General features: G+C 64.9%; 56 protein-coding genes (1 of these 56 running past the window's edge). 29 read left to right on the plus strand and 27 right to left on the minus strand.

The annotated features are described in order from the left end of the window. The 3 genes from DFR67_RS28275 to DFR67_RS28285 all read left to right on the plus strand — a co-directional run. A partial coding sequence (locus tag DFR67_RS28275; protein ID WP_146240564.1) for an HNH endonuclease signature motif containing protein occupies positions 1–366 on the plus strand: 366 nt, incomplete at its 5' end. 188 nt (positions 367–554) lie between these two features. Further along, positions 555–1,508 carry an aldo/keto reductase gene (locus tag DFR67_RS28280; RefSeq protein ID WP_110472841.1) on the plus strand — a complete coding sequence of 318 codons (954 nt, stop codon included), beginning with the start codon at positions 555–557 and terminating at the stop codon, positions 1,506–1,508. Further along, positions 1,508–1,927 (plus strand): cupin domain-containing protein, encoded by a 420-nt coding sequence (locus tag DFR67_RS28285; protein ID WP_110472795.1) that lies wholly within the window; start codon positions 1,508–1,510, stop codon positions 1,925–1,927. The genes DFR67_RS28280 and DFR67_RS28285 overlap by 1 nt, the downstream gene beginning before the upstream one ends. Positions 1,928–1,934: 7 nt before the next feature. On the opposite strand, the gene DFR67_RS28290 is transcribed toward DFR67_RS28285, so the two are convergent. Beyond that, positions 1,935–2,738 carry a FadR/GntR family transcriptional regulator gene (locus DFR67_RS28290; RefSeq protein WP_110472796.1) on the minus strand — a complete coding sequence of 268 codons (804 nt, stop codon included), beginning with the start codon at positions 2,736–2,738 and terminating at the stop codon, positions 1,935–1,937. A 101-nt stretch (positions 2,739–2,839) separates the two neighbouring features. On the opposite strand from DFR67_RS28290, the gene DFR67_RS28295 reads away from it, so the two are divergent. The 5 genes from DFR67_RS28295 to DFR67_RS28315 are packed head-to-tail and all read left to right on the plus strand — an operon-like array spanning position 2,840 to position 7,974. Then, entirely contained in the window at positions 2,840–3,991 is a 1,152-nt protein-coding gene (locus DFR67_RS28295) for an acyl-CoA dehydrogenase family protein (RefSeq protein ID WP_110472797.1), read from the plus strand. Next, positions 3,988–4,935, plus strand: coding sequence for an acyl-CoA dehydrogenase family protein (locus tag DFR67_RS28300; RefSeq protein ID WP_110472798.1), 948 nt, complete (start codon positions 3,988–3,990; stop codon positions 4,933–4,935). Before DFR67_RS28295 ends, DFR67_RS28300 begins: the two co-directional genes overlap by 4 nt. Then, positions 4,932–5,714, plus strand: a complete 783-nt coding sequence (locus DFR67_RS28305; protein WP_110472799.1) for an enoyl-CoA hydratase/isomerase family protein — start codon at positions 4,932–4,934, stop codon at positions 5,712–5,714. Before DFR67_RS28300 ends, DFR67_RS28305 begins: the two co-directional genes overlap by 4 nt. Continuing rightward, positions 5,711–6,901, plus strand: coding sequence for an acyl-CoA dehydrogenase family protein (locus DFR67_RS28310; protein WP_110472800.1), 1,191 nt, complete (start codon positions 5,711–5,713; stop codon positions 6,899–6,901). The genes DFR67_RS28305 and DFR67_RS28310 overlap by 4 nt, the downstream gene beginning before the upstream one ends. After that, positions 6,898–7,974 carry an acyl-CoA dehydrogenase family protein gene (locus DFR67_RS28315; protein WP_110472801.1) on the plus strand — a complete coding sequence of 359 codons (1,077 nt, stop codon included), beginning with the start codon at positions 6,898–6,900 and terminating at the stop codon, positions 7,972–7,974. The genes DFR67_RS28310 and DFR67_RS28315 overlap by 4 nt, the downstream gene beginning before the upstream one ends. A 7-nt stretch (positions 7,975–7,981) precedes the next feature. Here the strand turns inward: DFR67_RS28315 and DFR67_RS28320 are convergent, their stop codons facing one another. The 5 genes from DFR67_RS28320 to DFR67_RS28340 form a co-directional block, all read right to left on the minus strand. After that, the gene (locus tag DFR67_RS28320) at positions 7,982–9,688 is read right to left on the minus strand and encodes a class I adenylate-forming enzyme family protein (RefSeq protein WP_211325188.1); all 1,707 of its coding nucleotides are present in this window, start codon (positions 9,686–9,688) and stop codon (positions 7,982–7,984) included. A 37-nt stretch (positions 9,689–9,725) separates the two neighbouring features. Then, positions 9,726–10,922, minus strand: a complete 1,197-nt coding sequence (locus DFR67_RS28325) for an FAS1-like dehydratase domain-containing protein (protein ID WP_110472802.1) — start codon at positions 10,920–10,922, stop codon at positions 9,726–9,728. Between the two features lie 12 nt (positions 10,923–10,934). Then, positions 10,935–11,918, minus strand: coding sequence for an acrylyl-CoA reductase (NADPH) (gene acuI / locus DFR67_RS28330; RefSeq protein ID WP_110472803.1), 984 nt, complete (start codon positions 11,916–11,918; stop codon positions 10,935–10,937). Between the two features lie 85 nt (positions 11,919–12,003). Further along, positions 12,004–12,762, minus strand: a complete 759-nt coding sequence (locus DFR67_RS28335; protein WP_110472804.1) for an SDR family NAD(P)-dependent oxidoreductase — start codon at positions 12,760–12,762, stop codon at positions 12,004–12,006. Further along, complete coding sequence (locus DFR67_RS28340; RefSeq protein WP_110472805.1) at positions 12,759–14,261, minus strand: class I adenylate-forming enzyme family protein; 1,503 nt, start codon at positions 14,259–14,261, stop codon at positions 12,759–12,761. The genes DFR67_RS28335 and DFR67_RS28340 overlap by 4 nt, the downstream gene beginning before the upstream one ends. A gap of 52 nt (positions 14,262–14,313) precedes the next feature. On the opposite strand from DFR67_RS28340, the gene DFR67_RS28345 reads away from it, so the two are divergent. From DFR67_RS28345 to DFR67_RS28355, 3 genes are read left to right on the plus strand one after another with little or no spacing between them, the layout of a single operon-like run. Then, positions 14,314–15,468 carry a CaiB/BaiF CoA transferase family protein gene (locus DFR67_RS28345; protein ID WP_110472806.1) on the plus strand — a complete coding sequence of 385 codons (1,155 nt, stop codon included), beginning with the start codon at positions 14,314–14,316 and terminating at the stop codon, positions 15,466–15,468. Further along, the gene (locus DFR67_RS28350; protein ID WP_170135295.1) at positions 15,465–16,745 is read left to right on the plus strand and encodes an acetyl-CoA hydrolase/transferase family protein; all 1,281 of its coding nucleotides are present in this window, start codon (positions 15,465–15,467) and stop codon (positions 16,743–16,745) included. Before DFR67_RS28345 ends, DFR67_RS28350 begins: the two co-directional genes overlap by 4 nt. Beyond that, positions 16,746–17,510 (plus strand): enoyl-CoA hydratase/isomerase family protein, encoded by a 765-nt coding sequence (locus DFR67_RS28355; RefSeq protein WP_110472808.1) that lies wholly within the window; start codon positions 16,746–16,748, stop codon positions 17,508–17,510. Positions 17,511–17,531: 21 nt separating this feature from the next. Here DFR67_RS28355 and DFR67_RS28360 read toward each other — a convergent pair whose 3' ends face one another. From DFR67_RS28360 to DFR67_RS28410, 11 genes are all read right to left on the minus strand, one after another. Beyond that, positions 17,532–18,122 (minus strand): carboxymuconolactone decarboxylase family protein, encoded by a 591-nt coding sequence (locus DFR67_RS28360; protein WP_245938220.1) that lies wholly within the window; start codon positions 18,120–18,122, stop codon positions 17,532–17,534. Continuing rightward, entirely contained in the window at positions 18,119–18,862 is a 744-nt protein-coding gene (locus tag DFR67_RS28365; protein ID WP_110472809.1) for an SDR family NAD(P)-dependent oxidoreductase, read from the minus strand. Before DFR67_RS28365 ends, DFR67_RS28360 begins: the two co-directional genes overlap by 4 nt. Further along, positions 18,859–19,692 (minus strand): TauD/TfdA dioxygenase family protein, encoded by an 834-nt coding sequence (locus DFR67_RS28370; protein ID WP_110472810.1) that lies wholly within the window; start codon positions 19,690–19,692, stop codon positions 18,859–18,861. The genes DFR67_RS28365 and DFR67_RS28370 overlap by 4 nt, the downstream gene beginning before the upstream one ends. Positions 19,693–19,706: 14 nt before the next feature. Then, positions 19,707–21,137, minus strand: coding sequence for an aldehyde dehydrogenase family protein (locus tag DFR67_RS28375; RefSeq protein WP_110472811.1), 1,431 nt, complete (start codon positions 21,135–21,137; stop codon positions 19,707–19,709). 39 nt (positions 21,138–21,176) lie between these two features. Beyond that, positions 21,177–22,883, minus strand: coding sequence for a thiamine pyrophosphate-binding protein (locus tag DFR67_RS28380; protein WP_110472812.1), 1,707 nt, complete (start codon positions 22,881–22,883; stop codon positions 21,177–21,179). Continuing rightward, the gene (locus DFR67_RS28385) at positions 22,873–23,814 is read right to left on the minus strand and encodes an SDR family NAD(P)-dependent oxidoreductase (RefSeq protein WP_110472813.1); all 942 of its coding nucleotides are present in this window, start codon (positions 23,812–23,814) and stop codon (positions 22,873–22,875) included. The genes DFR67_RS28380 and DFR67_RS28385 overlap by 11 nt, the downstream gene beginning before the upstream one ends. After that, entirely contained in the window at positions 23,811–25,646 is a 1,836-nt protein-coding gene (locus tag DFR67_RS28390) for a flavin-containing monooxygenase (protein ID WP_110472814.1), read from the minus strand. Before DFR67_RS28390 ends, DFR67_RS28385 begins: the two co-directional genes overlap by 4 nt. Before the next feature lie 76 nt (positions 25,647–25,722). Next, positions 25,723–27,162, minus strand: a complete 1,440-nt coding sequence (locus DFR67_RS28395) for an aromatic ring-hydroxylating oxygenase subunit alpha (RefSeq protein ID WP_110472815.1) — start codon at positions 27,160–27,162, stop codon at positions 25,723–25,725. Positions 27,163–27,188: 26 nt separating this feature from the next. Then, the gene (locus DFR67_RS28400; RefSeq protein ID WP_110472816.1) at positions 27,189–28,037 is read right to left on the minus strand and encodes an SDR family NAD(P)-dependent oxidoreductase; all 849 of its coding nucleotides are present in this window, start codon (positions 28,035–28,037) and stop codon (positions 27,189–27,191) included. Beyond that, positions 28,034–29,632: an SMP-30/gluconolactonase/LRE family protein gene (locus DFR67_RS28405; RefSeq protein ID WP_110472817.1), complete on the minus strand. Its 1,599-nt coding sequence runs from the start codon at positions 29,630–29,632 to the stop codon at positions 28,034–28,036. The genes DFR67_RS28400 and DFR67_RS28405 overlap by 4 nt, the downstream gene beginning before the upstream one ends. Positions 29,633–29,862: 230 nt before the next feature. Next, a complete protein-coding gene (locus DFR67_RS28410; RefSeq protein WP_110472818.1) occupies positions 29,863–30,990 on the minus strand; it encodes an NDMA-dependent alcohol dehydrogenase in 1,128 nt (375 codons plus the stop codon). Positions 30,991–31,301: 311 nt separating this feature from the next. Between DFR67_RS28410 and DFR67_RS28415 the strand changes: the two genes are divergently transcribed. The 6 genes from DFR67_RS28415 to DFR67_RS28440 all read left to right on the plus strand — a co-directional run bounded on the left by DFR67_RS28415 (position 31,302) and on the right by DFR67_RS28440 (position 38,786). Then, positions 31,302–32,201, plus strand: coding sequence for a carbon-nitrogen hydrolase family protein (locus DFR67_RS28415; RefSeq protein ID WP_110472819.1), 900 nt, complete (start codon positions 31,302–31,304; stop codon positions 32,199–32,201). After that, complete coding sequence (locus tag DFR67_RS28420) at positions 32,194–33,495, plus strand: MSMEG_0569 family flavin-dependent oxidoreductase (protein ID WP_110472820.1); 1,302 nt, start codon at positions 32,194–32,196, stop codon at positions 33,493–33,495. Before DFR67_RS28415 ends, DFR67_RS28420 begins: the two co-directional genes overlap by 8 nt. 50 nt (positions 33,496–33,545) lie before the next feature. Beyond that, entirely contained in the window at positions 33,546–34,478 is a 933-nt protein-coding gene (locus DFR67_RS28425) for a TIGR03854 family LLM class F420-dependent oxidoreductase (protein ID WP_425451357.1), read from the plus strand. Between the two features lie 64 nt (positions 34,479–34,542). After that, positions 34,543–35,541 (plus strand): hypothetical protein, encoded by a 999-nt coding sequence (locus DFR67_RS28430; RefSeq protein ID WP_211325189.1) that lies wholly within the window; start codon positions 34,543–34,545, stop codon positions 35,539–35,541. Between the two features lie 100 nt (positions 35,542–35,641). Further along, positions 35,642–38,074, plus strand: coding sequence for a penicillin-binding protein (locus tag DFR67_RS28435; RefSeq protein ID WP_110472821.1), 2,433 nt, complete (start codon positions 35,642–35,644; stop codon positions 38,072–38,074). A 64-nt stretch (positions 38,075–38,138) separates the two neighbouring features. Further along, the gene (locus DFR67_RS28440; RefSeq protein ID WP_245938221.1) at positions 38,139–38,786 is read left to right on the plus strand and encodes a TetR/AcrR family transcriptional regulator; all 648 of its coding nucleotides are present in this window, start codon (positions 38,139–38,141) and stop codon (positions 38,784–38,786) included. Positions 38,787–38,842: 56 nt separating this feature from the next. Here the strand turns inward: DFR67_RS28440 and DFR67_RS28445 are convergent, their stop codons facing one another. After that, positions 38,843–39,418 (minus strand): TetR/AcrR family transcriptional regulator, encoded by a 576-nt coding sequence (locus tag DFR67_RS28445; protein WP_110472822.1) that lies wholly within the window; start codon positions 39,416–39,418, stop codon positions 38,843–38,845. A 142-nt stretch (positions 39,419–39,560) separates the two neighbouring features. Here DFR67_RS28445 and DFR67_RS28450 point away from each other — a divergent pair, with 142 nt between their 5' ends. The 5 genes from DFR67_RS28450 (at position 39,561) to DFR67_RS28470 (ending at position 45,472) form a co-directional block, all read left to right on the plus strand. Further along, the gene (locus DFR67_RS28450) at positions 39,561–40,580 is read left to right on the plus strand and encodes an aldo/keto reductase (RefSeq protein ID WP_110472823.1); all 1,020 of its coding nucleotides are present in this window, start codon (positions 39,561–39,563) and stop codon (positions 40,578–40,580) included. A gap of 28 nt (positions 40,581–40,608) precedes the next feature. After that, positions 40,609–41,526, plus strand: coding sequence for an LLM class flavin-dependent oxidoreductase (locus tag DFR67_RS28455; RefSeq protein WP_211325190.1), 918 nt, complete (start codon positions 40,609–40,611; stop codon positions 41,524–41,526). Positions 41,527–41,536: 10 nt separating this feature from the next. Continuing rightward, positions 41,537–42,652, plus strand: coding sequence for an alpha/beta hydrolase (locus tag DFR67_RS28460; protein ID WP_110472848.1), 1,116 nt, complete (start codon positions 41,537–41,539; stop codon positions 42,650–42,652). Between the two features lie 128 nt (positions 42,653–42,780). Further along, a complete protein-coding gene (locus DFR67_RS28465) occupies positions 42,781–44,178 on the plus strand; it encodes a carotenoid oxygenase family protein (RefSeq protein ID WP_110472824.1) in 1,398 nt (465 codons plus the stop codon). 22 nt (positions 44,179–44,200) lie between these two features. After that, positions 44,201–45,472 carry a competence/damage-inducible protein A gene (locus DFR67_RS28470; protein ID WP_110472825.1) on the plus strand — a complete coding sequence of 424 codons (1,272 nt, stop codon included), beginning with the start codon at positions 44,201–44,203 and terminating at the stop codon, positions 45,470–45,472. Here DFR67_RS28470 and DFR67_RS28475 read toward each other — a convergent pair. Next, positions 45,464–46,372 (minus strand): alpha/beta hydrolase, encoded by a 909-nt coding sequence (locus DFR67_RS28475; RefSeq protein ID WP_110472826.1) that lies wholly within the window; start codon positions 46,370–46,372, stop codon positions 45,464–45,466. The genes DFR67_RS28470 and DFR67_RS28475 overlap by 9 nt on opposite strands. Positions 46,373–46,565: 193 nt before the next feature. Here DFR67_RS28475 and DFR67_RS28480 point away from each other — a divergent pair, with 193 nt between their 5' ends. Then, entirely contained in the window at positions 46,566–47,132 is a 567-nt protein-coding gene (locus tag DFR67_RS28480) for a TIGR03086 family metal-binding protein (RefSeq protein WP_110472849.1), read from the plus strand. Here DFR67_RS28480 and DFR67_RS28485 read toward each other — a convergent pair whose 3' ends face one another. After that, positions 47,133–47,600 carry a hypothetical protein gene (locus DFR67_RS28485; RefSeq protein WP_146240565.1) on the minus strand — a complete coding sequence of 156 codons (468 nt, stop codon included), beginning with the start codon at positions 47,598–47,600 and terminating at the stop codon, positions 47,133–47,135. A 279-nt stretch (positions 47,601–47,879) separates the two neighbouring features. On the opposite strand from DFR67_RS28485, the gene DFR67_RS28490 reads away from it, so the two are divergent. Beyond that, on the plus strand, positions 47,880–48,077 hold the full coding sequence (locus DFR67_RS28490; RefSeq protein WP_084834410.1) for a CsbD family protein: 198 nt from the start codon (positions 47,880–47,882) through the stop codon (positions 48,075–48,077). 86 nt (positions 48,078–48,163) lie between these two features. After that, positions 48,164–48,415, plus strand: a complete 252-nt coding sequence (locus DFR67_RS28495; RefSeq protein WP_110472828.1) for a hypothetical protein — start codon at positions 48,164–48,166, stop codon at positions 48,413–48,415. 12 nt (positions 48,416–48,427) lie between these two features. Here the strand turns inward: DFR67_RS28495 and DFR67_RS28500 are convergent, their stop codons facing one another. Further along, entirely contained in the window at positions 48,428–49,087 is a 660-nt protein-coding gene (locus DFR67_RS28500) for an alpha/beta hydrolase family protein (RefSeq protein WP_110472829.1), read from the minus strand. A gap of 510 nt (positions 49,088–49,597) precedes the next feature. Here DFR67_RS28500 and DFR67_RS28510 point away from each other — a divergent pair. Next, a complete protein-coding gene (locus tag DFR67_RS28510) occupies positions 49,598–50,518 on the plus strand; it encodes a DAPG hydrolase family protein (RefSeq protein WP_146240566.1) in 921 nt (306 codons plus the stop codon). A 1-nt stretch (position 50,519) separates the two neighbouring features. On the opposite strand, the gene DFR67_RS28515 is transcribed toward DFR67_RS28510, so the two are convergent. After that, positions 50,520–50,972, minus strand: a complete 453-nt coding sequence (locus DFR67_RS28515) for a MarR family winged helix-turn-helix transcriptional regulator (protein WP_110472832.1) — start codon at positions 50,970–50,972, stop codon at positions 50,520–50,522. A gap of 78 nt (positions 50,973–51,050) precedes the next feature. Here DFR67_RS28515 and DFR67_RS28520 point away from each other — a divergent pair, with 78 nt between their 5' ends. Continuing rightward, positions 51,051–51,446, plus strand: coding sequence for a VOC family protein (locus DFR67_RS28520; protein WP_211325191.1), 396 nt, complete (start codon positions 51,051–51,053; stop codon positions 51,444–51,446). A 27-nt stretch (positions 51,447–51,473) separates the two neighbouring features. On the opposite strand, the gene DFR67_RS28525 is transcribed toward DFR67_RS28520, so the two are convergent. Together DFR67_RS28525 and DFR67_RS28530 are read right to left on the minus strand one after the other, a co-directional pair. Then, positions 51,474–51,872, minus strand: coding sequence for a YchJ family protein (locus tag DFR67_RS28525; RefSeq protein ID WP_245938222.1), 399 nt, complete (start codon positions 51,870–51,872; stop codon positions 51,474–51,476). Positions 51,873–51,895: 23 nt separating this feature from the next. After that, positions 51,896–52,831: an AraC family transcriptional regulator gene (locus DFR67_RS28530; RefSeq protein ID WP_110472834.1), complete on the minus strand. Its 936-nt coding sequence runs from the start codon at positions 52,829–52,831 to the stop codon at positions 51,896–51,898. A gap of 82 nt (positions 52,832–52,913) precedes the next feature. Here DFR67_RS28530 and DFR67_RS28535 point away from each other — a divergent pair, with 82 nt between their 5' ends. Both DFR67_RS28535 and DFR67_RS28540 read left to right on the plus strand, forming a co-directional pair. Next, positions 52,914–53,747: an NmrA family NAD(P)-binding protein gene (locus tag DFR67_RS28535; RefSeq protein ID WP_110472835.1), complete on the plus strand. Its 834-nt coding sequence runs from the start codon at positions 52,914–52,916 to the stop codon at positions 53,745–53,747. Then, the gene (locus DFR67_RS28540) at positions 53,744–54,577 is read left to right on the plus strand and encodes an NmrA family NAD(P)-binding protein (protein WP_146240567.1); all 834 of its coding nucleotides are present in this window, start codon (positions 53,744–53,746) and stop codon (positions 54,575–54,577) included. Before DFR67_RS28535 ends, DFR67_RS28540 begins: the two co-directional genes overlap by 4 nt. 24 nt (positions 54,578–54,601) lie before the next feature. Here DFR67_RS28540 and DFR67_RS28545 read toward each other — a convergent pair whose 3' ends face one another. The 3 genes from DFR67_RS28545 to DFR67_RS28555 all read right to left on the minus strand — a co-directional run. After that, positions 54,602–55,171, minus strand: a complete 570-nt coding sequence (locus DFR67_RS28545; RefSeq protein ID WP_110472837.1) for an ATPase — start codon at positions 55,169–55,171, stop codon at positions 54,602–54,604. Further along, a complete protein-coding gene (locus DFR67_RS28550) occupies positions 55,168–55,554 on the minus strand; it encodes a TA system antitoxin ParD family protein (RefSeq protein WP_110472838.1) in 387 nt (128 codons plus the stop codon). The genes DFR67_RS28545 and DFR67_RS28550 overlap by 4 nt, the downstream gene beginning before the upstream one ends. An 81-nt stretch (positions 55,555–55,635) precedes the next feature. Continuing rightward, positions 55,636–56,231: the 3' portion of an LLM class F420-dependent oxidoreductase gene (locus DFR67_RS28555; protein ID WP_110472839.1), read on the minus strand. It continues 235 nt past the right edge of the window; the window shows 596 of its 831 coding nt (coding positions 236–831); its start codon lies beyond the right edge, outside the window — the gene reads right to left on this strand; its stop codon occupies positions 55,636–55,638.

Here is a 56,231-nt window from a genome sequence, read left to right on the forward strand (position 1 = left end):
GTGATCACCAAAATCCTGCTCGACAACCACGCTGTGCCCCTGCAGGTGGGGCGTGAGTTCCGGACGGTCACACCCGCCATCCGCAAAGCACTGATCGCGCGGGACAAAGGCTGTGCGTTCCCCGGCTGCGGGTGCCCCGCCGGATGGACCGACGCCCATCACATCACGTTCTGGAGTCACGGCGGTGAGACCAGTCTGGCCAACACCGTCCTGTTGTGCAGGCGGCATCACAACTACATTCACCACAAAGGCTGGACCGTGTTCCTCGGACACGACGGACATCCCTGGTTCATCGCGCCCGGGAAGACCGAACCAATGCGCTCCCATGCCAGACGCACCCTGACCAACGAACCACTCGCCGCCTAAGTCCCGCCGATCGATCGAGGCCGCCACAAGTTTACGAGAAGCTCCACACGACGACGCAGTCCGAAGTTACTACCGCAGCACCGGATGACACCGGCGCGGCTCGAACATTGACAACTCCATAGTGTGAGCCCCCTTGATGCCGTCAGTGTGGCGATGTTTCGATCAGGTCGATGACTAGGGTGGAGGACATGACTCGAATCGGTGATTCAACCCTTGACGTCTATCCACTCAACCTCGGCGGCAATACGTTCGGCTGGACCAGCGACGCCGAAACGTCGTTCACGGTCCTCGACGACTTCGTCTCGGCAGGAGGCAACTTCGTCGATACGTCCGACAGTTACATGGCGTCGATTCCGGGCAACACGGGCGGTGAGTCCGAAACCATCCTCGGGCAGTGGTTCAGTAAATCCGGGCGGCGGGATGACGTCGTGCTCGCCACGAAGGTCAGCAGACACCCCGAGTTCCTCGGCCTGGCACCCGACAACATCGCCCGCGCTGCCGAGGCCTCGCTGCGACGGCTGCAGACCGACCGAATCGACCTGTACTACGCGCACTACGACGATCCGGACGTTCCGCTCGTCGAGACGCTCGGTGCATTCGACGCGCTGGTGAAGGCCGGAAAAGTGCGGTACCTCGGTATTTCGAACTACTCGCCGGAACGGATCGCGGAGTGGATCGCGACCGCCGAGGCCAACGGCTTCGCGAAGCCCGTTGCCCTGCAGCCTCACTACAGCTTGGTGGCGCGTGAACCCTTCGAGGCGCAGCTGCGGCCGCTCGCCGAGGAACACAGTCTCGGTGTGATGCCGTATTGGGCTTTGGCCAGTGGTTTCCTGACCGGTAAGTACCGCACCCAGGAAGACGTGGACGCTGCTGCCCGAAGCAAGATCGTCGATCGCTACTTCAGCACCGAAGGACTCGCGGTCGTGGACGTACTCGCCGACATCGCCGAGGCACACGAGGTTGCCATCGCCACCGTCGCGATCGCCTGGACCCGACAGCAACCGACGATCGTGGCCCCGATCGTGAGCGCGCGTGTCCCGGATCAGCTCGGCGCGCTGCTGGCGTCGGTGGACGTGAGGCTTTCGGCTGAAGAACTGGAACGGCTGGATGTCGTCTCCGCCGACGTCGCGGCCGCCGGCTGATGAAGCACGTGGTCACCGGGATTGCCGAGGACGGCAGTTCTTTCCTCGAGTCGGTCACGGTCTACGACGGGCCGGTCACCGAGTCGGCGTCGACGGGGGTCTACGAGCACTCGTCCGCACCGGACATCACCCGTCCCGCGACCGGCATCCATCTCGACCTCGCACCTGATCCGGGGTCGGTCTCGTGGCGTCTCGTCGAGTTCTGGCCGGGTAGAGACATTCCTTTCCACCACACCGACAGTGTCGACGTCACGGTGGTGGCGCACGGAACGGTAGATTTTGCCGTCGACTCGGAGACCATCGGCCTCGACGTGGGTGACGTCGTCGTGGTCAACGGCGCCGGCCACAGCTGGAAGACGGAGTCGGGTTGCCGGTTGCTCGTAGGAATGGTGGGCGGTAGGGCAGAGCCGCCCGAGTAGTCGCGGCTCAGATTCGCGAACGCCGGATCGACTGAATGGCCTGCCGCGACATGGCCGCAGATGCATTCACGACCCGGTCGCCGTAGCGATCAAGGACCAGTGCCTGGGTCGCAGCGAGGTGCGCGCGGGCCAAGCGTTCGGCCTCGTCGGCGCGGCCCGCCGCGATCTCCTCGACCAGTCGGCGATGAGCCCGAACCGCTTCTTCGGCCTCGATTTCGGACGGGTACTCGCCGTGACGGGTCCGGGCTTCGGCCCAGGCCTCTTCCTGCGCCGACCACAACGCGACATAGCTCCCGACCGCGTACCGGATGGTCACGTTCGGGGTGAAAGAGACGACCAGATCATGGAAGTCGCGGGCGCTGTGGGTGAACTCGACGCCGTTGCCGACGAAGCCGACGGAGGCATCGATGGCGGCGGTCAGGGCGGGTACGACCACCTCGGCACGGTCGTCGCGGCGGGCGCACTCGGCGGCGCACGTTGGCTCCAGCATCTGAAGGCCCGCGGCGAGATCCCGGAGTGTCACGCGGGCGGCTTGCAGGGAAAGTCCGAGATGGTAGGCCGCTGACGTCTCGTCGGGGCGGTGCACGTCCGCGCCGCCGATGTTCCCTCGACGGACCGTGACCAGCCCCTCGGTCTCCAGGATCCGCAGAGCTTCACGGATAGAGGGATAGCTGACGCCGAAGTCTTTGACCAGCTGTTCCTGGGTGGGCAACCGGTAATCTTCGACGTCGAGGATTGCGTCGCGGATCTCTGCGGCGACTGTCTCGGCAATGCGGCGTTGCGGAACCCGCCCATTTCTGACCGTCGTCACTCAGACCGCATTTCACTCATGACGGGGAGTTTAAACTACTCGGCCTCGCGCGACCATACAAGTGTTTCTATCCTATCAATGATTGAAGTAATGTGATCCCCATGGACTTCACGATGGGTGAGGCGGCAACCCGACTGCGCGGACAGCTGCGCGAATTACTGCGGGCGCGAATCCCTGCGGATTTCCGGGGCGCGTTCACCGACGACCCGGTCGACCTCGACATTGCGCAGCGATTCTGCCGGTACCTGGCCGCCCAGGGATTGCTGTGTTTGGCCTGGCCCGAGGAGTTCGGTGGACGTGATGCCTCCGTATGGGAGCAGACGGTGGTCCGCGAGGAGATGTGGGCTCACCACGAACCACGCGGCGCCCAGTACATGGGGGTGAACTGGGTGGGACCGACGATCATGCGGCACGGCACCTCGGAGCAGCAACGGGACCACCTGCCGCCCATATCCCGGGGCGAAGTGATTTGGTGCCAGGGCTTTTCCGAACCGGGATCGGGCTCCGACCTGGCCTCCCTTCGCACCGCAGCTCGGCGCAGTGGCGATGGTTGGCGCATCTCGGGACAGAAGATCTGGACCTCCTACGCCACGATGGCGCAATGGTGCTTCTTGCTCGCCCGGACGTCGACGGGCGACCGTAAGCAGCAGGGGCTCACCGTGTTCCTGGTGCCGATGTCGGATCCGGCAATCGAGGTGCGTCCCATTCGCGCGATGTTGGGCCCTCATCACCTCAACGAAGTGTTCTTCAACGATCTCGAGGTCACGCAAGCGCATGTCCTCGGCACAGTCGGGGAGGGCTGGAAGGTGGTCCAAGAGGTGCTCGCCTTCGAGCGTGTGGGCATCGCCCGGTACGCCCGGTGTGAACGTCTGCTGCAGACAGCCCCGGGCGTGCTCGGTGACGACTGGGACGACCTTCCCGCCGAGTTGCGCGGCCGCTGGACCCGGATGCTGGTGCATTGCCGGCGTGCACGACTGCTGGCCTACCGGGTCGTGGCGATGCAGAGCGAAGGGCGGGTACAGCCTTCCGACGCCGCGCTGTACCGGATAGCCGTGACCACACTCGATCAGCACAGCGCCGAGGTCCTCACCGAGATCGCCTCGTACGCAACCTCATCAAACGAAGACGCCGAACGTTTCCGGCTGGACGTCCGAGATCACTGGAATTACTCTCAGGCCGCCACCGTCGCGTCGGGCAGCATCGAGATGCAGCGAATCCTGTTGGCCCGTACCCTGCTCCCGGCGGCCTCGTGAACATCGAGTTGAGCGCAGAGGCTACAGAATACGGCGCAGCGGCCCTGCGGGCATTCGAGTCTGCGGGCGGCGGGGCGCTGATCGAATCCGCGGAACGCGACCCCGCCGGACGCGTCAGCTTGGTCGCGCCGGTCTTCGACGGGCTCGGCGCATGGGACCTGGAGCCCCGCAAGAACGGCGACGAGCTGGAGGCCGCAGCAGCACTGTGTCGCAGCGCAGGATTCTGGGCGGTGCCCTATCCGGTTGCCGAACGGTTGTCCCGGCCCACCGACCTCGACGTCGACGGGCTGTTGGTGGTCGCCGATCACAACCCGACGGCAGCCGTGTCGGATCTCGATCTGCGCTGGGCGGCAGTCACGCTGACCGGTCAGCGATCTGTTGCGACAGCACGCTCGACGAGCGAGTCGCCGCGTACGTCCGCGTTTGTCACACCCTTGAGCCTCGCGGCGCTCGACGCCGGCGGTGCCGCCGATGTCGCGCTCGGGCTGGTGCTGCCGTGCTGGACTCTGCTCGGAATGCTGGACCGTGCAATGGCACTCACCCGCGCCCACGTCTTGTTGCGAGAGCAGTTCGGTGGTCCCCTCGCGCAGCTGCAGGGTGTGCAATTCCAGCTCACCGACGCGGAGGTCGAACGCAGCGGGGTAGAGATCCTCGCAAAGCACGCGTTGTGGAGTATCGAGTCCGGACACACCGACGCCGTCGACGATGCACTCGCGCTACGGTTGGCGGCAATCGAGGCCGCAGACGTGGTTTTCCGAGTCGCGCATCAGTTGCACGGGGCGACGGGCTTTTGCGACGAGACCACTCTGTCCTGGATCTCTCGCTACAGCCTCCCGTTACGGAGGTTGCCGCTCGGCTTGTCGGCGACCGGCGCAGCGCTGACCGAACGTCTCGGACGGCGCGGACTGAGCGGACTGTTCAACGACGAGGCGGTCGCCCCGTGACGTACGACCTGCCGCCCGAGTTGATCGTCGAGTCCGACGGACCGGTGCGGACCGTGGTGATCAACCGGCCGGACGATCTCAACGCCGTCAACAAGGATCTGCACTGGGCGCTCGCCAATGTCTGGCGCCAACTCGCCGCCGATCGGGACGCAGCGGTGGTCGTGCTCACCGGCGCAGGCCGGGCCTTCAGCGCAGGTGGCGACCTGGACTGGATCACCTCGTTCCTCGACGACCCCGTGGCGCGGGACGAGAGCGTGCGCGAGGGTGCGGAAATCATCGAGGAGATGCTTCGGTTTCCGCTGCCGGTCATCGCTGCCGTGAACGGCCCGGCGGTCGGACTGGGTTGCAGTATGGCGGTGTTGTGCGACGTGGTGCTGATGTCGGAGAAGGCGTACTTCGCCGATCCGCACGTGGCTGTCGGCCTCGTCGCCGGCGACGGTGGGGCGGCCTTCTGGCCGCTGCTCACACCGATCCTTCGGTCGCGCGAATACCTCTACACCGGAGACAGGATTCCTGCGGCGGTTGCCGTCGAACTCGGCCTGGCCACCCGCACCACCACACCTGACGATCTGTTGTCGACCGCACACGTATTGGCCGGTAGGTTCGCGGCGCAACCGCCCGAGGCGCTGCGGAGTACCAAACGCATCGTCAACATGTATCTCTCCCAGGCGCTGTCCGGGCCCTTGCAGGCTGGTTTCGCCGCAGAGGTCGCGACGATGCAATCGGCTGTGCACAGGGAGCGGCTGCTGGCTCTGGGTCGTAAGGCGGCCGGTCGATGACGACTCAGGTACGGGAGCACTTCCGCGCCGACGTCCGAGAGTGGTGCAGGACGCATGTGCCCGCCGACTGGCGCCGAGAGCAGACCGGCGTCGACGACGCCACGTTCGTGGCGTTCCAGCAGTGGTGGTTCGCCGAACTGCATGCGGCGGGATATGCGGTGCCGCACTGGCCTGCGGAGTGGGGTGGGGGACTGTCGGTCGCAGAACAGGTGGTGCTCTACCAGGAATTGGCCGCCCACGACGCGCCCCGCCTGGTGCTGCCTTTCGTGTCGATCCACCACGCGGCGTCGACATTGTTCGCCGCCGGCACCGATGAGCAGCGGCAGCGCCATCTGCCGGCGATCCTCGGCGGCGAGATCTGGTGTCAGGGTTTTTCAGAGCCCGGCGCGGGCTCCGACATGGCAGCGTTGACGACCTCCGCTCGCAAGGTCGACGACACCTATGTCGTCAACGGTCAAAAGCTGTGGGCCAGTGGGGCAGCACACGCCGACTGGTGCTTGCTGCTGGCGCGCACCGACCCTGAAGCCCCGAAACGTCGCGGTATCTCCTACTTCCTGATGGACATGCGTACCCCCGGCGTGGAGGTCCGCCCGATCCGGCAGGCGACCGGCGAATCCCACTTCTGCGAGATCTTCCTCAGCGACGTGGTGATCCCGGCCGAGAACCTGGTCGGACCCGAGAACGAAGGGTGGCGGGTCGCCCAGGAAACGCTCGGCGCCGAACGCGGGATGACCATGCTCGAACTGGCGGAACGTCTGGGCCACGCGGGTTTTCGCTGGCTGGTCGACCTCTGCGGGCGAGCCGGGGCTGACGGAACACGGCCGCGCGACAATGCGATGGTCGCAGATCGACTTGCCTGTCTGGAGACCGAACTCACGGGCCTGCGTGCTCTGTGTGCGGCGTTCGTCGCTGACGACAACCCCGGCCCGGCCGATGCGTCAATCGTGAAGCTGTACTACAGCGAACTACTCCAGCGCATGACCGACTTCGGTGCGGACGTGGCAGGCCTCGGCGGTCAGACCGGGCTGCGCAAGCCGATGTCGAGCGGATGGGAGTCGGGGAGTTGGGTGCTCGACTTCATCGGGTCCTGGGAATGGACGATCCCCGGCGGGACCAGCGAGATCCAACGCACCATCATCGGGGAACGAGGCCTCGGCCTTCCCCGCGAGCCGCAGGTGACGAAATGACCACTACTGGTGTTGAATTCGCTGATCTCCACAATGAGTTGACCGCGGTCGCCCGTGAACTGCTCGCCGCTGCCCCGCGAGACGAGAACGTCGACTGGGCCCTGATCACCCGATCGGGCTGGACGGGGCTGGAGGTGCCGGAGACGCTCGGGGGCGCCGGCGCGACGTTCGCCGAGGTGGCGGTGATCCTGAGAGAGATCGGACGGGCAGTGGCCCGCGGCCCCTACCCTGCGGTCGCCGGCATCGCGGTCGGTGCGCTCGGACTGCTCGAACCGAGTGCGCGCCGCGACCACCTACTCGCTGCCACCGCGTCCGGGGACAAGGCGCCGGTGGTGGCGATGTCCGGTGAAAGTCTGTTGCCGAACAGCTTTCGGATCGTCGAATCAACCCTCGGTCTGAAATTGACCGGTTCAATCGACTTCGTGCTCGACGCTCCCGGGGCCGATCGGCTGCTCATTCCTGCGGTCGGGCAGGACGGATTCGCGATCATCGTCGATGTGGACACGCGCACCCCCGGCCTGCGTGTGGACGAGCAGCCGGTGGTGGACGCGACCCGATCCTTCGGCAGGGTGGCCGTCGGCGACGTGCTGGTGTCGCCCGACTCCGTGCTGAGATTCCATCCAGACCCCGAACACTCACTGCAGCGCCTCTATGACAGAGCCGGCGTTTCCGTCGCGCTCGACAGTCTCGGGCTGAGCGAAGCGATGCTGGACGCCACCGTCGCCTACGTCGGTACGCGCGAGCAGTTCGGACGCAGGATCGGGTCATTCCAAGCGGTCAAGCATGCCTGCGCCGACATGCTCGTCCAGATCACGATCGCCCGGACACTGGTCGCCGCGGCAGTGGAGGCACTCTGTCATCCAGATACCGAGTCCGGTGTCGCCGCCTCCATGGCGAAAGCGTTCACCACCGTCATGGCGGTCGAGGTCGCGGGGAAGGCGATGCAGCTCCACGGCGGTATGGGATACACCTGGGAAGGTGGCATCCACGTTCATCTCAAGCGTGCGATTCTCAATCGGTCACTCTTCGGTTCACCTGCGGCACATCGCAGGAGGATCGCCGAACGGTACTGAGAGAAGCTCACGCCAATTTCTCGGCTGCCAGAGCCTTGATGTCGTTGGTCTTGATCTTCGCGCTGCCGGTCAGCTTGATGTCGCTCTCGTCGAAGAAGACGACCTCACGCGGGACCTTGTAGCTGGCGAGTTGCCTCTTCACGAAGGCGCGGATGCCTTCGGCGTCGAGATCGGCGCCGACGTGCGGCACGATGCAGGCCACGACCACTTCGCCGAGGGTTTCGTGTGGAAGTCCGACGGTTCGCGTCACTTTGACCCCCGGATGGGACACCAGCACCTCGTCGACCTCCTGAGGAGAGACGTTGGCACCGCCGGTTTTGATGATGTCGGTGAGACGGCCTTCCCAGAAGAGCCTGCCCGCGTCGTCGAGATACCCGCCGTCGCCGGTGGGGAAGAACCCCTCGTCGTCGACGGTCTCGCTCAGCGGGGTGCCGAGGTAGCCGAGCATCAGGGTGGGGCCTTTGACACAGATCTCGCCGCGCCCGCCCAAGGGGAGGGTGTCGCCGGTCAACGTGTCGACAACTTTGAATGTCACGCCGGGAAGAGGAGTGCCGCTGCTGCCGCCGGCCTCTTCTTCGGTGGTGTCGGCGGGGAAGATCGATGAGATGGTGAAGGTCTCGGTGTTCCCGTAGGCGTAGCCGGGTTCGATCCAGTCCGCGGTGACGGAGGGGTGGCGAGCCACCGGAGTGCGGTGGTCGACGAACCGCAGACTGCTCAGATCCGCGGTGCCCCAGTTCGGGGCGGATTCGAACTGTGCCCACTGGTGCGGCCAGGCGAACGGGAAGTTGACCTTCTCGGTTTCGATGAGATCGAGTGCCTCGACCGGGTCGAAGGTCCTCTGCAACACGAGAGATCCACCGCTGGAGAGCGTGTTGCCCAGCGCCATCGCGAAGTTTCCTGACCAGAAGAACCCGTTGGCGCTCCAGCAGCGGATGTTGTCATCGGGTCCGAAATGGTACAGCTGCCGGAAACGCCACAGCTGGATGGCAACTCCGCGGTGTGCGCTGAGAATGCCCTTCGGCTTGCTCGTGGATCCGGAGGAGAAAAAGATCACGGCGGTGTCGCTCGGCTTGGTCGTGATTGCGGTTGCCTCGATCAGATCCCGCGGTTCGGATGCGCCGCGGGCAAGGAAGATATCCCAGGTCTCGATTCCGCTCGGCCCGTTCTCACCACCGCCGACCATCGCGAGGTGACGCAGAAACGGATACTTCGCGGACCGCAGGGAGCCGGGGTCGACCGAGGTGAGCTGTGGTTCGAGGTCGGTCAGGACCGACGAGAAGTCGGTCTGCAGAATCTGCCGGTCGAAGAGCAGCACCGAGATCTCGGACACCCCGATGAGGTGGTCGAGTTCGGCCGGTGTGGAGAAGGTGCTCAGGGTGACCGCGACCCCTCCGGCCAGCGACGTCCCGAAGACCGCCGAGATCCATTCGGGGCGGTTGGTCATCAGCACGCCCACCCGGCCGTCCTTGCCGATTCCGGCTGCCCGTAGTGCCTGCGCGACCTCGACCGCACGCTCCCACAGTTCGGCGTACGTCCAGCGGACGACGCCGTCCTCCGTGTGGAAGACGAGGGCTTCGCGCTCACCGTAGAGCGCGGTCACCTCACGGAGGAAGCCGGGCATCGTCAGTGTGCCGAGGCCGGGCTCTTCGTCGAGCGGTGGACCCGAGACGATCGACAGAGGTCGCACTGAGGAATCAACGGTGGGTGTGCTCATGACTCGACCTCTTCCGGTGCCGCTCGATGGGTGGTGACTAGACGGGCAGTTCGACCTCGGCGGTGCACGTCACCAGCGTGGTGCCGTCCTGACTGGTGAGCTTCAGCTTGATCTGGACGAGAGGTACGCCCCAGTCGGAGTCGGCCTGCTTGTCGACGACCTCGGCGTCGAAGTACGTGACGTCGCCTTCGAATGCGGGCCCGCGGAAGTCGGCCTTGGTGTGCCGGACCATGCCTTCGTGACCGGCCCAGTTCGCGAGGTAGTCGGTGCACCAGGCGCCCATGGTCGCGCCGTATCCGTAGGCCCGGGCCATGCCCACCTCACCGGCCTTGTCGGCGTCTATGTGCCCGCGTGAGGGCCCGACGTACAGACCGTCGCGCAGGCGGGGGTCGATCATCGCGCCTTCCTCGTCGAACCCGAAACCCTCACTCCAGCCCGGATCCTGGTAGACCCAGGGGTCGTTGACGCCTTCGGGGGCGACCCACTCGAAGGTGCCCCAGATGTTGAACAGGAAGGCGCGATACTCGGTGGTGAAGCTTGCGATGGTGTGGGGTCCGATGACGCGGCGATGCAGGGTGTCGCCGACCTCGACCTCGCCGAAACGCGGCGAGATCCCGAGCCGGTTCGACAGCAGCCACGAGTGACGGAGCTTGTCGACCTCGGCGAGCTCGTCGGCGGTCCACTTCTTGGTGGCGCCGATCTGGTCGTCGTACATGCCGCGCTTGTTCGCCTCTGCGGAGAGGTACCGGATGGCGGTCGAGCGTTCTCGGGCGACGAGGGCTCCGTGCTGATTCTTGTGCGTCGTGTCGCCGCGCGAGAACATCGTAGGACCAGCGAACTTGGTGTCGGCGACCTTGTAGTCGTGAAAGCGGCGCTCCTGGAACAGTTTGTCGCCCGGGCGCACGGGGGTGCCGTAGAACCACCACTCCTCACCGCCGAAGATCAGGTGACTGTTGGGGATGTGTCCCACACACGCCGGTGCCGCGCCGTGTCCGTAGTCCAGGGCGACCGCGATGGACTGGGGGGCGATGAGACCGCCGAACTTGGACTCTCGTGCGAACTTCTCATCCCAGTGCATGGGGTTCGGATTGTCCATGGCCATCGCCCAGCGCCGGATGTCGGAGGTGCTGCACGGATCCCACAGTTGCCCGCCGCCGATGGGTTTGCCGACTCGATGGTCGACATCAGAGAGGTCGAGTTCGACGGTGTCAGGTTCGGTTGCATGTGTCGTCATGTGTTCTCCCGCTTATCTGTTGACGTCGACGACGATGCGACCGCGCACCGTGCCTTCGATGAGTCTGGTGGCTGCATCGATGGACTCTGCCAGCGTGATCTCCTCCGCGATGGCGTCGATCGCACCCGGGTCGAGGTCTCGGGCGAGCCGCTCCCATGCTTTCTGACGTTTCTCGAGCGGAGCCATCACGCTGTCGATGCCGAGCAGGGTGACACCACGCAGGATGAACGGTGCGACCGTTGCCGGGAAGTCCATGCCCTGGGCGAGACCGCAGGCTGCGACCGCGCCGCCGTACTTCGTCTGCGCGCAGGAGTTCGCGAGGGTGTGACTGCCGACGGAGTCGACAACGCCTGCCCATCGTTCCTTCTGCATCGCCTTGCCCTTCTCGGAGAGCTCGGCGCGATCGACGACAGAACTTGCGCCGAGCTGTTCGAGATAGTCTGATTCCGAGGTCTTTCCGGTGGATGCTGCGACGGTGAAGCCGGCCTTCTTCAGCAGAGCGACGGCAAAACTGCCGACCCCGCCGGTCGCGCCGGTCACCAGGATCTCGCCCTGGTCGGGCAGGACTCCGAAGTTCAGGAGGGCGTCGACGCAGAGGCCGGCGGTGTATCCGGCAGTGCCGATCGCCATGGCCTGTCGGGTGGTGAACTCCGGGGGCAAGGGTACGAGCCAGTCGCCTTTGACTCGCGCCTGCTGAGCGAAACCGCCCCAATGGTTTTCGCCGACGCCCCAGCCGTTGAGGACCACGCGGTCACCTTCGGACCAGTCGGCGTGGGCGCTGCGGGTGACCGTACCGGCGAGGTCGATGCCGGGCACCATCGGGAATTTGCGTACCACCGGAGACGCGCCGGTGATGGCAAGTGCGTCTTTGTAATTGAGGGACGAGTAGTCGACGGCGATGTCGACATCCCCCTCGGGCAGGTCTGTTCTGGCCAGGTTTGCGAGCGTAACCGATTGGCCCGCTTCGGCTTTCTCGATGACAACAGCAGAGAACATCGTGTGTCATTCCTTTCCGGGCCGAGGTGGTGACCACGCAGTGTGGCCGACATTACGTCAATCCTAGTAAGGATTGCAATACTTGCTACCGTGTGGTCCACCCCCCATCGACGACGATGGTTTGGCCGGTGACATAGTTTCCCGCGTCGCCTGCCAGCCACAGCACGGCACCCACGATGTCTTGTGCCGAGCCCTCTTTGGGCAGTGGTGTGTTCCGGCGCAGGTAGGCGGCGGCCCGTTCGCTGTCGTAGAGTGGGCCGGTGATCTCGCTCCGAAAGAATCCCGGAGCGACTGTGTTCACGCGGATCGAGTGACGTGCCCACTGGACCGCGAGTTCGGCCGTGAGGCCGGACAGCCCGGCTTTACTCGCCGCGTACGACGCCTGAGGAATTCCGGGTATGCCGACCCGCCCGCTGATGGACGAGATGTTGACGATCGAACCGCGGCCGGCCGCGACCATGTGTGGAAATGCGCCCTGCGCGAGCAGGAATGGTGCAATCAGGTTGAGGCCCAACGTCTGCTCGATGGCGCTGCGTGGTTCTGCCTCGGCTTTCTCCTCGGTGAACATACTGCCTGCGGCGTTGATCAGGATTTCTGGTGGACCGAGGGCGTCGACGACGGCGGGTATCACCGAATCGGCCTGTTCGAGATCGGAGAGGTCGCGTGCAATGGCGACTCCATCGATGCGCTGGGCGACATCCGCGAGTCTGTCGGCGCGGCGGGCGACGACCGCCACGCGGGCGCCCGCCGACGCCAGTGTTTCTGCGATCGCCACACCGAGCCCAGACGAGGCGCCGGTGATCACGGCCACGCGGCCGTCTAGATCGAACATGTCGCTGCTCATGTGTCGACCTGCAGCAATTTGCGTTGTGCGTCAACGTATTCCGCGAGGCCGGGCCGTTGCACCTTCCCCATGGCGTTGACCGGCAGTTTCGCCACCTGCGTCCAGCTCTCCGGTACCTTGTACGGCGACAGTTCGCGTCGGCACAGGGCGTCGAGTGTTCCGATGTCGAGTTGGACCGGACTCTCGAAGGCTGCCGCCACCCGCTGACCCAGTCTGTCGTCTGCGACGGGGTAAACGGCAACACGGGCCACGTCGGGGTGGGTCGTGATCACTCGTTCGACCTCGAGCGGGTAGATGTTGGCGCCGCCCCTGATGATGACGAGTTTCTTGCGGTCCAGGACGGTCAGCCACCCGTCGGCGTCGACCGTTCCGACGTCGCCCGTGGCAAACGCGCCTGATTCTGCTTGCAATACAGTGCCGTTCTCCCAGTAGCCGAGCAGCGGCCGCCATGCATCGGCCCACGGCCCGCTGGTGGCTCCCGTCAGCCGTAGTTCGCCCAGTTCGCCTGGCGGAAGCCTCGCGCCGTCATCGTCGTAGGCAGCCACGTCGTACTGCGGCTGAACCCGACCGCTGCTGCCTGCCTGCCACTGCCGGCCCGGCGGATCGATCGACACGACGGTCGGTGCCTCCGTCAGGCCATACGTCGCCCTCGGGGTGAGACCGTGCGCCCGTGCGAATTCGTCGCGCAGCGAATCGGAGGTGTCGCTGCCGCCGCTCCACACTTCGCGCAGAGATGACAAATCGACATCGCTGCGACGGGCCAGGTCGTAGAGCTGGGCAGGCGCCCCGTTCCACACGGTGACCCTGCGGGTCGAGATCCACTCGGCGACGCCGTCGACGTCGCGCCGGTTCATGATCACGCTGCAGCCGCCGACCTGGGCGGTGAGGAGCGTGGACAAGATCATGAGATTGAGGATCGTCAGCGGGAAGCTGTCGCCCTTGCGCAGGTCCGGACCCCATCCGCGGGTGGCGCCGAGCACCGCACCCGGAAGCAACAGGTTGCGCTGACTGTGCACGACAGCCTTGGGCGTCCCCGATGTCCCACTGGTGAAAGCGATTCCGGCCGGGGTGTCGATGTCGATGTCGACTGATGGTGCCGATATGTCTGCGGCAAGAAGGCTGCCCCAGTGTTCACCGTCTACCGATTCCGGCGCATCGATGCGGCACTTGGGTCCCGCCAGTATCACTTTCGGGTCGCATAGGTCGCGTATCTGCTCTTGCTCGCCGACGGCCAGCGTTTCTCCGATCCCGGCCCAGATCGCGCCGATCCGCTGGGCGCCGTGAAAGGCCGCGACGATGTCGAGGTCGTTGGGCAGGCACGCCGCGACCCGGTCACCAGGTCGGACACCGAGCGACCACAGGGCTCCCGAAGCGCGTCTGGCCTGATCATCGAGTTCGGCATACGACCAGATCCCGGAGGCCGCCTCGACGGCGGGGGCGTCGGGCCGTTCCGCGAGGGCCGTGTCGAGGACTGTGTCGATCGTCCGCAATGTGGTCACCCGTTACTAATACCACTATCCTTGTAAACATTGACCTGATAGCGTCGAACACATGAAACACACCGGCCCTCTCGCGGGGTTGCGCGTTGTGGACCTGACGGGCATGGTCATGGGCCCGTACTGCACGCAGATCATGGCCGACATGGGCGCCGAGGTGATCAAGGTCGAACCGCCTGCCGGCGACAACACCCGGTACATCTCCGTGGGTCCCGAGCCTGGCATGAGTGGCGTGTTCGCCAACGTCAATCGCGGCAAACGCAGCCTGGTGTTGGATCTGCGGACCGAGGAAGACAAATCCGTATTGCGCGAACTCATCGTGCAGAGTGATGTCTTCATCCACTCCATGCGTGCCAGCGCGATCAGGGCGCTGAGTTTTTCGTATGACGATGTCGTGGCCCTCAATACGTCGATCATCTACACGAACTGTTATGGCTACGGCCGCGGTGGACCGGATTCCGGGCTCACCGCTTACGACGACACGATCCAGGCGGAGTGCGGGCTGCCCTACGTGCAGGAGCAATTGACCGGCGAGGCGGGATACGTGGGCACGATCATTGCCGACAAGGTCGCCGGATTGACAGCGTTGTATGCCACGACGATGGCCCTCTACCACCGCGAGCGCACCGGCGAGGGGCAAGAGGTCGAGGTCGCCATGTTCGAGACCATGGCCGCCTTCATGTTGGTCGAGCATGCGGGCGGTGCGATGTTCGACCCGCCGCTCGCGCCTGCCGGGTATCCGCGCGCTGTGTCGCCGAATCGAAAGCCGTATCGCACCAAAGACGGCCACATCTCGGCGTTGGTCTACAACGACAAACAGTGGGCGGCGTTCATCGACGCTGTGAACCCGGCGTGGGCGGGCGAGCACTACGCGACGCTCGAGCAACGGGCGCGTCAGATCGACACGGTCTACGGGCTGCTGGCCGAGACGTTCGCCGAACGGACGACGCAGGAATGGCTCGATCTGTTTCGCGCGCGGGATATTCCTGCGGCGCCTGTGCGCACTCTCGACGAGTTGTTCGACAACCCGCACCTCGACGCGGTCGGATTCTTCGAGGAGGTCGACTCGCCCAACGGTCCGGTTCGATTCCCTGGACCCCCGACATGGTTCTCCCGGACGCCGGGGCGAGTGGCGGGGCCGGCGCCGAGACTCGGCGCTCACAACGATGCTGTGCGTGACGAATTGGACAGCAGCCGGAGAACAATTTGAGCCCGGACCGGCACCCCGGTGGCGGATGCGAGGTCGATCTCGCCCGCGTTCTATTGCCAGGCGACCGCATTGTCGTCGGGCAGGCGTGCGGCGAACCCACTGCTCTGATCGAGGCGTTGACCGAACAGGGCGGCGGGGTCGGTGGGCTGTCGGTGTTCATCGCCACCAGCTTCTCCGGACTCTTTACCCCGGACTCGGCGGTGAGCTTCGAGTTGTCGAGTATGGGGGCGATGGGATCGCTGCGCTCGATGACCAAAGCTCATGAACTGCAGATCATTCCGTGCCACGTCAGCCAAGTCGGACCGATGATCGCCGCGGGTGCACTCGGCTGCGACGTCGCGCTGATCCAGGTCAGCCCCGCTGATGTCGACGGCAACCACAGTCTGGGACTGATCAGCGACTACGTCCAGGCAGCGGTCGCCAGGGCCCGGGTGGTCGTGGCCGAGATCAACGACCAGGTTCCCTGCACACGCGGTGAGGTGCTGCACCGCAGCGAGTTCGACTACGCCGTACATGTCTCACGGCGGCCGGTGGAGGTCACATCGGCAGCGATCGGAGACACCGACCTGGCCATGGCGAAGCACGCCGCCGCCTATATCGACGACGGTTCGGTCATTCAGATGGGCATCGGCGCGGTCCCCGAGGCCATGCTGCGGTTGCTGCGTGATCGCACAGATCTCGGCGTCCACTCGGGGATGCTGGGAGACGGCCTCGTCGATCTGATCGAGGCGGGAGCGGTGACCAACGCCCGCAAACGGATCGATCGTGGCGTGACCATCACGGGTGCGTTGATCGGCACCCGTCGTCTGTACGACTACGCACACCAGAACCCGGAGATCCGGATGTGCACCACGGATTACACCCACGACGCGGCCGTCATGGCGCAGCTGGACAAGTTGGTGACCATCAACTCCGCTCTGGAGGTCGACCTGACGGGCCAGGTCAACGCGGAGCAGAGCGGCTCGTCATATCTGGGTGGGACCGGCGGCCAACTCGACTTCGTCCGAGCCGGGTCCCGTTCTCCCGGCGGGCACGCCATCATCGCGCTGCCTGCCACTGCCAAAGGTGGCACGATCAGCCGGATCACCACAACGTTGTCTGGTCCGGTCACCACCCCGCGCAGTGACGTCGACATAATAATCACCGAATTCGGCGCAGCGGAACTGCGCGGGCAGTCGCTCGGCGAGCGCGCCAGACGGCTGGTCGCCATCGCACATCCGGACTTTCAGGAAGATCTGGCCCGCGAAGCGCACAGTGTTCAACGAAGGGGCTTCTAGATGGGTGATGCCGTGCTCTTCGATGCTCGCGACGACGGTATCGCCGTCATCACCCTGAACCGTCCTGATACGCGGAACTGCTTGTCCGCGGACGTGCGCGACGGTTTGCGCGACGCCTGGCACAGATTCGAGGCCGACTCGTCGCTGCGTGTGGGCATCCTGACGGGCAGCGGTGAGACCTTCTGTGCGGGCGGTGACCTCAAAGAGATGGTGCAGACCGGTATGCAGATCCCGCCGCGGGACATGTTTCCGCTGCCCTACGACACCGTTGAATTGTCCAAGCCCACCATCGCGGCCGTCAACGGTGCCGCCTTCGCGGGTGGCTGGATGATCGCCCAGGCGTGTGACCTGTGCGTGGCGAGTACCGGCGCGCGATTCGCGGTGACGGAGGTCAAGGTCGGCCGCAGTTCGCCGTGGGCATCTCCGCTGATCCACATGATCCCGCAGCGGATCATGATGGAGATCCTGCTGACCGGTAGGCCGATCACTGCTGAACGGGCCTACGAGATAGGGCTGGTCAATCGCCTGGCTGAGCCAGAAGCATTGATGAACAGTGCAATCGACTTGGCGCGGGAGATCCTCGTGGGCGCGCCGCTGTCGGTGAAGGCTGCGAGGGACACGGTCATGCTCGCGACGGAGATGGGGCGATCAGCCGCTCTGCAGGCTGCCCGAGCGGCATCTGAACGGTGCTACACCAGCTCCGACGCCCAGGAGGGGCCACGGGCCTTCGCGCACAGGCGTTTTCCGGTGTGGACCAACTCCTGACTGAACCGGGACAACGGAGGGCTATCGGGGCTGCGGGGCGGGAAGGAACGGCACGAGCGCTTCCTCGGGTTGAACGCCGAAGCTGCGCAGGGCCATTGCGAGCATGGAGTAGCAGCCGACGGTGAACACAACATCCATCAGTTTCTGCTCCCCGAACTCACCGGCCAGGACGGCCCAGGTCGCATCGCCGATGGCGCCATCGGTGAGAAGATCGTCCACCGATTGCAGCAGGGCGCGGTCGATCGTAGACCAATCAGGTGCTTCGGGCCCCTCGGCCACAGCGGCGAACTCGTCGGCCGTCACCCCGGCCCGATCGGCGAGAATCACATGCTGGGCCCACTCGTAGTCGGAGCGTTTGATCCGAGCGACCCGCAGGACCAGCAACTCCCGCTGCCGCACGGAGAGCGCCGACTGCGAGAGCAGATGCCGGTTGAAGGTCAGGAACGCCATCGACAGACCCGGATAGCGAGCGAGGGTGCCGAGCAGGTTGTCGCCCGCCTGCCGCCCCTCTTCCGGGCCGGCGCTCGCGACCGCGGACCGGAAGCCGTCGACGAACGCGGTCATCTCAGGAGACCAATCGGCCCGCAGCGCGGGAGTGATCCGGGCACTCACGTGTTGCGCCCGCCGTTGACGCCGATGATCTGACCGGTGATGTACCCGGCCTCTTCACTGACGAGAAATGCGCACGTCGCCGCGACATCCTCGGGTTGCCCGATCCGGCCCACCGGTGTCTTGGCGACCTGTGCATCGACGTCGACCATTCCCGAGTCGACGGTGGCGCGGAGCATCGGGGTGTCGATGAATCCGGGAGGGACAGTGTTGACTGTGATTCCGCGCCTGCCGAATTCGAGCGCCAATACCTTGGTCAGTCCCACCACACCGGACTTTGCCGTCACGTAGCCGGCGAGCCCGGGGGAGCCGCTGTGCACACTCGACGACGAGATGTTCACGATACGGCCCCAGCCCTCCTCGAGCATCTCGGGAAGGACGGCCTGGCAACAGTGGAACGTGCTCGAGAGGTTCAACGCCAGCACCCGATTCCAGGTCTCCTCGGTGATGTCGAGGAAGGGGCCGGCGAGAGTTCCGCCTGCACTGTTGACCAGCACCGTGGGTCGCCCCAAGCGTGCTTTGACCTCGGCGACAGCGGCGTCGATGCGGCTGCGGTCGGTGACATCGACTGCCAGACCGATCGCTTTGCCCCCAGCTTTCTCGATGGAGACGGCAGTTGTCACGGCGGCCTCGCCATTGATGTCGAAGATGGCGACCAGATCACCGTCGGCAGCGAGGCGCCGGGCGATGGCCTCGCCGATACCCGATGCGCCTCCGGTGACAATGGCAGTATGACCGCTCATTTGATCCTTTCCTGACCCGCGACGGTGGATCGATGCATGGTGCGTGGCTTGCTTCGGTCGAAGTCGCGGACGCGATGGACGAGGCCGGTGTTGTCCCACAGCACCGTGTCGCCCTCTGACCAGCTGTGCCGGCAGACAAGCTCCGGCGCGGTGATGCGTTCCTGCAGATCCCGCAACAGAGCGCGACCCTCATCGATGTCCATCCCGACGATGTGTGACGCGGTTGCTCCCAGTACCAACGAGCGTCGACCCGAATCGTGTTCCCACACCAGGGGATGTTCGCGCACCGAGCGAGAGGCCCATTCGGCCACCTGCTCCGGTGTCGGATCGGGGTAGGTGAGGCGCTGGATCGCCTCGAACGTGTGTACCACCCGAAGGTCGGCGAAACGTACCTTCTCATCGTCGGTCAGTGCGTCGTAGGCGTCGTAGGTGCTCGCGAACTCGGTCTCACCACCCTCTGCGGATGTCACCCGTGCAGTGAGCATCGATGTCTTCGGGGCAATCTCGTCGAGAAGCCCGTCGATGTGCCAGAAGCAGTTGCTGGCAAAGTACTCCGCGTTCGGATTGCTGGGATCAAAACTGATCTCCATCACCTCAGCGGTTGCCGGGGGCAGGTGGGAGAAGTTGATCAGGGTGCCCAGCTTCCTGCAGAACTCGACCAAGGTCTCGTCGCCGGCATCGAGCTCTGGAAACAGCAACACCGAATAGGTTTCGAGCGCTTCGGCCACGGCATCTGCGAGATCGGTGTCTTCACGCAACTGGTCGGCGTCGATGCCGAGCACTTTGACCCCGACCGTGTCCGTGAGCCGCTCGACGGCAAGTGTGCTCATGGTGACCCCCTTCCTCAGGCCTCGTCCGGCGCATAGCCGAGGATGCCTTTGATCTCCAGGTAGTCCTCGAAACCGAATGCACCCCATTCCCGGCCGTTTCCGCTCTTCTTGTAGCCGCCGAACGGGGCGCTGAAGTCGAATCCACCATTGATGGCAACGGATCCCGAGCGGATGCGGCGGGCCACCGAGCGGGCGAGGGCGAGGTCGGCACCTGCGACAGCGCCCGCGAGGCCGTACTCGGTGTCGTTGGCGATCTCGATGGCATGGTCGATGCTGTCGTAGCCGAGGATCGTCAGCACGGGACCGAAGATCTCCTCGCGGGCAATGCTCATGTCGTTCTTGACGTCGGCGAACACGGTCGGCTGGACGAAGAAGCCCTTGTCGATACCCTCAGGACGACCGGGACCGCCCGCTGCCAGGGTCGCACCGTCCGCGATACCCTGCGCGATCAGCTCCTGGATCTTGTCGAACTGCGACTTCGAGACCACCGGCCCGATGGCGAAGTCGCCGTTAGGATCTCCGACGGTCACCGACGCCGCTGCGTCCTTCGCAACGCCGATGGCCTCCTCCATCCGCTCTGCCGGGACCAGCATGCGGGACGGCGCGCTGCAGGTCTGGCCGGAGTTGAGCATCATCGTGACGACGCCCTTTCCCACATTCGCTGCGAAGTCTTGGTCGTCGAGGACGATGTTGGGGCCCTTGCCGCCGAGTTCCTGGGTGACCCGCTTCACGCCGGCCGCCGCGTTGGTTGCGATGTCGATCCCGGCGCGCGTCGAGCCGGTGAACGAGATCATGTCGACGTCGGGATGACCGGACAGAGGCACGCCCACCCCGGGTCCGTCACCCTGCACGAGGTTGAACACACCGGCGGGAACGCCGGCCGCCTCCAGGATTTCGGCGAAGATCTGACCGGTGAAAGGGGAGCGTTCAGACGGCTTGAGGATCATCGTGCAGCCGGTCGCCAGCGCTGGGAAAACCTTGACGGCTATCTGGTTCAGTGGCCAGTTCCACGGGGTGATCAGAGCGCAGACGCCGATGGGCTCTTTGACGATGAGCGAACTGCCATGCTGCTCCTCGAAGGTGTATCCCTTGAGCGCCTCGATGGCCGTCGCGAGATGGCCGGCACCCAGGTTGATCTGGAAGCCGTTCGCCAGTTCCTTCGGGGCGCCCATCTCTTCGGTCAGCGCCGCACCGAGATCGTTTGCACGCTTTTGGTATTCCGCGGCGATGTTCTCGAGGAGCGTGACCCGATCGGCGACCGGTGTCGTCGACCAGGTCGTGAAGGCACGTCGTGCAGCCGCGACAGCCTTGTCCACATCCGCCGATGATCCGACGGCCACCGTACCGGCGAGCTCTTCGGTCGCGGGATTGACGACTTCCAGGACTGCGGGTGTGGTCGGATCGACCCATCGGCCGTCGATGAAGAGCTTCGTGTATTCACGCATGAGGAGTCCTGACTTTGTGTTGTGCAACGGGACGAGGTGTCACTGCTGGCCCTCGGCGTACCAGGTCCGGAACTCGTCGTAGCTCGGCATCTCTTCGGAGTTGGCCTTCGGGTCGACGGCGACGTGGATGACACCGGGCCTGCCACTGGCGTAGGCGCGTTTGATGGCGGGCGCGATGTCCTCGTCTCGGTCGACGTACTCGCCGTAGCAGCCGAAGCCCTCGGCGACCTTGTCGAGACGGGTATCGCTGCTCCAGTGGACGCCGGTCTCGAGTGATCCCTGGCCGTAGGTGCGTTTGTAGACACCCACCTCCAGACCCCAGGCGTAGTCCACGGCGACCACGCAGACCAACGGAAGGTTGAGGCGAGCAGCTGTTTCGAGTTCGGCGATGTGGAACTGGAACGACGAATCGCCGGTGATCAGCATCATCGGGCGTTTGCCACCGTCGGCGACACCGGCGCCGACCGCGTACGGCAGACCGGTACCGAGATGGCCGAAGTTCTGGTTCCACATGACGTCATGGGGTTTGGCCTGCGAGTACGTCCAGCCGAAGATGGTGGTGGCCCCGCCGTCGCGGACCATGATGCCGTCGGATGGGAAGTCCTTGGTGGCCTCGACGATGAGCCTGGCCGGATGTACCGGCGACATGCCGGAGGGCGCTGTCTCGGCCAGCTCCGCGAGCTGTGCTGCATCTTCTTTGATCCACGCTGCCAGTTCGGGCGTGGCGGTCCGCGGCGAATCCTTCAGGGCCTCCGCCAGCTGAGGGACGATGGCTCGGAGGTCTCCGACGAGCGGTACGTCGATCGCCCGGTTGACGCCGATCGCCGCCGGATCCTGTTCGATGTAGATCCAGCTGCGGTTGGCCTCGCCTGCCACCCAGTGCCTGCCGCGCCCGAAGTGCACCGGTTCGCCCAGTTCGGTGCCGATGGCGAGGCAGAGATCGGATTTGACGACGGCGTCGACCGCGGCCGTCGAGAAACCGTAGGGGAAGGTGCGGTCTTCGAGACCTTCGATGAACGAGGTGCCGCCGGAGGTCTGGATGACCGGGCAGGCGAGCAGGTCGGCGAGTTGCTTCACCGAGGCTCCTGCGCGCGTGGTGTGGACCCCGTGACCGACCAGGAGGATTGGTTGCTTCGCTGCGCCGATCAGGCGGACGGCCTCATCGATCTGAGCTTGGCCCGCGGTCTGTCCGACGAGACGGTAGGCCTTCGGTGGTAGGGCCGGCGGCACGTCGAGTTCTTCCTGAATCACGTGCGACGGGTATTCGATGTACACCGGGCCCGGGGTTCCCGAGAGCGCCTTGCGCAGGCCCTCTCGGATGATCTCATCGGTTTGATCGGCGTATTCGATACTCGCGCTGTATTTTACGGACGGCTCGATCAGCCCGGACTGCTGGACGAACTGGATGCGGCCGCGGCGGACACGCTGCTCGGTGATTCGTGCGCGTTGCCCGCCGAGGAAGATGACCGGAGAGTTCTCCACCTTGGCGCACATGATGGCGCCGGCCAGGTTTGCGATACCGGGGCCGAGGGTGCCGATGCACACCGCGGCCGTACCGGTCATGCGTGACACCGCCTCTGCCATGAAGCCCGCGGACTCTTCGTGGTGGGGTGCAACAACATTCCAGCCGCGCTCTTCGGCGAGATGGAACAGGTGGACGAAGTTGGGATCGGGGATCCCGAAGATGGTGTTGATGCCTTCGGCCTCGAAGAGGTCGAGAATGCGTTCGTAGACTTTAACCGACATGTGCGCTGCCTTCCATGGCTATCGCGAAGCTCTTGGTGATGTGGTCGAGGTGGGCCGACGGGACGACCGGCAGGATCCACGGGTCGCTGGTGTCGCGGATGGCTGCCATCTGTTCGTCGACTTCTTCGACGGTCCAGGACGGCCGGTATACGCCGGGTGTCTCGGCGATGAAGGCCCGCGCGACCCTACCGGCGATGGCCACCAGCATTTCCCCTGTGATCGAACAATTCTCGTGCGCGAGCCAGCCGACCGCGGGGGCCGTCAGCTCAGGTCCCATCGGTGGGTACGCAGAGGTGTCAAGACCCTCCGCGAGCCGGGTGAGAGCGGCGGGAACGATGACGTTCGACTTCACCCCGAACTCCTGGCCCTCGAGTGCCGCCACGTTCGACAAGCCGATGATCCCTGCCTTGGACGCGGCGTAGTTGGCGACGTTCTTGTTCCCGTAGATGCCACCGATCGACGAGGTGAGCACGATCCGTCCGTACCCGGCATCGCACATCAGCGAGAATGCGGGCCGAACAACGTGAAAGGCGCCCCGGAGGTGGACATCGAGCACGGCGTCGAAGTCCTCGTACGTCATCTCGGCGAGAGAGGCGTATCGATTGTTGCCCGCGTTGTGGACGAGGATGTCGATCCGGCCGAAATGCTCGACGGCGGTGTCGATGATGGCCTGCCCGCCTTCGGGGGTGGCCACCGACGCCGTGCTGACCACGGCCTCGCCTCCGGCCGAGACAATTTCGGCAACAACTTCTTCGGCGGGTCCGGCGTCGACGCTCTCTCCGCTGATCGCGGCTCCGGGGTCGTTGACCACGACCCTTGCGCCTTTGGAGGCGAGTAGCAGAGCATAGGCGCGACCCAGCCCCCTACCGGCGCCGGTGATCACGGCGACCCGACCATCGAATCTGAGCTCGGGTGCTGGCTGGTCGGTCACTTCTCGAGCACCAGGCCTTCGAGCTCGCCCGTGTCGCGCCAGGCCTGCAGCAACTCGGTGAGTTCGTAGAACCCTCCCCAGAACGGATCACCGAGGAACGACCGGCCGTTCGGTTCGCCCTCGCTGTTGTAATAACCGGGTGTGCACTCGGAGGTGAACGTGCTGTTGTCGACCGAGTTCGCCCGGATCGTCGCGACCCATTCGTCTTCGGCCTGTGCGGTCGGCTCGACGTACGTGGCTCCGCGGTCCTGGGCTTGTTTGATGATGTAGGCGATGTGGTCGGCCTGTTGCTCGAACATCAGAGTCGTCGATGCGGTGACACCGCCTTGGACAAATCCGGTGGCGAAGTGGTTGGGGAATCCGTGCGCCATCACCCCGTGCAGGGTGCGGAACCCTTTGCCCCAGTGGTCGTACAGCGATGTCCCCTCGCGGCCGGCGAAGGGTTTGATGTCGAACTGCCGGTCAAGGGCCGTGGTGATCTCGAAGCCGCTGGCGAAGACGATGCAGTCGAACTCGTGCTCGACACCGTCGACGATGATGCCCTTGTCGGTGATACGTTCGACGCCCTTCGTCTCGGATACGTCGACGAGGGTGACGTTGGGCCGGTTGAAGGTCGGCAGATACTCGTCGTTGAAGACGGGGCGCTTACACATGTTGCGGTAGTACGGCTTCAACAGTTCTGCAGTCGCCGGATCGTCGACGATCTGCTCGACGCGTTGCCGCAGGCGCTCCATCGCCCGGTAGTCCTCGATCTCTTTGAGCTTCATGAACTCGGCGGGATCGGCCAGGGCCGCCCAGCCCGAGAAGTTCTCGGTCGCATTGAGTTTCGCGGCCATGTTGCGCGAGACCTCTGTCCAGCCGTCGCAGATGAGGTCGGGCTCGCCGGGAGAGTAGAACGAGAAGGCCGCGTTGTGGAAGTTGCGCTGCCGCGCCGCCCGCCAACCCGGTTCCAGGCTCGCCACCCACTCGGGGTCGGTCGGATAGTTGGCCCGCTCGAAGATGTAGGACGGAGTGCGTTGGAAGACCGTCAGGTGCTTTGCACCCTTGGCCAGATGCGGGATGGCCTGGATGCCACTCGATCCCGTGCCGATGACCGCGATCTTCTTGTCGGCGATCTTGTCCAGTCCACCGTGCAGGTCGCCGCCGGTGTACTCGTAGTCCCACCGTGCCGTGTGGAACGTGTGTCCCTTGAAGTCCCTGATGCCCGGGATGCCGGGGAGTTTCGGCCGGTTGTACGGACCCTGGCAGAGGATGACGTGGCGGGCGCGGATCTCATCGCCGCGGTTGGTGCTGATCTGCCACCTGTTGACCTCCCCATCCCATTTCAGTGAGCGGATCAGGGTGTGGAAGATCGCGTTGTCGTAGAGCCCGAAGTGGGTGCCGATGCGCTGGGCGTGTTCGAAGCACTCGTCGCCCTTGGAGAACTTCTCCTTGGGGATGTACCCGGTCTCTTCGAGTAGGGGAAGGTAACAGTAGGCATCGGAGTCGATTTGGATGCCGGGGTAGCGATTCCAGTACCAGACCCCGCCGAAGTCGCCGCCCAGTTCGATGATTTTGAAGTCCGTGACACCCGCCTGCTGAAGGCGATGCGCGGTGATCAGGCCGCAGAACCCGCCGCCGAGGATCACCACCTCGATGTCGTCGGTGATCGGCTGCCGCGGCTCCACCGGCGTGTGGGGATCGCCTTCGTAGAACTCCGAGAAGTCGTCCTCGGCCTCCAAGTACTGCTGCTGTCCGTCGGCACGGATTCGCTTGTCGCGCTCGAGGAGGTACTTCTCGCGCAGGGCCGGGATGTCGACGTCGGGAGTCTGCGTAGGTGCGCAGGGCTGCATGGTGATTCCTTGACTCGGGGGTTCGGGACTCGGGGGTTCGGGACTCGGGGGTTCAGGCAGATGGGGAGGTGGATGGTCAGTCGAGATCGGTGGGCGCGCCGGTGCCCATGTACATGGCCAGGTTGTGGTGCAGGTTGACGATGCTGCGCTCGCGATAGGGGTTGGGCTTTGGGCCGGTGAAACCGCGTGCCTTCATGCCCTTTTGGACCGCGGCCATGTTCGAGAAGTCCTGTGGCAGCACGGTCCGCCACCCGGGATCGTCCTCGGGGGTGTACTCCCACTTGGTCTCGGGCTCTTCGCCTTCGGGGAACAGTTCGTAGACTGCCGCTTCGAAGATGCACTTGTCCGGGTCGTCCCCGTATGGCCGCGCGCTGTAGCAGAGCATGTTGTTCAGCGCGTGCCCGATCTGGAAGTTGGGGAAGATCTGCCACGCGGTACCGCTCTTGGCGATCACCTCGGGGTCGACTTCGGGCCACACCACCCCGCGGTTGGCATCGTCCTTCTTGGCCGAGGCGAGCCAGTGCCGCAGTACCTCACCCGGCGGGGTGCCTTCGGGGAGTTCGTCGGTCAACCGCTCGGCGGCATCGACCAATGTCCGGGTGGTGTTCGTGTTGGCGTTCTCCCAGGTGAAGTTCTGTAGCTCGATGGTCGACAGGCGTGCATCGGGACCATCGGCGACGCGAAGCTTCGCTTGGTTCTCCTCCATGCCCTTAGGTGCGTCATAGCCGATGTTGCTGTGCCGGCCCTGGTAACGCGACCAGCCCAGGAACGTACCGAACTTCCGGAACTCGGGATGGGTGTAGGGCACATGGTAGGTCTCCATGAAGGCCTCGAGGGCGACCTTCCAGTTGCAGTCGAACACCAGCCATTTCCGCCACCGGTAGCGCATGTTCTCGAGCCCGAACGGGTCGAGGAGGGTGGCTGCCGGTTCGAGATACTTGCGCAGCGGCTCAGCGTCGGGATCCATGTTGATCCATATCCAGCCACCCCAGGTGTCCACCTGAACGGGTGTGAGTCGAGTTCGGTTGTCGGTCAACCCTGTCGGCCAGTCCTCTTTCTCGGCGGCCCACGTGTTGTTGCCTTCGAGGTCGTATGTCCATCCGTGGAAACCGCAGACGAAGGCTCGGCAGCTGCCACGTGCCTCGTGTTCGCCCGGTGCCCTGTCGACCAGTCGGCGCCCACGGTGGGAGCAGACGTTGTGGTACGCGCTGATGCTGCCTGTGTTCCCTGGTCCGGCCAGACCGGTGCGCGTGATGATGATGGAGTCGTCCATGATCTCGTACGTGAGGTAGTCGCCGACCTTGGGGATCTCCTCGACCCGGCCGACCTGCTGCCACACCTTCGACCAGAGCAGATCGCCTTCGGCTCTGGCGTAGTCCCGCGATAGGTAGGCATCGACGCCGATCGTCAGCGGGGTCGTCGCCGGTGTCTGGGCGCCTGGTTTCTGGGCCCCTGGTTTCTGGGCCCCTGGTTTCTGGGCCCCTGGTGTCTGGGCGTTCTCGACAGTATCGGTCATGACCTTCTCCCGTGTGAAAAATGTGGTTAGGACCGCGTCATGGCTGCGCGGAACGACTCGTCCTTGAGGAAGAGCGACGTGTGGTCGGCACCCATGTGGGTCCACTTCAGGTTGAGACCGCCGTCGACCAGGAGTGTCTGCCCGGTGATGTAGGTCGACAGGTCGGACAGCAGGAACAGGATGGCCCCGGCCTGCTCCTCGGGGCTTCCTCTGCGTCCCATGGCGATTGCCTGCTGGTCGCGATCGGGGTCGTCGTCGACGTACATGAGTGAGGCCGGCGTTGCGGTGACGCCCGGTGCGATGGCGTTCACGCGGATTCCGTCGGTCGCCAATTCGACTGCCATCGTGCGGGTTGCGGCAACCAGCGCCGCTTTGGCGGTGCCGTAACCGATGTGGAACGGGGCCGTGTTCATTCCACTGATCGACGAGATCGACACGATGGAACCCGGTGATCCCGCGGTCTTGAGTTCGGCGGCGACGGCCTGGCTCATGAAGAACATCGTCTCGAGGTTCTGGGTGAACAGACCTCGCCAATCGGCCCGCGTGACGCGGGTGGCGGGCATCCAGGTCGCGGGCCCGGCGCCGCCTGCGACGTTGACCAGACCGTGCAGATCTCCTGGGGTTCGCCGGACCTTACGAAGGACCGCCGCGATCCCGTCGTCGGTCGAGGCGTCGGCGGCCACCGGGATCACCGACAGGCCCTCGGCGGCGAGCGGTTCGATGTGAGTGCCGAGATTGTCTTCTGAGCGGCTGACCGCGATCACTGTGGCGCCGGACTGAGCGACCATACGGGTCACCGAGGTTCCGATCCCACCACCTGCTGCCCCCGAAACGATCACGACTTTGCCGTCGAGCCCGATGAAGTCTTGTGTCACGGTCGGCTTCCCGACCGCAGCGCGAGGACGCTGCCTTCCGCATCGCCCGAGATGTACAGCGTCCCTTCGGCGTCGGCGGCAATACCTGCATAGGGCCCCTGGGGTCCGGAGAACGGTGCCAGGCCGACGAGAGGCTTCGGGGCGACTCCGGGAGGAGCGCCCACGGGAAGATTCTGGGCCAGCGTCTGTCGGGCCTTCGACTCGAGGTCGAACGCGACGAGTGCCTTCGCATCGACGTCGACGATGTAGAGCATGCTGCCGACGACGACGATGCCCTGGGGGCGTTCGAGTCCGTCGACCAGGGTGTCGACGCCCGAACCGGTCACCGAGACGATCCGTCCCGCACCGGCTTCGGAGACGAGTAGGGTGCCGTCGGAGGTGAACGCGACGCCGGTCGGGTGGTCGAGACCGCCGGCGAGTTCTATCGCGTTTCCGGACTCGACGGAGTACACCCTGCCTGTGCCCAGGTCCGCGACGGCGATGGCTCCGGTGGCCGAGACAGCGACGCCGTAGAGCTGGTCCAGTCCCTCGACCAGGATGTCGCTCTCGCTGCTCGCTGGGTGGTACCGCGACACCGTGCCGTTGCCGGTGACGATGAACTCGCCGTCGCCGGTGGCGGTGAGACCCCTGATGTATCCCGGGTATCCGGGACTGAACAGCATGCCCAGCGTGTGCAATTCGCCGCCCCGCGGCTTCGCCAGCAAGAAGGTCCCGTCGGCGATGTAGAGCGTGCCGTCTGCTCCGATGGTGATGTCAAGAGGCCAGGTCAACCCGTCGGGCAGAGCGGTGCGCGTCTCGCCGCCACCGAGAATCTCGGTGATCTGGCCGGTGAAGCCGGACACGAAGAGTCGGTCGCCTACGAATGTCAGGTTGTCGAGCCCGGGGCTCAAACTCGCGAGAACTGTCTGGTCACCGTTGCGCGGATTGATTCGCAGCACCTGCCCCGAGGCGACCTGGGTGGAGACGATGAAACCCTCGGAGTCGAACTTCACGGCGTCGGGGACCCCGAGATCGCCTGCAACACGCTCGGGTTCGCCACCCTCGGGATCGATGCGCCAGATGTCGTTGGTTCCGAGCAGGGGATAGTAGAGCTTGCCGTCGGGTCCGACCTCCATGCCGTTGGGCATCGGGAGCTCGTCCAGCAACACCCGCGGCGCACCGCCGGTTGGATCTATTTCCATCAGCCGGCCACCGACGCGGCACTCGTTCACGAAGAGTCTGCCCTGATGAATGGTGATGCCGTTGGCGCCGGGGAGGTCGTCGCGCACGAGGCGGGTGGTCCCGTCGGGACTGCGCACGCTGACCCGGCCGTCGTAGTACTCGGTGATGTACATGTCGCCCGAGGGCGCGAAGGCGACGTCGTCAGGTGCGACGATGTCGCCGCCCTTTGCGCTGATCGTCTCCAGCTGTCCGGTGTCGAGGTCGAGGGCGCTGATCTGGCTGCCTGCCACCTGTGCGACATAGATACGACCGTCCGGACCCGTTCGGATCCCGTTCGCGCCGAACAGCCTGCTGGGTGCTGTGAGCCGCTCCAGACCCCACCCTTCGGCGACGGTGATGGATGTCGAACCGGTGTAGCGGGCCGCCTGCGTCACGGTGGGCCTCTCTTTGTCGAAGCTGCACTACTTCAATCATTACTATCCTTGTTAGGATTGAAGTGTAACGCTCGAAAGTGACCAACATCAATGGTTTGAACGAAGAGCCGCATTCTCGTCTGGGACGCCGGTCGTAAAGAGCGACGCCGGTCGCAAAAGATCAGCGGCGACCGACTGGTGTCGGTCGCCGCTGATGGCGTGCTGGGGTCGCGCCGGATCGGCGCGGTCGATCAGTAGTCGTCGTCTCCGTAGATCACGACGCCTCGGAGGTTCTTGCCGTCGGCCATGTCGCGGTAGCCCTGGTTGATGTCTTCGAGCTTGTAGGTGGTGGTCACCAGCTCGTCGAGCTTGAGAGCCCCGCTGCGGTAGAGGTTGAGCAGCTTGGGAATCTGGGTACGGGGCCCGACGCCACCAAAGATCGCGCCCTGGACCCGCTTCTGCAGAAGTGTCAGCTCGAACAGGTTGAGGTGCGCATCGACCTGGTCGTACGGTCCCATTGCGGTGACGATGACCTGGCCACCCTTACCGGTCATGGTCAGTGCTTGCTGGATGAACTCACCCCGGACGACGCCCATGGTCAGGATGACCGTGTTGGCCATCGCGCCCCAGGTGAGGTCGCCGAGCTCGGCGGTGGCCTCTTCGAAGGTCGCGTAGGTGTGGGTCGCTCCGAAATCAAGCGCGATCTTGCGCTTGTCCTCGACGGGATCGATCGCGATGACGTGCCGGGCACCGGCGTATGCCGCGCCCTGCACCGAGTTGATCCCGACACCGCCGATGCCGGCAATGACGACGGTGTCGCCGGGGCGGGTGTTGCCGATGTCGACCGCAGAGCCCCAGCCGGTGGAGACCCCGCAGCCGAGTAGGGCAGCTTTGTCCAGGGGGATGTCCTTCTCGATCTTGACGACCGATGCCTGGTGGACGGTGACATAGGGCGCAAAGGTTCCGAGCAGGCACATCTGGACCACGGGCGCACCATCTTTGGTGACGCGGAAGGTTCCGTCGGAGATCGCCTGACCGGTGAGCAGGCCGGCTCCCAGGTCGCAGATGTTCTGCAGTCCCTTGGCGCACGACGGGCAGGTACCGCAGGCGGGGATGAATGCGAGAACGACGTGGTCGCCTTCTTCGAGGCCGGACACGCCGGGTCCTACCTTGGTGATGACGCCTGCGCCCTCGTGGCCACCGACCACGGGGAAGATCGGGATCGGACTGGATCCGTCGACGATGTGTGCGTCTGAGTGGCAGAGACCGGATGCGGCCAGCTTGACCTGTACCTCTCCGGCGACCGGGTCGCCGAGGTCGATCTCGTCGATCTTCCAGTCGGTGTGCAGCCCGGTCAGAATTGCGGCCTTAGTTTTCATCGCGGTGACTCTCTGCTCGTGGCCGCGGCTGTGAGCGCCCGGCCATGCAATTACTGTGACCCATGCCACTGTACTCATGTGTCAAGCTGCGAGGCTGAGATTCATCGAAGACTGAAAACGCGGCTGTTCAGATCGTCGACCATCGACGCTGAGCACCATGCAACATCTTGTTAGTCCCGGCGTGACCATCCCGAAATAATGCGGGCCTGTACTTGTACCAAGGCCGAACGCGGCACACCGAAGTGCCGAGCGCCTGGCGTGGAAGCAGTTGCAAGGCCACGACCCCTCCTACCTGGTCTGAGGATCACGATATGACAACTCTCGCTGCAGTTTCGGCAAATTTCACCCGAGATCTCAATCAGAACTACGCACTCATCGAAACGCTCGTCGACGAGGCCAGAGAGCGTGGCGTCGACTTTCTGGCACTGCCGGAGGCTGCCATCGGCGGTTACCTCTCGTCGCTCGGCAACCACGGCGACACCGTCAAGACCACCGGCCGATCACTGCCGCCGGCGATCTCGGTCGACGGCCCGGAACTGCGGCGTGTCCAGAGCATCGTCGGAGACATCATCGTGGCGATCGGCTTCTGCGAACTCGCTGAGGATGGCGAAACCCGCTACAACGCAGCAGCTCTGCTCGACGGTGGTCAGATCTACGGCACGTATCGCAAGGTGCACCAGCCACTCGGCGAGCACATGTCGTACTCTGCCGGCTCCGCGTACCCGGTCTTCGCGACGCCGGTGGGCCGGATCGGTCTGCAGATCTGCTACGACAAGGCGTTCCCCGAGGCCGCCCGCATGATGGCTCTCGACGGCGCCGAGATCATCGCGAGCCTGTCGGCCTGGCCGGCGGCACGTACGGCGACCGCGGAGAACCTTCAGGACGATCGCTGGACCTACCGATTCAACCAGTTCGACATCGCCCGCGCGCTCGACAATCAGGTGTTCTGGGTGGCGGCAAATCAGTCAGGAACCTTCGGATCATTGCAGTACGTCGGCAACTCCAAGGTGGTTGATCCAGGCGGAAACATCCTGGCGACAACACTTCTCGGCAGCGGCATGGCGGTCGCAGAGGTCGACATCGCCGCGAAGTTCGCCGAGATGCGCGGAGGTATGTTCCACCTGCGCGACCGGCGACCCGACGTCTACGGGAAAGTCGCCGAACTCGACGAAGCCGGCACTGCGACCTGGCGGGGGTTGACCCATGCCTGAGCGCACCCACGTCCCGGTCGCGATCATCGGTGCAGGGCAGGCCGGGCTCTCGGTCAGTTGGTACCTCGGCCGCCACGGCATCGAACACCTCGTCATCGAGGCCGAGACTCCCGTGCACGCCTGGACCGACACCCGCTGGGACAACTTCACCCTCGTCACCCCGAATTGGCATTGTCGCCTGCCCGGCTACAGCTACGCCGGCGACGATCCCGACGGTTTCATGAAGCGAGATGAAGTCGTCGAATGGCTGAACGGTTGGCTGGACACCTTCAACCCACCGCTGCGTACCCACACCCGGGTCACCAGGTTGCGTCAAGGCGCCGACGGCGGATTCGAACTCACGCTCGTCTCCGCCGACGCCGAACAGTTGCTCACCGCGGACGACGTCGTGATCGCGACCGGCGGGTACCCGCTGCCCGTCATCCCGACGTTCGCGCGCACTCTTGATCCCGCTGTGCGGCAATTGCATTCGGAAGAATACAAGAACGCCGACCAACTGCCCGACGGTGCCGTGATGGTCGTCGGCACCGGGCAATCCGGTGCGCAGATCGCCGAAGATCTCCATCTCGCCGGGCGCACCGTGCATCTCGCGATGGGCAAGGCCCCGCGGGTCGCCCGCTTTTACCGCGGCCGCGACTGCATGACCTGGCTCGCCGACATGGGTGTCTACGACGTCGGGGTCCAGGAATATCCCGGTGGTCAGGCAGCGAGAGAGAAGACCAATCACTATGTCACCGGCCGCGACGGTGGCCGCGACATCGATCTGCGCGAGTTCGCGGCGCAGGGCATGCACCTCTACGGTCTGCTCGAAGACGGCCGCGACAGCCGGCTCCAGTTCGCCCCGACCCTGCGTGAATCGCTCGATTCCGCCGATGCAACCTACAACTCGATCTGCGCGGACATCGATCGACACATCGAAAGAGAAGGCATCGAGGCTCCGCCCGCCACCCGGTACGAGCCGGTGTGGGAGCCCGACGACGAGCCGACCGCACTCGACTTGGCCGCGGCCGGGGTCACCAGCATCGTGTGGGCGATCGGGTACCGGCCCGACTACCGGTGGATCGAGGCCAGTGTCTTCGACGGCGGCGGGCGTCCCATGCAGACCAGGGGAGTGACCGCGCTGCCCGGGCTGGCGTTCATCGGATTGCCGTGGATGTACACCTGGGGTTCGGGACGATTCCACGGAATCGACCGCGATGCTGCACATATCGCGGCCTCGATCATCGATCGGGTGGCCCGGGGCTCGGCGGGCAGCGTCGTGACCGACGGTGCCACGCTTGCGACCACACCTTGACCGTGACGCACCGACGCAGGAAAAATCCGCCGACCTCGTAACCTTGCTGGATGAGCATGAAAGTACGCATCGGTGTCGGGCTGATACCGACCGACGGGCAACACCGGGGTACCGGGCTCGCAGAACTTGTGGACGATTTGGAAGAACTCGGCATCGATTCGGTGTGGCTCTCCGATCAGGTGTCGTCCCCCGATCACGCCGACCCGCTGATCGGTCTCGCGTATGCGGCGGGAAGAACAGAGAAACTCAAATTGGGTACCGGGGTGCTGGTGTTACCCGGACGCAATCCCGCGTTGGTTGCGGCACAACTCGCCGGACTGGCCGCGCTGGCCCCGGGCCGGGTGTTGCCCGCGTTCGGGGTGCAGCCCGCGACGCCCGGAGACCGCACGATGTATCCGGCGCCTGCCGGCAGGCGAGGCGAGCTGTTCGAAGAGGCGATCAAGGTCGTCCGGGCATTGCTGACCGAACCGGTTGTCACCCATCACGGCGAGTTCTTCCATCTTCAGGAGGCGTCCGTCGGGCCTTTGCCGGCGAAGCCCCTCGACCTGTGGCTCGGCGGCAGGTTGCCGGTGAGCATGGACAGGATCGGCCGGCTGGGCGACGGCTGGCTCGGCAGCTTCATCACCCCGGCCGAGGCGCAGCGGTGCCGCGAGCAGATCGAGGCTGCCGCGGCCGAGGCGGGGCGCGGCGTCGAGGCCGATCACTACGGCACCAACATCATCGTCGCACCGGACGGGACGGACGAGGCGGTCGTCGATGCGCTGGTGGCCAGGGCGGCCGGCAGGCGCAAAGACATCTCGGACCCGAATGTGCTCGTCTGTCGTGGTTGGCAGCAGGCTCGTACCCAGGTCCGGGCCTTCGTCGACGTCGGTCTCACCAAGTTCGTGGTGCGCCCGATCGCACCGGTGTCCTCGCGTCGAGAGTTTCTCGAACAATTCACACAAGAATTGCTTCCACTGCAGAACATCAATGATGTGAATTGATCAGCACTAGACTTCGAGTGAATACCCGACATTGACGTCGGCGTACGCGAAAGGCCGCGACACGATGCTGGTGCTACCGATTGTGGTTCTCGGTTATGGCGCGGTCTCGCGCGCCTTTATCGCCCAGATCATTTCTCATCGTGCCGAATATCGTTCCCGATTCGACGTCGATCTCTACGTGGCCGCGGTCAGGACTCATCGAGCGCAGACGGAGATCACCGACGACACCATCCCGCCTCGGCCGCAATGGAGCGCACCGACGTCACTGGACGACTTGATCGCCAGGGTCGGTGCCAGGGTGGTGGTGCAGGCTGTGCCGTCGGTCGATGCCGACGCTGACGGGGCGGTCGCGGACGGTGTCTGTGCACTCCGCAACGGCGCCCACCTCGTGACGGCGACCAAGACGACATTGCTGCACGGTTGGTGCGCCCTCGATGCGGTGTCCAGGGAGACCGGCCGCGCCGTCAAGCTCTCCGGCACCACTGGCGCCATGCTGCCTGCCGCCGATGTGGCCCGATCGCTACGCAACGGCATCCATGTGACCTCGGTCAGCGGATGTGTCAACGGAACGGCGACCTTCGTCCTCGATCGACTCTCTGACGGTGACTCGCTGGGTGAGGCGGTCGAGGCGGCCCGACGCGTCGGCATCGCCGAGGGAGATCCGTCCGCGGATCTGTCGGGGCGGGACGTGGCGATGAAGATCCAGATCTTGACCGGCCTGCTCTGGGGACGTGATCCGGGGGCCGCCGAGACCATTCTCGAGCCCATCACCCCGGCCATCAGGTCGGCAGCGGTGCGGGCGAAAGGACGTGGTCAGCGGCTACGACAGGTGGCGGTCGCCGATCTGGACATCCCGGATCTGGTGACGGTGTCGATTCGGGCGGTGACCCGCGACAGCCCACTCGGAGCGCTCAACGGACCCGAGAAGGCCGTGATCTTCGACTGCGGCGAGTTCGGCCCGGTGACCGTCACCGGTGGTCAGAGCAGCCCCACCGGCGCCGCGATGGCGATGATCAAGGACACCTTGTCCCTCGCTCTCGAGACAGCCCCGGGTCTGCGCTGACCGGGCACCCGGTTCAATTGACTGCGGTCGCCATCGGGAACGGTATGTGGTCCGAATTGTCCGTAATGTGGACGTCGTGTCGAAGTCCAGATCTTTGTCGATGTTGCTCGGGTGCTGCTTGCTGGCCGGCATTCTCGTAGCCGGATTGTTGTTCCCTCTGGTCGGGGGAGTGGGTTTCGTGTCGAGTCGGGCAGCCAGCGCCGTCGACAACGTCGAATCGGAGCTGGTGGGCGGCCAGGTTCCCGAGGTCTCCACGATGACCGACGTCAACGGGAAACCGATCGCATTCCTCTATGATCAACGGCGTTTCCAGGTGGGGTACAACGACATCTCCCCAGAGATGATCCGCGCCATCATCTCCGTCGAGGACCGGCGTTTCCTCGAGCACGATGGTGTGGACTGGCGGGGCACGATCCGCGCACTGGTGACCAACCAGGCGTCCGGCGAAGTGCAGCAGGGTGCCTCGACCCTCGATCAGCAGTACGTCAAGAACTATCAGCTGCTGGTTCTGGCGCGCACGGATGCCGAGCGTCGCGCCGCCACCGAGACGACAGCCGCCCGCAAACTCCGCGAGATCCGGATGGCGCGGACGCTGGAGCAGACGCTGACCGCCCAGGCCATGAGCGAGAAAAACCTCGACGCGGATGCGGCGAAACAAGAGGCCAAGAAGGGCATCGTCACCCGGTATCTGAATCTGGTGCCTTTCGGCAACGGCGCCTATGGCATCGAGGCTGCTGCCGGAACCTACTTTGGTAAGGCTGCCAAGGACCTCACGGTGCCCGAGGCGGCGATGCTCGCAGGAATGGTGCAGTCCAGTTCGGCCCTGGACCCCTACAACAATCCGGAGGGCGTGCTCGAACGGCGAAATGTCGTGCTCGACACGATGATCGCGAACTTCCCTGAACGCTCCGCCGAATACGTGGCCGCCAAGGACACCCCGCTCGGGGTGCTGCCGTCACCGCGCTCGCTCGACCAGGGCTGCATTTCCGCAGGCGACGCGGGATTCTTCTGTGACTACGCCCTGCAGTTCCTGGCAGAGAACGGCATCACCCGAGATCAGATCGCGCGCGGGGGCTACCTGATCCGCACGACCCTCGACCCCCAGGTGCAGGAGGCGACCCACAACGCGGTCCGGACCTACGCGTCGCCCGATCTGACCGGTGTCGCCAACGTGATGAACGTGATCCGGCCCGGTACCGAATCGCATGACGTCCTCGCGATGACGTCGAGCCGCGACTACGGGCTCAACCGCGACATCGGACAGACGATGCAACCGCAGCCCTATTCGATGGTCGGGAACGGCGCCGGATCTGTCTTCAAGGTCTTCACCGTCGCCGCGGCGATGGAGCGCGGTCTCGGGGCGGGCTCGTCGCTGCAGGTGCCGTCGACCTTCCAGGCCAGGGGGATGGGCAGCAGCGGCGGCGTCAACGGCTGCCCCGCCAACACCTACTGCGTGCGCAACGATGGCAGCTACCCGGGCAGTATGTCCGTCACGAATGCGCTGGCACAGTCGCCCAACACCGCGTTCGTGAAATTGCTGCAGGACGTCGGGGTCGGGCCGACCGTCGACATGGCGGTCCGGTTGGGACTTCGGTCGTACACCAATCCGGGGACCTCTGGTTTCGGTGAGCAGAGCCTGGCCGACTACATCAAAGAGAACAACCTCGGGTCGTTCACGCTCGGACCGACCGCGGTCGATGCACTGGAACTGTCCAACGTGGCAGCGACTCTGGCCTCGGGTGGGGTCTGGTGCCCGCCGAACCCGATCGCGTCGATCACCCAGCCCAAACGGGACAGCAACGGCAACCGGGTACTCGAGGCCGATGGCAGGCCCGGCGTCGTCGAGGTGGCACTGGAAAAGCCTGCCTGTGAGCGAGTGGTGGAGCCGGGCCTTGCCAACACCCTGGCGAATGCGATGAGTGAGGACGACAGGGGCGCGGGCACGGCAGCCAACGCCGCCGGTTCGACGGGGTGGAGCCTGCCGATGTCGGGCAAGACCGGCACCACCGAGGCCAACCGATCATCGGCCTTCCTCGGATTCACCAACAACCTCGCGGGTGCGACCTACGTGTACAACGATTCGCCGACGATCTCCGAACTGTGTTCGGGACCGTTGCGCCAGTGCGGGTACGGAAACCTTTACGGCGGTAATGAACCGGCCCGCACCTGGTTCACGGCCATGTTGCCTGTGGCGAACAAGTTCGGCCCCACGGCGCTGCCGCCGCGAGATCCGGCGTATGTGGCCGGCGTGGGTGGCAAGGCGGTCCCGTCGGTGGTCGGTTTGTCCGCGAGCGAGGCGACTGCGCGGCTCGAAGCCGAGGGTTTCCGGGTCAATCAGGTGACTGTCGGCAGCGGTCAGGCCTCGGGAACGGTGGTCTCGTCCACACCGGACGGGTCGGCGATACCGGGAAGCACCATCACGATCTCCGTCAGCAACGGCCGCGCACCGCTTCCACCGCGCCGCGCCGCGCCGCCGCCGGCGACGATCACGGTTCCCGGTGTCGGGCCGATCGTGATTCCGCTACCGGGGTGAGCGTCGCCCGGCTGGCATAGGCTCAAGCGATCGGTCATCGACCCTTTGCCGTCAGGAGGAGCTCGTGAAGTCTGAGGCGGATCCGCAATCGTTGCTGGAGCGCGCGTTCACCGACGCGGTGGAACGCGCCGACGACAACGACCAGACGCGCATCAGGCTTCTCGACGCGGCGTACGAGCAGTTCTGCCGTATGGGTATCCAGCGTTCGTCGATGGAGGACGTGGCCAAACGCGCCGGCATGTCCCGGATCACGGTCTACCGGCGCTTCGCGACGAAGGACGCGTTGGTCGAACAGGTGATCCTGCGGGAGTTCCGCCGATACTTCGACCGGTTCCTGGCCGATATACGTGATGCCCAGTCGGCTGCCGACCGGGTGGTGCTGGGATTCGTGAGCTCGCTGCGCGCATTCCGCGGCAATCCGCTCATCGGTGGGCTCATGAACGCGGAACCGACCCTGCTTGCGGGTTCGATGATCGGCGACGACGGCCGGATGCTCGGTGCCGTATCGCAGTTTGTTGCCGGTCAGCTGCGGCGGGAGCAGCAGGCGGGCACGGTGGCGACAACCCTCGACACCGACCTCGTCGCCGAGATGATGGTGCGGGTCGCAGCGTCGTTTCTGACCATCCCCAGTCGAGTGGTCGACCTCGACGACGAGAGTGAGCTGGAGTCGGTGGCCAGGCAATTCCTGGTGCCGATGCTTACGCCCGGTTGATCAGCCGAGGTCACATCCGAGCGATATGGATCTCCGTGACGATCGCGACGGGGAGGCTACCGCCGAAGCCCCGCAATGAGGAGTTCGACCAGCCGACGCGCGTCGTAGTCGGGGTTGTCGGCACCGATGCATAGATTGCCTACCCCACGCATCAGCTGCAGGGCCTCGATGTCGGAGCGGATCTCGCCGGCCGCGACCGAGGCCTCGAGAAGCGTCGCGCAGACAGGCACGAGGCGGTCGAGGAAGTAGGCATGGAGTGTCTCGAACCCGGCGTCACCCGACTGCATGGCCTCGGCGAGGCCGTGTTTGGTGACCAGGAAGTCGACGAAAAGGTCGATCCACGCTCGCAATGCGGCATGGGGGGTGGCGCTGTCGGTCAGGAGTGTCGGACCGGCCTTCGCGCAGGCCTCGACCTGGTGGCGGTAGACGGCGACGATGAGGTCGGCGCGGGTGGGGAAGTGACGGTAGATGGTCCCGACCCCCACTCCCGCCCGGGTGGCGATGTCGCGCACAGGGGCGTCCACACCTGATGCGACGAACGCCGCGGCCGCGGCATCGAGTAGTGCCGCCTGGTTGCGGCGAGCATCAGCCCGCTTGTGCGGCGCCGGAGGCACTGTTTCGGCGTCAGCCATTGCGGAGCCCTTCCATCGCAGTTGGCAAACGGAACATTGTTCCGTATATTGGTTATCGGAACATTGTTCCGTTTGTCCAGGATGTCAGATTGGCCGGAGGCCGAGACCGCGGGGCATCCCATCACCACCCAGGAGGACCACCATGAAGTTTCGAACTCTGGGACGTACCGGCGTCCAGGTCAGCACCCTTGCACTCGGTGCCATGAACTTCGGTGCCATCGGCCGCACCACGCAGGACGATGCCACCGCCATCGTCGATGCCGCTCTCGATGCGGGCATCAACGTCATCGACACCGCGGACATGTACAGCCAGGGCGAGTCCGAGGTGATGGTCGGCAAGGCCATCGCCGGCCGCCGCGACGACGTCGTGCTCGCCACCAAGGTGTTCAACCCGATGGGGGATGAGCGCAATCACCGGGGAAGTTCACGCAGGTGGATCGTCGCCGAACTGGAGAACAGCCTGCGACGGCTCGACGTCGATCATGTGGATCTCTACCAAATCCATCGCTGGGATCCGAACACGAGTGACGAAGAGACGCTGTCAGCGCTCACCGATCTACAGCGCGCGGGCAAGATCCGGTACTTCGGCTCTTCCACGTATCCCGCCTATCGCATCGTTGAAGGCCAGTGGGCGGCCCGCGAGCATCACCTCGGCAGGTTCGTGACCGAGCAGCCGCCCTATTCAATTCTGCAGCGCGGCATCGAATCCCATGTCCTTCCGGTCACCGAACAGTACGGACTCGGCGTGCTGGTGTGGAGTCCGCTTGCCTCTGGTTGGCTCTCGGGCGCAATCCGTGAGGGCCGGAAAATGACAACCAGCCGTTCAACTTTGATGCCCCAACGCTTCGACACCGCGATCGCGACCAACCGCGCAAAGATGGACGCCGTCGAGAAGTTGGCCGCCGTCGCCGATGGCGCCGGACTCACCCTGATCCAGCTCGCGCTCGGATTCGTCACCGCCCATCCGGGCGTCACCAGTGCCATCATCGGCCCGCGCACCGTCGATCATCTGCACTCGCAACTCGCGGCCGCCGACACGGTGCTTTCCGCCGATGTTCTCGATGCGATCGACGAGATAGTCGCTCCCGGTGTCGATCTTGCGCCCGGGGAGAAGTTCGACACGCCACCTTCGCTCCTCGATCCGTCGCTGCGGCGCCGCTGACCCCCGCTCAGTTCAAAGGACCACGCGCATGCCACAGCACGTTGCACCGAGTTTCGGGATCATGACCGCACCCATGAATGTCGGCTATGACGACATCCTCCGGGTGTGGCGCGAGGCCGACGCGATCGAAGAGATCGAGCACGCCTGGCTCTTCGATCATCTGATGCCCATCGGCGGCGACCCGAACGGGCCGATCTTCGAGGGGTGGACGTTGCTGTCCGCCCTGGCCGCGCAGACCGACCGGCTTCGTCTCGGACTTTTGGTGACCAGCAACAGATTTCGTCCTCCGGTGATGCTCGCCAAGATTGCGGCGACCGTGGACGTCGTCTCGGGAGGTCGTCTCGATTTCGGTATCGGTGTGGGATCACGCCCGAATCCACCCATGGCCCGGCGGGAATACCCGGCGCACGGCCTACCGTTTCTGGATGTCCCGCACGCCGTCGGCAGCCTCGACGAAGCCTGCACCGTGATCAAGAGACTGTGGACCGAAGACGAGCCGTTCGATTTCGCCGGCGACCACGTGCAGCTCACCGGTGCGCTGGGCAACCCCAAACCCGTTCAGCGCCCGGGCCCGCCGTTCCTCGTCGGCGGGCGTTCGGCTTCCGTGCTGCGGGTGGTTGCCGAACACGCCGACCTATGGAACATCCCCGGCGGCGACCTCGGCGATGCGATCGGCCGCAGTGCGCTCCTCGATCGCTACTGCGCCGAGATCGGTCGCGACCCCGCCACCATCGCAAGGTCGATCCACTTATCGGTGGACTACGACCAACCGCAGCACACCCGCGACGCAATCGGACAGGCGCTCGACGCCGGCTTCAGCCACTTCGTCCTGGGCTTGGGCGCTCCGTATCCCGCCGGGGCCGCCCGCTGGGTCGCGGATGAGTTGATCACACCGTTCGTCCAACGGGGCAGCCGCGATCCTGCTGTGAGCGTGGGCCGCCTTTAGGATGGTCACCATGGTTATGGCTGATCGTCCCGAGGTGGAGACCGCATCCGCGCCGGTGACCGCGCTCGCCGTATTCGGTTTGGCAGAGAGCATGCTCAACGGACTCGCGAGGGTGCCGTTTCGTCGGCCGTGGGAAGGGCCCGCAGGTCTGCTGGACAACATCGGCCAGTCGGTGACGCGTCAGACCATCCGCTCGTTCATGGGATATTCGATGAGCCTTCCGATCGAAGAGTTCCGGTCGATGGAGCGCATCCTCGACGGCATCTGCCGAGTCGTGATGCCACCGTTCATCGGACTGGCGGACGACGTCGAGATCACCGACGACACCATCGGTGGCGTCGACGGCATCTGGTGCCGCGCCAAAGCGAGCAGCAATGCACACGTCGACGACCTCGACGACAAACAGACGATCGGCGCGACGATCCTCTACCTGCACGGTGGCGGGTACATCGGCACGTCACCGGTCATGTACTCCGCGTTCGCGGCCAAGCTGGTCAAGATCACCGGCTACGAGGTCTTCATCGCCGATTACCGGATGGCTCCGGAATTCCCGTTCCCCGCGGGCGTGCACGATGCGGCCGACGTGTACCGAGGGTTGCTCGAACGTGGCGTCGATGCCGATCATCTCGTGGTCGCCGGCGACTCGGGCGGTGGTGGCCTCGCGACGTCGCTGATCAAGTATCTGCACGACCATGACCTGCCGAAGCCGGCCGCGGTCGCGCTGTTCTCACCCGAGGTCGACCTCGACTTCAACCATCCGTCGATCACGGCGAACGCCCAGTCGGACATCCTGCCCTGGAGTCTGCCTGCCGCTCCGTATCTGGCCGGGGTCCAACCCAACGACGAGCGCGTGTCCGCGGTTCACTCGGTGGCGGATCCGGCGTGGTTCCCGCCGACATTCGTGTGCTGGGGCGCCGACGAGATGTTCCGCGACGGGATCCGTGAGTTCGCAGAGAATCTGGGCAAGGCCGGAGTGCCCGTGCACGCCATGGAAGAAATCGGGATGTTCCACGTCTTCCCCATTCTCATGCCGTGGGCCGAGTCATCGAAGCGGGTTTTCCGCGAACTGCACGACCTGGCCGGTCGCCACGTCACCCCCGATCCCGACGCTGAGCCGACTCACTGACGCAGAGTCGAGGCTTTACTGCACTTCCAGTTCATCCGTCTGGTGCGGCCAACCAGCCCACGAAGTAGGCAATTCAGTTGCAGACTTGAGGCATCGCTTCCAGCCGTACCGACGAAAGAGTGTTTTCGATGACCGTCACCACCGACCCCCATCGGCCCGCCCCGATCGCCCCAGACAATCGACACCTGGTCGGGGTGTTCGCCCCGCAACGCGACGAGACGGATGCGACGGATCTGCCGGTCACCGGCGAGATCCCCGCCGACCTGAGTGGCAGCTACCTACGCAACGGGCCCAATCCGCGGTTCGATCCCATCGGATCGTTCGTGTTCCCGCTGGACGGCGACGGCATGGTGCACCGGGTCACGCTGGAGGGAGGTCGGGCCTCGTACAGCAATCGGTTCGTCCGGACACCCATGGTGGAGTTGGAAGAAGAACGCGGCGAGGCGATTTGGTCCGGCCTCACCGACGGTTACACACCACCGGCGAGCGTCGTCGGCGAAGAACTCGCCGGAACCACCCGCGCGCTGCCCGACATCAACGTCGTTCGGCACGGCGGTCGCCTGATGGCCATGGCAGAGGCGGACAAGCCCTACCTGCTCGACCCACGCACATTGGCGACGCTGGGCACCGAGGACTGCGACGGAGCAATGCGGGTGGGCAGCACCGCCCATCCGAAGATCGATCCTCGGACCGGCGAGATGGTGTTGTTCAACTACATTCTCGAGGCGCCCTATCTCACGTGGTCGGTCGTGGCCGCGGACGGCACCTCGCTGCGCCCGCCGACCGCGATCGACGGCCTCGACGCCCCGGTGATGATCCACGACATGGCGCTGACCGAGAAATACGTGGTGCTGTTCGTGTGTCCGCTGATCTTCGACATCGCGGCAGTCATGGCCGGTGGATCGCTGCTTTCCTGGCGGCCCGACGACGGCACCCGCATCGCACTCATCCCGCGCGACGGCGGTGCCGTGCGCTGGATCCACGCGGAGCCGTTCTGGGTGTGGCACTTCGCCAACGCCTTCGACAATGCAGACGGAACGGTCACGGTCGATTACGTCGAGTGGACCTACCCCGGTGGGTTCGCAGAAACAGGGGTCCCGAACACGTCGGGACTGATGCGCGCGGCGATCAACCCGACCGCCGGCACCATCAACCGCACCCGGGTCAGCGAGCGGACGGATATCGACTTTCCTCGGGTCGACGACCGGTTGCTCACGCGTGACCATCAACGGGTGGCCACCGTAGGTAAGTCCGACTCCGACACCGGCTTCCAGGAGAGCCTGTGGTTCCACGATGTCGCGAAAAGCGCCGAGGTGTCGTGGAGTCCGGGTGTCGCCATCGGTGAACCTATCTACATTCCAGGCGCCGGCCAGGATTACTGGGGTGCAATCGGTACCGACCCCCAGGACCTGCGATCGCGGTTCTATCTGCTGACCGCCGAGAGTCCGGAAGACGGCCCGATCGCCACGATCGATCTGCCGATCCGGGTACCGGCGGGGCTGCATGGCGTGTGGCTCGAGACGTAGCCCGCACGCTAGGGTCGGGAGAATGGCAGTGCGTGCAGGTGTGGTGGTCACGGGTACCGAGGTTCTCAGCGGGCGGGTCACCGATCAGAACGGTCCGTGGGTGGCCCGCCAACTCCTCGAGATGGGTGTCGACGTCGCGCACATCACCGTGTGCGGCGATCGGCCCGCCGACCTGACCGCCCAGTTGCAGTTCCTGGCCGATCAGCGCGTCGACCTCATCATCACGACGGGTGGCCTGGGGCCGACCGCCGACGATCTCACGGTGGCCACCGTCGCAGCGTTGTGCGGACGTGCACTGCACCTCGACATCGAACTCGAGCAACGGATTGACGCCATCGTGCAGCGGTGGCGCAGCCGGATGAGCACGGCGATCGACTCGGAGCCGTTGAACGCGGGGATCCGGAAACAAGCCATGGTTCCGGCGGGTGCGCTGTCGATTGCCCCGACGGGCACCGCTCCGGGCGTTGCGATTCCGGCCACCGGCGAGCTGCCCGCGATCCTGATCCTGCCAGGGCCTCCCCGCGAATTGCAGGAGATGTGGCCCGATGCGCTCGAAACTGCACCGGTCGCAGAGGCTTTGGCGAACAGGGCCGAAGTTCGCCAGTCCACGATCCGTGCGTACGGACTGTCCGAGGCCGACCTCGCCGCGACGCTGCGGGCGGCCGAGCTGAAAGTTTCGGGCTTCGACGATCTCGAGATCACGACCTGCCTGCGCCTCGGCGAACTCGAGATGGTGACCCGCTATCCCGATTCTGCCGACGCCGCGTACGCGAAGCTGGTGACGCAGGTTGCGGAATCCCATGGCAAGCAGATCTTCTCGACCGATGGATCGACCATCGACGACATCGTCGCCCACCGTCTGTCCGGTCGGCGGATCGCCACCGCCGAATCGTGTACCGGCGGCATGATCGCCGCACGACTGACCGACAGGGCCGGATCGTCGGCGTACGTGATCGGGGGTGTGGTGTCCTACTCCAACGAGGTGAAGTCGGGCATCCTCGGTGTGCCCCCGGAGATGATCTCCGAACACGGTGCGGTCAGCGAACCGGTGGCGGCGGCCATGGCAGAGGGGGCTCGCGAGGGCCTCGGCACCGACATCGCGGTGTCCACCACAGGTGTGGCAGGACCAGGCGGTGGTACCGAGCTCAAGCCGGTCGGCACCGTCTGCTTCGGGATCGCTGTGTCCGGTCGCGCCACGGTCACCCGTACCCTGCACCTTTCCGGGGACCGGGCGAGTGTGCGAGCACTGTCCACGGCGGCCGCGATGCACATGCTGGCGAACGCTCTAGCCTAGGCAGTTCAGCAGCCAATGTTCGATATCTGTCCGCGCCGTGGAGGCCATGGCGGTGGGGTGATTCGTGAAACCGTGTGGCGACGCCTGGTAGATACGCAGGTCGACTTCTGCTCCGGCGACTGCGAGCCGTGAGGCCATCGCCGTGTTGTCCTCGAGCAGGATGTCCGATTCGCCCACCACCAGGAGCAGTGGCGGTAGCTCATGTAGGTCCGCATAGATCGGTGAGACATCGGGCAGGGTGCGGTCTGCCACGTGGCCGGTGTACGCATCGAGGAAGTACTCGTCGGTGATCAGGCGCCCGGCCGGCGTCTGCCCACTCAGGTCGTAGGTACCGAATTGCAGTACGCCACCCGCGAACTCTTTGTTAACACCTCTGTCTCGAAGTCGCAGCAGGGTGGTCATGGCCAAGGTCGACCCGGCGGAGAACCCGCCGATCGTCAACCGTGACGTGCCGAAAAGGCGCTCGGTGTTCGTGGTCAGCCATACCGCGGCGGCCTCGCAGTCGTCGGGTGCTGCGGGCCAGGGGTTTTCGGGTGCGAGTCGGTAGTCGACACTGACCACCGCAGTCCCCAGCGAATCTGCCAGCTGCTGATTCCGTGTGTCGTTGCGCGCAGCGGAATCCATGTAGAAACCGCCGCCGTGGATGTCCAGGTGAACGCCGCGCGGCGGCAACCCGGTGGGGGTGATGATGCGTACCGGCACGCTCCGGCCGGCAGCTTCAGCGATCGTCACGACGACCGCCGCGTCGGAGGTCTCGACCCTCCGCGCCGCGCGTGCCTGTCGCAACTCAGCGAGATTGCGGGGTCCGCGTCCGGGCGGTCGGGCCGCGTAGAACGCCAACGCCTCGTCGACGTGTTCGGCTGGAACAGGCCGCATGAAGTCGGACAAACGACCCTGCATATGACTCCCTGCTTCTCCAGCTAGTAATCGTTCACCTGATTCGTCCCCAGGAGGGGCCGCCGAGGGTGATCTACCCTCGCCGGCTCCATACGGGGCTGTATGTGGTGAGCAACCATAGCGAGTGCCGTCACCGATGACTTTTGGCCAGCGCCGTGGTCTGTACGTGAAGGTGCAGCCGATCGGAAGGAATCAGATGATCGACTTCACAGCGGCGTCCGAGGCGTTGGCCGGCCTCATCGCGCAGGTCGAGGACATCGATCTCGCGCGGTCGACGCCCTGCGAGAGTTACACAGTGGCCGATCTGTTGCTGCACATCGATGAGGGCGCAACAGGGTTCACCGCTGCCGCAGGCGGCGAGATCTCGAGTCCTCCGGTGACAGCGGTCGACGACGCCGCATCGCGGAGCAGGGTCGCGGTACACGTCCGCGACCTGGCACGAGCGTGGGCGGAACCGCAGGCCTGGGATGGTGGGTCGGACTTGGCCGGCCTCGAACTGCCGAATCGGACGTGGGGGAGGATCGCGCTGACAGAGGTGATCGTGCACGGATGGGACCTCGCCGTCGCGACCGATCACGGGTTCGACCCGCCGGAATCAGTGGTGCACGCCTGCCACGATCATGTCGAAGGATTCCTGACCGAGGCGCCGCTGCCCGAACTCTGGGGCGAACCGGTCGCCGCCGATCACACGCTGTCGCTCCTGGACCGGACCGTGGCCATCGCCGGACGCGATCCACGATCGTGGCACCGTGCGCCTATGTGATCAATGCCGGCGGGCCCAGAACTCACGGACGGCGACAGCCAGCAGAACCGCGCCCATCGTGGTCATCGTGCCCAGTTGCCAGCTGTCGACGACACCCGGCGTGACGACGATCAGAATGCCCAGTGCCACCACGGGAGCGACGACCGTCACGATTGCCGGGACCACTCGGCGAACCGCAACTGCCTCGGTCACCGCCGCGATGATGACAATCGCGAAAGCAACCGCGGAGAACACCTCAGGCTCGGTCCACCACTCGTACGGCGCCGGACCGGTGAAGTTGGCGATGCCGACCGTGGCGTCCGTCAGCGGGGTGTAGGCCGTCCATCCCGTCGACGGACCGGAGAACACGCCTTCGTCGTCGAGTCCGAGCCAGGTGATACCGCCGGCGAAGAGGGTCGCGACGATGAAAATCCACCATGCGATGTGGCCGGTGATGCGAGCCGCCAACAATACTCGTGCGCGAGTCATGGATATCGAGTCTTCCATTGCGCGCGTCATATCCCGCGCAGGGCGTGGCTCATGCCCAAGGCTCGCGCCGGTGCCACCAGTGGAGTGTCCGCGGCGCGTCGGTCGGAACCGTCACGTCTCGGAAGCGGTTGTCGAGCCGCGTTACTGCAATCTGCAGTCTTCGAACACATCGTGTTCTGGCTCACTTCCCCGTGCAAATCCGGTGCCTTGGGCCGTCTCAATTCATGTAGGGCGCGGACGGGCAACGAGGCTCGGCGCGATGAACACGAGGAGAGAACAATGGCTGACTTCATCGACAAGGCAAAGCACAAGGCCGAAGAGGTTGCGGGTAAGGCAAAGGAAAAAATCGGCGAGGCGACCGGCAACGACGACCTCAGGGCCGAGGGCGCAGCCGATCAGGGCAAGGGTAAGACCAAGCAGGTCGGCGACAACATCTCGGACGCAGCGTCGAACGTCAAGAGCAAGCTCACCGACTGAGTTCGGCTGACACATAAGCGCGAGGGGTGGGGTGGTGGCCGCTATCGGCCACCACCTCCGTCGCAGACAATGAACACAGGAGAACAATGATCCCGCTGTTGGCACGAAAGTACGTGTACCGCTACTTGATTCTGGCTATCGTCCTACCACTGGTGGCGAAGGTGTTGCTGACTACAGGGCACCGGTTGGAGCAGCGAAACGACAACCCGACGGCCGTATCCAAGCTGTTGATCAAGGTCGGCTCGTACAGTCGCCGTAAGGCGCGCACGGCAAATGCCGACGCCGATGTCGAACAGAAGAAGACGCGCCGGTCGGTCATCGGCCGTCGTAAAAAGTAGTTGTCCGGGAGGCTACGGCCGGCGGAAGGTCCCGACGATGCGATCGACGACTCCGCCGGCGACGTCGAGGGTAACGGAATCCTCTGCAGCACAGTAACGGTCGGCGTCGGCGTCGTAGGTCGCGCCGGCGATTGAGCCGTGATCGGCTTCAAATATCACCAGCTCGTGTGGCCACTGACCGAGTGCTGCCGCGAAGTCCTCGCTCACAGCGAGCGGCACGACGTCGTCGGAGTCCCCGTGCAGCAGCGTGATCGGTACAGCGGCTCCCGCGTGCAGGTCATCAATTGGGAGTTTGTCGCCCGTCAACGGATTGTCGGCGTTGAATGCACCGGCCAGGCAGATGACGGAAGACACGGGACTGTCGTAGTGGTCGCTGCGCAGAGCCACCCCGGCGGCGGCTGTACCACCCAGCGACCATCCGATCAGCGCGAACTCCCCAGCAGTCGCGGCGTACCGCAAGGAGTTCAGAAGATCGTCCCGTCCACGGTCACCGGCGTGCGAGTCCCAGTCCGGGACGATCACGTAGAAGCGCTGCTCGGCGAGCAGCGTCGCAAACGGGCGCAGCGTCTTGCGCGCATCGGTCTGCGTTCCGTGCCACAACAGGACTGCGGGGTCTGATTTGTTGCCGAATGTATCGACTGACCGGCCCGGGGCGTATTCGTTGGTCTCCACGGCTTCAGTGTGCCCAGCGACGGAAGCCGGGACACATCGCTGGAACTGCGGCAGAATGACCGGCGTGACGAAGTCGTGCAATAACGGCGCAGCGGTCTGTGATTCCCCGGCCACGGTGGATGCGACCGCGGTCGCCGGGTCGGTGGCCACATCATCGAGCACCGCTGTGGCGGGGTCGGTCGGAACCGTGGTCAGCGCAGGTGTCGCAGGCTCCGCAGGCACTGTGGCCAGCGCGGGCGTGGCGACGTCAGTCGCGACAGTTGCCAGTGCGGTGGTCGCTGGTTCTGCCGTCACTGCAACGAGCGCGGTGGTCGCGGGAAGTGCGGGCACTGCGTTTTCTTTTGGTATCGCCGGCTGTTTCGGCGTGGTGGCGAGCGCGCTGTGCAAGCGTTGTATCGCGTGCGTGGGGTGCGTGGGCTGTACCGATTGCGTCGGATGCGTGGGCTGCTACAACTGCTCAGGCCTGCGCGGAGCAGTCGGTCTGCGCGACGTGCACGTCTGAAGGTGACGGTGTCGCCCTATCAGGTCACCGCCGCTGATCGTCAGGCTCTGCCGAACGCGCTGCGTGGCCGTTCACACGGCCACCTCGGCTATGACGACGCCGAACGTGCGCGTCCTTTCGCCCACTACTTCCGCTCGTATACCGAGCCGATTCAACCGCATGTCCACGATGGGTTGCTCCGGGGGCGAGCGCCGGCCGAGTTGGGCTACGAGGTGGACGATGCTCCGGCGCGACTGACGGCATCCGGGTACGGCTCGATGGAAACCGGCTGGACGCGGACGACCAAGGGTACGGTGCTCGTTTCGTGTCTGACCGATATGCCCGACGTGACCGCACAGATGTGGGACTGGTGGTTCGGGTGGCATCTCGTGGACTCTGCGCGCTACAAACTGTGGCATCCGGGGGCACATCAGCAGGCCTGTGTTGCCGACGACCGAAGCGGCTACGCGGGGCTGACCGATCGTGAGAAGTACATCGGCAACGTCTCGTTCGTCGACGAGTACATCGGGGCGAAAAAGCTCCGCCTCGCCATCCGCTTCGTGGATCCCGCGACGCTCGGATTCGCCGATCGACCAGGCACTACTCACATCTGCGCTCGAATCGGCGTGACCTACCTGCCTGTGGCGGCCGGCTGGCTCGTCCATCAGGTGAGGCCCACAGAGCGCGGCAGCGAGATGCGGTCCCGGTTCTTCATGGGGCCCAACGAGATTCTTTCGCTGCCGGGTAGAGCGGTGTCTCTTCCTGGCGCCGGAGCGTTCCTCGCGTCTCGAGTGGGCAGGTCGATGGCGCGCCCGGTTGTCGACGTCGCCGTACGAGCGAACTTCGGCGATCGGCTCGCCCACGACCTCCTTCACCATTGCGCAAGCGAAATGAACCATCTTGCAGGCTTTTTGCCCGCTCTGTACGACGAGTTCCAGTCGATGCCCTGACTCATCCGGCGCCGGACTCGACAAGTGCGTCGCGGCAGGAACTGAGCAGCGTGAGCAGTCTCGAAGTGTCGGATGCGGAGAGGTGGCCGGTCATCGTCTTTGCCACCGCAGCGACTTCTGTGCGTGCACGCCCGAGAAGGGAGATGGCAGCAGGAGTGAGAACGGTTGCGCGTTCGCGTCGTGGCCCCGGCTCCTCGGAACGCTCGATGAGTCCACGTTTCTCAAGGCCCTGCAGCAGGACGTTCATGGATTGACGCGATACGAAAGCGTGCCGAGCGAGGTCGGAACTCGTGCTGGCGGGCGTGTGATCCAGCGCCTGCAGACATGCGTACTGCGGCACGCTCAGTTCGAGGTGGCGCAGTCGCTCGGCCATTCGCAGATGCAGGATCGCCTGGGTTTCCTTGACGAGGAGTCCCAGTGCCTCGGCAGTCGAATGATCGCCCGATGGTGTCATGTCAACATTTTGACACACCGCAAAATGAGTGTCAGTATATTGACATCAACTGAAGCTCATCGACGGCAGGAGCTCGACATGACAGGCAGCACGAACCGCATCAACCCAACTCTCAGCGGACCCGACTTTGTGTCGTTCCAGGTGCGCGACCTGGAGACCTCGGCGACGTTCTATGAGGACGCGCTCGGGCTCAATCGGCTGCCGGCAACCAATCCCGCTGCAGTGGTGTTTTCCTCGGGCGGAACTGCATTCGCGGTTCGGGAACCGTTCCCGGGCGTAGATCTCAACGCCATCGGCCAACTCGGTGCAGGCATCGGCGTGTGGTTCGGGAGCAAGGATCCGTCCGGGCTGCACGCACGTCTCGTCGCGCGAGATGTGCCGATCGTGCAGGAGCCATTCGAGGGTCCCTTCGGGCTGCAATTCTCGCTTCGTGACCCCGACGGCTATGTCGTCACCATCCACACCGCGGGTTGAGGGTTCGGTAGGGGCGGGCCGGGCCGATCAGGTCGGCGTGATGGTGCCGTCGACGTACACCCAGCGTCCGTCGTGCCGTTCGAAATTGCTGCGCTCCATAAGGTTTCCCGCGGTGCCACCCTTGACACGGTAGAACGCGGTGAATACGACCTCGCCTGTCGCATCGAATGGTGAACCGCCGCAGGTGGACTCGATATCAAGGCGATACCAGCGCATCGCCTCGTCGAGGTCGAGCTCGACGGGTCTTGTCCTCGGGTGCCAGCTGTGGAGAAGGTAGTCGCGGTCTCCGGTTGCGAACGCGGTGAAGCGTGAACGCATCAGCTCGACGGCGGTCGGCGCCTGGCGCTCGCCGGCCAGCACCGGTTCGCAGCACTCGGCGAACGGGAGTCCGCTGGTGCACGGGCAGCGTCGATTGGAGGTGGCCACCACGACAGCGTATGTGGGTGCGGCTAGGTGGACAGACTCGCCTGCATGCGATGGGTACTCGGGTTGACCCCTTTCGTGCGCTTGAACGCCGTGCTGAAGGTGAATGGATCGGCGTACCCGACGGACTGTGCAACGTCTGCGATGGTCAGGTCAGGACGGTCGCTGAGTTGATCGGCGGCCAGGGTCATCCGCCACCGGGTCAGGTAGGTCAGTGGGGGTTCGCCGACGAGGTCGGTGAACCTTTTTGCAAGGGTGGCGCGGGACACCCCTGCGCGGCGGGCCAGTGATGCAACGGTCCATGGGGCGTCCACCTCAGCGTGCATGAGTTGGAGCACCGGACCGACAACTGGATCGTGCAAGGCCGAATACCACTGCGGTGCAGCCTGTTCCTGGTCGTCGAACCAGGTGCGGAGTGAGCAGACCAGCAGCCAGTCGAGGAGTCGATCGAGGACGATCTGTTGCCCTGGGCGATCCGCAGCGACTTCCGCCGCGAGATAGCGCGCCACCGGGTCGGCGTCGGTGTCGGGTGGGATGCGTATCAGCGGTGGCAGCACCTGCAGTAACCGATCACCGATCTCGCCGTGCACCGGGTAGGCGCCGACGACGATAGAGGTCGACGCGTTCGGGTCCCGGCAATCGGCCCACCCCAGGCGGTGTCGCGCGCCACCGTTCTCGGGGATGGAGCACTGCTCGCCGCAGGCCACCGGTGTGGCCGAGGTGTCGGGGTCATCGACGAACGAGAACGGCTCGGGTCCGCGGACGACGACGGTGTCCCCGCCGGACACGCGCAGAGGGTCGTGGTCACCTCTGACGATCCACCCCGCACCGTCGACGATCACGCACAGGGTCAGGGGAGCGCCGTCGACGAAGTCGAGCGCCCACGGGGCCGAGAGGGTCGAATAGCCGAAGACAGAGCCGTGCGACCGCACACCCCGGAGAAGGTCACCGAACGCATCCATGGACACCACTTTAGACGAATCAACAGGTAAACCGGCGCCTGAGCCATGGATTGCTCTGCTTCGAGCGGCTTGACTGGTCAACATGAGCCAAAACACGATTCTTGTTATCGGTGCCACCGGCAAAACCGGACGCCGAGTGACCGCCCGCCTCCGACTACTCGGCGAACAGGTGCGTCCGGTATCTCGATCCAGCGCCATCCCCTTCGATTGGTCAGATCCGCGCACATGGGACGCCGCACTCGACGGTGCGTCGTCGGCCTACCTCGTCCCGCCTGTCGAAATCGGCCCGATCGACCACTTCATCGACCGGGCGCAATCGGTGGGTGTCCGCCGTGTGGCGCTGCTGTCCGGACGGGCGGCCGACAGCTGGGGCGACTCGGCTTTCGGCCTCGACATGCGCGCGGCCGAACGTGCCGTGCACGCGTCCTCGCTGGACTGGACCATCGTTCGATCGTCGAACTTCAGCCAGAACTTCTCTGAGGAAGTTCTTTTGGAGCCGCTCCTGCGGGGTGAGCTTGCGGCGCCTCCGGGGGAGGTTCCAGAACCTTTTGTCGACATCGAAGACGTGGCCGCGGTTGCGGCTCAGGTGCTGACGACCCCCGGGCATGAGGGGCAGACGTACGAACTGACCGGACCGAGAGGCATCACATTCGGTGAAGCGGTGGGTTTGATCGCTGCGGCATCGGGCCGGACGATCACCTACCGGCAGATCACCCCGGGTCAATACGCGCAGAGCCTGACCGAGCAGGGTCTGACCCGCGAGGAAGCCGACACCATTGCTGAGATGTACGTGCTCATGGAGCGTGGACTGATCTCCGAGACCACCGATGACGTCCACCGCCTACTGGGCAGGCCGGCTGCGACATTCGAAGACTACGTCATTCGCACTGCTGCCGACGGACGGTGGCCGGCATGAGGGTTCTGGTGCTGGGAGCGACGGGAAAGACCGGCCGGCAGGTGGTGCGTGCGTTGACCTCTGTGGACGGGGTAGAGGTGAGGGCGGCGTCTCGGTCGGCGAAGGTTCGGTTCGACTGGGATGACCGCTCCACGTGGGCGTCGGCGGTCGAGGGCGTCGACGCGGTGTATCTGGTCGACTCGCAACAATCGGATGCGGCGCAATCGATGTCGGACTTCACCGATGTCGCGAGGCGCGGCGGGGTTGCTCATGCTGTGCTGTTGTCGTCGCGCGACGCCGTTGTGTCACACCGGCCGGTCGACGCAGCGGTGGTATCTGCGGTGAAGGCGTCCGGAATGACGTGGACGGTGCTTCGGCCGACGTGGTTCATGCAGGTCTTCAGCGAATGGGATCTGTTCCGTGACAGTGTCATCGATCGCCGCCTTGCCGGAACATCAGGCAGCGGGCTGGAGCCGTTCATCGACACCCGCGACATCGGGGATGTCGCGGCGGCATCACTGTTGCACCCGGAACGTCATACAGGAAAGGACTATCAGCTCTCCGGTCCTGACCTCCTGACGTTCGAGGGCGCAGCCGGCGCGATCGGAAAGGTGGTCGGCGCCGACGTCGAGTTCGAACAGATGGCTGATGAAGATTTTGTCGCTTACCTGACCGGCCGCCGCGGAGTCGCAGGGCCGCTGGCGGAGGATCTGACGCAAGTGTTCGGATGGATCCGCGAGGGGCGCAACGCCCACCTGTCAGCAGGGGTTCGCGAGGTACTCGGGCGACCCCCACGAACGTTCGACGATTTCGTCAGAGAGGCTGCCGCCCAGGGGGTCTGGCGTGAGTGAACTACTGTGGCGACCGCCGGGGACTCATGCCCGCGCGGCGAGGGCTTCCGGTGTCCATGGAGGCCACGATATTGCGCCGACGGGTGAGCCGCCGGTGAACCGGGCCACGATCCGGGGAGTGCCGGACGCGGAGTCGTACACCGTGGCCTGCTGGGAACGGACAACGGCTGTGGCGACAAGCGGCCATAGACGATGGTAGCGTTCCCGGATCTTCGCTTCCGGCACTGAGTGGCCACCGGCCGAGACCCGATGTGAGACACGCAGCACCGCAACGGCTTCTGGCACCAGTAGAACGTGTACGACGACTGCGAACCCATGTGCTTGAGCCCGGGAGATCAGGTCGAGCTTCGAGGGGTGAGAGAACACGGTTTCGGCGATGAAGGATCGTCCCGCGTCGATGAGTGCGTCCCGCGTGGCGGCCGCCGATTGTGCTGCCTCGTACGACATCGCCTCGGCGTCATCGGGCCATGTCTGGCGCGCGATGATGTCGGCGTTGACGAAGACGCTGGTCGGCAGGACGGGAGCGAGGGTGAGCTCGACAAAGGTGGATTTACCCGAACCGTTCGGGCCGATCACCAGGTCGAGACGCTTCATTCGGTGTCGAGCAGGCGTGTTGTGCCGTCAGGGCTCCGCTCGGTGAGTCGGCCCTGCTCGTCCAGGACAACCGTCGTGATGCCGCGTGCTGCGAGGGTCGCCTGGTAGTCGGTGTGCGACAGGCTGTCGGCGATCTTCACGTCGACCTCGGCGTGGAAGAGTCGGCCTTCCTCGTCAGTGAGGTCGGAGGTTGGCAACGTTCCCGACAGGGCTTGCTGCACTCGACTCAGGGCCGACGTCTCATATGCTGTCATGGCCTGACCGATGCGGGCCCAGTACTCGAGCTGCTGGCGGCCGGTTCGATTCTGTCGGCGCCCTTCGGCAATTGCCGAGTCGACGAGAGTCGAGTCGAATCTGGTCACCTTGTCAGCGGTCTGGGTCATGACAGCTCCTCGCGTAGCACTCTGCAACCGATTGTAGCACTCTGCTACGAGACGTGTTGTCATGCGACAGCGCTGCGCGACTCAGCGATACGGATCTGCGGCGGCGACGAACTCGTCGAGCTTGGCCAGTGTCTCGGCTTCGGGACGAGTCGGTAGTAAGAAGGTCACGCGCTCGACTTTCGCCGAGGCGTAGCCGTCGAGTTCTTCAGCTTTGCGTCCGGCGCCGAAGATGGTGAAGGGGATGTCGGGGCGGCCGCGATCGGCCAGCTCGGCTCGCACCCGGATGAGCTCGTCCGCGCTGGTATGGGCTCTGGGAAGCCAAGCGTCGGCGTATTTCACCAGGCGATCGATGGCTGCGGCGCTTTCGCCGCCGATGTAGATCGGGGGATGCGGTTTCTGGACTGGTTTGGGCCAGGCGAAGATGGGGTCGAAGTCGACGTGGTCACCGTGGAACTCGGCCTCGTCCTCGGTCCAGATCTGTTTCAGCGCGGCCAACTGCTCGTTGATGAGCGCACCACGGGTCTTCGGGTCGGTCCCGTGATTGCTCATCTCTTCGCGGTTCCAGCCGACGCCCACACCGAAAGCGGTCCGTCCGTTGGAGAGCAGGTCCAAGGTTGCGACCTCCTTGGCGGTATGGATGAGGTCACGTTGGGGAAGCAGGGCGATTCCGGTGCCGA

Source organism: Williamsia limnetica, assembly GCF_003217475.1.
Taxonomy (GTDB): Bacteria; Actinomycetota; Actinomycetes; order Mycobacteriales; family Mycobacteriaceae; genus Williamsia; species Williamsia limnetica.

What these genes read in the sequence shown, in the direction of transcription:
- DFR67_RS28280 (WP_110472841.1), top strand. Translation starts at nt 555, where the DNA reads ATGACTCGAATCGGTGATTCAACCCTTGACGTCTATCCACTCAACCTC.
- DFR67_RS28285 (WP_110472795.1), top strand. Translation starts at nt 1,508, where the DNA reads ATGAAGCACGTGGTCACCGGGATTGCCGAGGACGGCAGTTCTTTCCTC.
- DFR67_RS28295 (WP_110472797.1), top strand. Translation starts at nt 2,840, where the DNA reads ATGGACTTCACGATGGGTGAGGCGGCAACCCGACTGCGCGGACAGCTG.
- DFR67_RS28310 (WP_110472800.1), top strand. Translation starts at nt 5,711, where the DNA reads ATGACGACTCAGGTACGGGAGCACTTCCGCGCCGACGTCCGAGAGTGG.
- DFR67_RS28315 (WP_110472801.1), top strand. Translation starts at nt 6,898, where the DNA reads ATGACCACTACTGGTGTTGAATTCGCTGATCTCCACAATGAGTTGACC.
- DFR67_RS28320 (WP_211325188.1), bottom strand. Translation starts at nt 9,688, where the DNA reads ATGAGCACACCCACCGTTGATTCCTCAGTGCGACCTCTGTCGATCGTC.
- DFR67_RS28325 (WP_110472802.1), bottom strand. Translation starts at nt 10,922, where the DNA reads ATGACGACACATGCAACCGAACCTGACACCGTCGAACTCGACCTCTCT.
- acuI (WP_110472803.1), bottom strand. Translation starts at nt 11,918, where the DNA reads ATGTTCTCTGCTGTTGTCATCGAGAAAGCCGAAGCGGGCCAATCGGTT.
- DFR67_RS28335 (WP_110472804.1), bottom strand. Translation starts at nt 12,762, where the DNA reads ATGAGCAGCGACATGTTCGATCTAGACGGCCGCGTGGCCGTGATCACC.
- DFR67_RS28345 (WP_110472806.1), top strand. Translation starts at nt 14,314, where the DNA reads ATGAAACACACCGGCCCTCTCGCGGGGTTGCGCGTTGTGGACCTGACG.
- DFR67_RS28355 (WP_110472808.1), top strand. Translation starts at nt 16,746, where the DNA reads ATGGGTGATGCCGTGCTCTTCGATGCTCGCGACGACGGTATCGCCGTC.
- DFR67_RS28365 (WP_110472809.1), bottom strand. Translation starts at nt 18,862, where the DNA reads ATGAGCGGTCATACTGCCATTGTCACCGGAGGCGCATCGGGTATCGGC.
- DFR67_RS28370 (WP_110472810.1), bottom strand. Translation starts at nt 19,692, where the DNA reads ATGAGCACACTTGCCGTCGAGCGGCTCACGGACACGGTCGGGGTCAAA.
- DFR67_RS28375 (WP_110472811.1), bottom strand. Translation starts at nt 21,137, where the DNA reads ATGCGTGAATACACGAAGCTCTTCATCGACGGCCGATGGGTCGATCCG.
- DFR67_RS28380 (WP_110472812.1), bottom strand. Translation starts at nt 22,883, where the DNA reads ATGTCGGTTAAAGTCTACGAACGCATTCTCGACCTCTTCGAGGCCGAA.
- DFR67_RS28390 (WP_110472814.1), bottom strand. Translation starts at nt 25,646, where the DNA reads ATGCAGCCCTGCGCACCTACGCAGACTCCCGACGTCGACATCCCGGCC.
- DFR67_RS28395 (WP_110472815.1), bottom strand. Translation starts at nt 27,162, where the DNA reads ATGACCGATACTGTCGAGAACGCCCAGACACCAGGGGCCCAGAAACCA.
- DFR67_RS28410 (WP_110472818.1), bottom strand. Translation starts at nt 30,990, where the DNA reads ATGAAAACTAAGGCCGCAATTCTGACCGGGCTGCACACCGACTGGAAG.
- DFR67_RS28415 (WP_110472819.1), top strand. Translation starts at nt 31,302, where the DNA reads ATGACAACTCTCGCTGCAGTTTCGGCAAATTTCACCCGAGATCTCAAT.
- DFR67_RS28420 (WP_110472820.1), top strand. Translation starts at nt 32,194, where the DNA reads ATGCCTGAGCGCACCCACGTCCCGGTCGCGATCATCGGTGCAGGGCAG.
- DFR67_RS28425 (WP_425451357.1), top strand. Translation starts at nt 33,546, where the DNA reads ATGAGCATGAAAGTACGCATCGGTGTCGGGCTGATACCGACCGACGGG.
- DFR67_RS28430 (WP_211325189.1), top strand. Translation starts at nt 34,543, where the DNA reads ATGCTGGTGCTACCGATTGTGGTTCTCGGTTATGGCGCGGTCTCGCGC.
- DFR67_RS28435 (WP_110472821.1), top strand. Translation starts at nt 35,642, where the DNA reads ATGTTGCTCGGGTGCTGCTTGCTGGCCGGCATTCTCGTAGCCGGATTG.
- DFR67_RS28445 (WP_110472822.1), bottom strand. Translation starts at nt 39,418, where the DNA reads ATGGCTGACGCCGAAACAGTGCCTCCGGCGCCGCACAAGCGGGCTGAT.
- DFR67_RS28450 (WP_110472823.1), top strand. Translation starts at nt 39,561, where the DNA reads ATGAAGTTTCGAACTCTGGGACGTACCGGCGTCCAGGTCAGCACCCTT.
- DFR67_RS28455 (WP_211325190.1), top strand. Translation starts at nt 40,609, where the DNA reads ATGCCACAGCACGTTGCACCGAGTTTCGGGATCATGACCGCACCCATG.
- DFR67_RS28460 (WP_110472848.1), top strand. Translation starts at nt 41,537, where the DNA reads ATGGTTATGGCTGATCGTCCCGAGGTGGAGACCGCATCCGCGCCGGTG.
- DFR67_RS28465 (WP_110472824.1), top strand. Translation starts at nt 42,781, where the DNA reads ATGACCGTCACCACCGACCCCCATCGGCCCGCCCCGATCGCCCCAGAC.
- DFR67_RS28470 (WP_110472825.1), top strand. Translation starts at nt 44,201, where the DNA reads ATGGCAGTGCGTGCAGGTGTGGTGGTCACGGGTACCGAGGTTCTCAGC.
- DFR67_RS28475 (WP_110472826.1), bottom strand. Translation starts at nt 46,372, where the DNA reads ATGCAGGGTCGTTTGTCCGACTTCATGCGGCCTGTTCCAGCCGAACAC.
- DFR67_RS28480 (WP_110472849.1), top strand. Translation starts at nt 46,566, where the DNA reads ATGATCGACTTCACAGCGGCGTCCGAGGCGTTGGCCGGCCTCATCGCG.
- DFR67_RS28485 (WP_146240565.1), bottom strand. Translation starts at nt 47,600, where the DNA reads ATGACTCGCGCACGAGTATTGTTGGCGGCTCGCATCACCGGCCACATC.
- DFR67_RS28490 (WP_084834410.1), top strand. Translation starts at nt 47,880, where the DNA reads ATGGCTGACTTCATCGACAAGGCAAAGCACAAGGCCGAAGAGGTTGCG.
- DFR67_RS28495 (WP_110472828.1), top strand. Translation starts at nt 48,164, where the DNA reads ATGATCCCGCTGTTGGCACGAAAGTACGTGTACCGCTACTTGATTCTG.
- DFR67_RS28515 (WP_110472832.1), bottom strand. Translation starts at nt 50,972, where the DNA reads ATGACACCATCGGGCGATCATTCGACTGCCGAGGCACTGGGACTCCTC.
- DFR67_RS28520 (WP_211325191.1), top strand. Translation starts at nt 51,051, where the DNA reads ATGACAGGCAGCACGAACCGCATCAACCCAACTCTCAGCGGACCCGAC.
- DFR67_RS28530 (WP_110472834.1), bottom strand. Translation starts at nt 52,831, where the DNA reads ATGGATGCGTTCGGTGACCTTCTCCGGGGTGTGCGGTCGCACGGCTCT.
- DFR67_RS28535 (WP_110472835.1), top strand. Translation starts at nt 52,914, where the DNA reads ATGAGCCAAAACACGATTCTTGTTATCGGTGCCACCGGCAAAACCGGA.
- DFR67_RS28540 (WP_146240567.1), top strand. Translation starts at nt 53,744, where the DNA reads ATGAGGGTTCTGGTGCTGGGAGCGACGGGAAAGACCGGCCGGCAGGTG.
- DFR67_RS28545 (WP_110472837.1), bottom strand. Translation starts at nt 55,171, where the DNA reads ATGAAGCGTCTCGACCTGGTGATCGGCCCGAACGGTTCGGGTAAATCC.
- DFR67_RS28550 (WP_110472838.1), bottom strand. Translation starts at nt 55,554, where the DNA reads ATGACCCAGACCGCTGACAAGGTGACCAGATTCGACTCGACTCTCGTC.